Origin of the sequence: Burkholderia sp. RF4-BP95, from assembly GCF_001521985.1 — a bacterium.
In the GTDB taxonomy this organism is placed as follows: domain Bacteria; phylum Pseudomonadota; class Gammaproteobacteria; order Burkholderiales; family Burkholderiaceae; genus Burkholderia; species Burkholderia diffusa.
Genome location: NZ_LOSX01000016.1, coordinates 56326 through 113996 on the forward strand (window position 1 = coordinate 56326; position 57671 = coordinate 113996).

At 69.0% G+C, this 57671-nt stretch carries 50 protein-coding genes (1 of these 50 running past the window's edge); 24 read left to right on the forward strand and 26 right to left on the reverse strand.

The features are described from left to right. The first annotated feature begins 12 nt into the window (after positions 1-12). From WS46_RS04205 to WS46_RS04220, 4 genes are all read left to right on the forward strand, one after another. On the forward strand, positions 13-768 hold the full coding sequence (locus WS46_RS04205) for a TetR/AcrR family transcriptional regulator (protein ID WP_059533242.1): 756 nt from the start codon (positions 13-15) through the stop codon (positions 766-768). Further along, a complete protein-coding gene (locus WS46_RS04210; protein WP_059533245.1) occupies positions 765-1346 on the forward strand; it encodes a TIGR00730 family Rossman fold protein in 582 nt (193 codons plus the stop codon). The genes WS46_RS04205 and WS46_RS04210 overlap by 4 nt, the downstream gene beginning before the upstream one ends. Positions 1347-1368: 22 nt before the next feature. Beyond that, complete coding sequence (locus WS46_RS04215) at positions 1369-2133, forward strand: SDR family oxidoreductase (RefSeq protein ID WP_059689390.1); 765 nt, start codon at positions 1369-1371, stop codon at positions 2131-2133. Between the two features lie 229 nt (positions 2134-2362). After that, positions 2363-4258 (forward strand): glycosyltransferase family 39 protein, encoded by a 1896-nt coding sequence (locus tag WS46_RS04220; RefSeq protein WP_059689446.1) that lies wholly within the window; start codon positions 2363-2365, stop codon positions 4256-4258. Positions 4259-4359: 101 nt separating this feature from the next. On the opposite strand, the gene WS46_RS04225 is transcribed toward WS46_RS04220, so the two are convergent. The 16 genes from WS46_RS04225 to WS46_RS04305 form a co-directional block, all read right to left on the reverse strand. Then, positions 4360-4977: a DUF924 family protein gene (locus tag WS46_RS04225; protein ID WP_059533249.1), complete on the reverse strand. Its 618-nt coding sequence runs from the start codon at positions 4975-4977 to the stop codon at positions 4360-4362. After that, on the reverse strand, positions 4974-5705 hold the full coding sequence (locus WS46_RS04230) for an alanyl-tRNA editing protein (protein WP_059689391.1): 732 nt from the start codon (positions 5703-5705) through the stop codon (positions 4974-4976). Before WS46_RS04230 ends, WS46_RS04225 begins: the two co-directional genes overlap by 4 nt. 103 nt (positions 5706-5808) lie before the next feature. After that, positions 5809-6219 (reverse strand): group II truncated hemoglobin, encoded by a 411-nt coding sequence (locus WS46_RS04235; protein WP_059533253.1) that lies wholly within the window; start codon positions 6217-6219, stop codon positions 5809-5811. Positions 6220-6261: 42 nt separating this feature from the next. Further along, the gene (locus WS46_RS04240; protein WP_082725259.1) at positions 6262-8766 is read right to left on the reverse strand and encodes an ABC transporter permease; all 2505 of its coding nucleotides are present in this window, start codon (positions 8764-8766) and stop codon (positions 6262-6264) included. 107 nt (positions 8767-8873) lie between these two features. Then, positions 8874-9491: a DUF4126 domain-containing protein gene (locus tag WS46_RS04245; RefSeq protein WP_040144699.1), complete on the reverse strand. Its 618-nt coding sequence runs from the start codon at positions 9489-9491 to the stop codon at positions 8874-8876. 222 nt (positions 9492-9713) lie between these two features. Next, positions 9714-10034: a quaternary ammonium compound efflux SMR transporter SugE gene (sugE, locus tag WS46_RS04250; RefSeq protein WP_059533257.1), complete on the reverse strand. Its 321-nt coding sequence runs from the start codon at positions 10032-10034 to the stop codon at positions 9714-9716. Between the two features lie 179 nt (positions 10035-10213). Beyond that, complete coding sequence (locus WS46_RS04255) at positions 10214-10498, reverse strand: DUF333 domain-containing protein (protein WP_059689393.1); 285 nt, start codon at positions 10496-10498, stop codon at positions 10214-10216. A 158-nt stretch (positions 10499-10656) separates the two neighbouring features. Beyond that, positions 10657-11355 carry a two-component system response regulator KdpE gene (gene kdpE / locus WS46_RS04260; RefSeq protein WP_059533261.1) on the reverse strand — a complete coding sequence of 233 codons (699 nt, stop codon included), beginning with the start codon at positions 11353-11355 and terminating at the stop codon, positions 10657-10659. Beyond that, positions 11348-14191, reverse strand: coding sequence for a sensor histidine kinase KdpD (locus WS46_RS04265; RefSeq protein ID WP_059533263.1), 2844 nt, complete (start codon positions 14189-14191; stop codon positions 11348-11350). Before WS46_RS04265 ends, kdpE begins: the two co-directional genes overlap by 8 nt. Positions 14192-14338: 147 nt before the next feature. Further along, on the reverse strand, positions 14339-14920 hold the full coding sequence (kdpC, locus tag WS46_RS04270) for a potassium-transporting ATPase subunit KdpC (RefSeq protein ID WP_059689394.1): 582 nt from the start codon (positions 14918-14920) through the stop codon (positions 14339-14341). Between the two features lie 27 nt (positions 14921-14947). Continuing rightward, the gene (kdpB, locus tag WS46_RS04275; protein ID WP_059689395.1) at positions 14948-17032 is read right to left on the reverse strand and encodes a potassium-transporting ATPase subunit KdpB; all 2085 of its coding nucleotides are present in this window, start codon (positions 17030-17032) and stop codon (positions 14948-14950) included. A 54-nt stretch (positions 17033-17086) separates the two neighbouring features. Beyond that, entirely contained in the window at positions 17087-18892 is a 1806-nt protein-coding gene (gene kdpA, locus WS46_RS04280; protein WP_059689396.1) for a potassium-transporting ATPase subunit KdpA, read from the reverse strand. Next, positions 18889-18981, reverse strand: coding sequence for a K(+)-transporting ATPase subunit F (gene kdpF / locus WS46_RS04285; protein ID WP_006752209.1), 93 nt, complete (start codon positions 18979-18981; stop codon positions 18889-18891). Before kdpF ends, kdpA begins: the two co-directional genes overlap by 4 nt. Before the next feature lie 308 nt (positions 18982-19289). After that, positions 19290-20264: a quinone oxidoreductase gene (locus WS46_RS04295; protein ID WP_059689397.1), complete on the reverse strand. Its 975-nt coding sequence runs from the start codon at positions 20262-20264 to the stop codon at positions 19290-19292. A gap of 172 nt (positions 20265-20436) precedes the next feature. Further along, a complete protein-coding gene (locus WS46_RS04300) occupies positions 20437-20829 on the reverse strand; it encodes a methylglyoxal synthase (protein WP_059533273.1) in 393 nt (130 codons plus the stop codon). A 55-nt stretch (positions 20830-20884) separates the two neighbouring features. After that, a complete protein-coding gene (locus WS46_RS04305; RefSeq protein ID WP_059689398.1) occupies positions 20885-21664 on the reverse strand; it encodes an SDR family oxidoreductase in 780 nt (259 codons plus the stop codon). A gap of 217 nt (positions 21665-21881) precedes the next feature. On the opposite strand from WS46_RS04305, the gene upp reads away from it, so the two are divergent. The 9 genes from upp to rng all read left to right on the forward strand — a co-directional run bounded on the left by upp (position 21882) and on the right by rng (position 29761). After that, on the forward strand, positions 21882-22532 hold the full coding sequence (gene upp / locus WS46_RS04310; RefSeq protein ID WP_006478229.1) for a uracil phosphoribosyltransferase: 651 nt from the start codon (positions 21882-21884) through the stop codon (positions 22530-22532). Between the two features lie 217 nt (positions 22533-22749). Next, positions 22750-23478 carry a YebC/PmpR family DNA-binding transcriptional regulator gene (locus tag WS46_RS04315; RefSeq protein WP_044844700.1) on the forward strand — a complete coding sequence of 243 codons (729 nt, stop codon included), beginning with the start codon at positions 22750-22752 and terminating at the stop codon, positions 23476-23478. Positions 23479-23583: 105 nt separating this feature from the next. Next, positions 23584-24864: a phosphoribosylamine--glycine ligase gene (gene purD, locus WS46_RS04320; RefSeq protein WP_059689399.1), complete on the forward strand. Its 1281-nt coding sequence runs from the start codon at positions 23584-23586 to the stop codon at positions 24862-24864. A gap of 118 nt (positions 24865-24982) precedes the next feature. Beyond that, a complete protein-coding gene (gene hemF, locus WS46_RS04325) occupies positions 24983-25903 on the forward strand; it encodes an oxygen-dependent coproporphyrinogen oxidase (protein ID WP_059689400.1) in 921 nt (306 codons plus the stop codon). Further along, entirely contained in the window at positions 25900-26658 is a 759-nt protein-coding gene (locus WS46_RS04330; protein ID WP_373558353.1) for a nicotinate-nucleotide adenylyltransferase, read from the forward strand. The genes hemF and WS46_RS04330 overlap by 4 nt, the downstream gene beginning before the upstream one ends. Before the next feature lie 4 nt (positions 26659-26662). Next, positions 26663-27109: a ribosome silencing factor gene (gene rsfS / locus WS46_RS04335; RefSeq protein ID WP_059533282.1), complete on the forward strand. Its 447-nt coding sequence runs from the start codon at positions 26663-26665 to the stop codon at positions 27107-27109. 19 nt (positions 27110-27128) lie between these two features. Beyond that, a complete protein-coding gene (rlmH, locus tag WS46_RS04340; protein ID WP_044844705.1) occupies positions 27129-27599 on the forward strand; it encodes a 23S rRNA (pseudouridine(1915)-N(3))-methyltransferase RlmH in 471 nt (156 codons plus the stop codon). A gap of 51 nt (positions 27600-27650) precedes the next feature. Beyond that, a complete protein-coding gene (locus WS46_RS04345) occupies positions 27651-28283 on the forward strand; it encodes a nucleoside triphosphate pyrophosphatase (RefSeq protein ID WP_059689402.1) in 633 nt (210 codons plus the stop codon). Positions 28284-28291: 8 nt separating this feature from the next. After that, entirely contained in the window at positions 28292-29761 is a 1470-nt protein-coding gene (rng, locus tag WS46_RS04350) for a ribonuclease G (protein ID WP_059533286.1), read from the forward strand. Positions 29762-29813: 52 nt separating this feature from the next. Here the strand turns inward: rng and WS46_RS33420 are convergent, their stop codons facing one another. Continuing rightward, positions 29814-30839, reverse strand: a complete 1026-nt coding sequence (locus WS46_RS33420; protein WP_082725258.1) for a pentapeptide repeat-containing protein — start codon at positions 30837-30839, stop codon at positions 29814-29816. 307 nt (positions 30840-31146) lie between these two features. On the opposite strand from WS46_RS33420, the gene WS46_RS04360 reads away from it, so the two are divergent. The 4 genes from WS46_RS04360 (at position 31147) to WS46_RS04375 (ending at position 34638) form a co-directional block, all read left to right on the forward strand. Continuing rightward, positions 31147-31482, forward strand: a complete 336-nt coding sequence (locus tag WS46_RS04360) for a YggL family protein (protein WP_059689403.1) — start codon at positions 31147-31149, stop codon at positions 31480-31482. A 324-nt stretch (positions 31483-31806) separates the two neighbouring features. Beyond that, the gene (locus WS46_RS04365; protein ID WP_059689404.1) at positions 31807-32772 is read left to right on the forward strand and encodes a PRC-barrel domain-containing protein; all 966 of its coding nucleotides are present in this window, start codon (positions 31807-31809) and stop codon (positions 32770-32772) included. Continuing rightward, positions 32769-34028, forward strand: a complete 1260-nt coding sequence (locus WS46_RS04370; protein WP_059527268.1) for an MFS transporter — start codon at positions 32769-32771, stop codon at positions 34026-34028. Before WS46_RS04365 ends, WS46_RS04370 begins: the two co-directional genes overlap by 4 nt. A 31-nt stretch (positions 34029-34059) precedes the next feature. After that, a complete protein-coding gene (locus tag WS46_RS04375; protein WP_059689405.1) occupies positions 34060-34638 on the forward strand; it encodes an aromatic acid exporter family protein in 579 nt (192 codons plus the stop codon). A 58-nt stretch (positions 34639-34696) separates the two neighbouring features. On the opposite strand, the gene WS46_RS04380 is transcribed toward WS46_RS04375, so the two are convergent. Together WS46_RS04380 and msbA are read right to left on the reverse strand one after the other, a co-directional pair. After that, positions 34697-35089, reverse strand: coding sequence for an RcnB family protein (locus WS46_RS04380; RefSeq protein WP_059689406.1), 393 nt, complete (start codon positions 35087-35089; stop codon positions 34697-34699). A gap of 88 nt (positions 35090-35177) precedes the next feature. Further along, positions 35178-36929 (reverse strand): lipid A export permease/ATP-binding protein MsbA, encoded by a 1752-nt coding sequence (msbA, locus tag WS46_RS04385; protein WP_059689407.1) that lies wholly within the window; start codon positions 36927-36929, stop codon positions 35178-35180. Between the two features lie 223 nt (positions 36930-37152). Here msbA and WS46_RS04390 point away from each other — a divergent pair, with 223 nt between their 5' ends. The 3 genes from WS46_RS04390 (at position 37153) to WS46_RS04400 (ending at position 40307) form a co-directional block, all read left to right on the forward strand. Continuing rightward, a complete protein-coding gene (locus tag WS46_RS04390) occupies positions 37153-37905 on the forward strand; it encodes a glycosyltransferase family 2 protein (RefSeq protein WP_059689408.1) in 753 nt (250 codons plus the stop codon). Between the two features lie 144 nt (positions 37906-38049). Then, positions 38050-38892 (forward strand): glycosyltransferase family 2 protein, encoded by an 843-nt coding sequence (locus WS46_RS04395; RefSeq protein ID WP_059689409.1) that lies wholly within the window; start codon positions 38050-38052, stop codon positions 38890-38892. Positions 38893-39026: 134 nt separating this feature from the next. Continuing rightward, entirely contained in the window at positions 39027-40307 is a 1281-nt protein-coding gene (locus WS46_RS04400; protein WP_059689410.1) for an O-antigen ligase, read from the forward strand. A 172-nt stretch (positions 40308-40479) separates the two neighbouring features. On the opposite strand, the gene WS46_RS04405 is transcribed toward WS46_RS04400, so the two are convergent. The 3 genes from WS46_RS04405 to dnaE form a co-directional block, all read right to left on the reverse strand. Continuing rightward, complete coding sequence (locus WS46_RS04405; RefSeq protein ID WP_059689411.1) at positions 40480-41658, reverse strand: glycosyltransferase family 9 protein; 1179 nt, start codon at positions 41656-41658, stop codon at positions 40480-40482. Positions 41659-41854: 196 nt separating this feature from the next. Then, positions 41855-42943 carry a glycosyltransferase family 9 protein gene (locus WS46_RS04410; protein WP_059689412.1) on the reverse strand — a complete coding sequence of 363 codons (1089 nt, stop codon included), beginning with the start codon at positions 42941-42943 and terminating at the stop codon, positions 41855-41857. A gap of 319 nt (positions 42944-43262) precedes the next feature. Further along, entirely contained in the window at positions 43263-46796 is a 3534-nt protein-coding gene (dnaE, locus tag WS46_RS04415) for a DNA polymerase III subunit alpha (protein WP_059689413.1), read from the reverse strand. Positions 46797-47018: 222 nt separating this feature from the next. Between dnaE and WS46_RS04420 the strand changes: the two genes are divergently transcribed. Together WS46_RS04420 and gluQRS are read left to right on the forward strand one after the other, a co-directional pair. After that, positions 47019-47873 carry a sulfurtransferase gene (locus WS46_RS04420; RefSeq protein ID WP_059689414.1) on the forward strand — a complete coding sequence of 285 codons (855 nt, stop codon included), beginning with the start codon at positions 47019-47021 and terminating at the stop codon, positions 47871-47873. A 22-nt stretch (positions 47874-47895) separates the two neighbouring features. After that, positions 47896-48789: a tRNA glutamyl-Q(34) synthetase GluQRS gene (gluQRS, locus tag WS46_RS04425; RefSeq protein ID WP_059689415.1), complete on the forward strand. Its 894-nt coding sequence runs from the start codon at positions 47896-47898 to the stop codon at positions 48787-48789. Between the two features lie 245 nt (positions 48790-49034). Here gluQRS and WS46_RS04430 read toward each other — a convergent pair whose 3' ends face one another. From WS46_RS04430 to purT, 4 genes are all read right to left on the reverse strand, one after another. After that, on the reverse strand, positions 49035-50582 hold the full coding sequence (locus WS46_RS04430; RefSeq protein WP_059528283.1) for a DEAD/DEAH box helicase: 1548 nt from the start codon (positions 50580-50582) through the stop codon (positions 49035-49037). 431 nt (positions 50583-51013) lie between these two features. After that, positions 51014-51397, reverse strand: coding sequence for an MliC family protein (locus WS46_RS04435; protein ID WP_059689416.1), 384 nt, complete (start codon positions 51395-51397; stop codon positions 51014-51016). An 82-nt stretch (positions 51398-51479) separates the two neighbouring features. Continuing rightward, on the reverse strand, positions 51480-51674 hold the full coding sequence (locus WS46_RS04440) for a DUF6726 family protein (RefSeq protein WP_059527306.1): 195 nt from the start codon (positions 51672-51674) through the stop codon (positions 51480-51482). An 18-nt stretch (positions 51675-51692) separates the two neighbouring features. After that, the gene (gene purT, locus WS46_RS04445) at positions 51693-52907 is read right to left on the reverse strand and encodes a formate-dependent phosphoribosylglycinamide formyltransferase (RefSeq protein ID WP_059689417.1); all 1215 of its coding nucleotides are present in this window, start codon (positions 52905-52907) and stop codon (positions 51693-51695) included. 215 nt (positions 52908-53122) lie between these two features. Here purT and WS46_RS04450 point away from each other — a divergent pair, with 215 nt between their 5' ends. Next, positions 53123-53668, forward strand: a complete 546-nt coding sequence (locus tag WS46_RS04450) for an META domain-containing protein (RefSeq protein WP_059527312.1) — start codon at positions 53123-53125, stop codon at positions 53666-53668. A 180-nt stretch (positions 53669-53848) separates the two neighbouring features. After that, positions 53849-57671: the 5' portion of a DNA translocase FtsK gene (locus WS46_RS04455; protein WP_059689418.1), read on the forward strand. It continues 1004 nt past the right edge of the window; only the first 3823 of its 4827 coding nucleotides appear in the window; its start codon is at positions 53849-53851; its stop codon lies off the right edge, out of view.

Below are 57671 nucleotides of genomic sequence, written 5' to 3' on the forward strand. Positions count from 1 at the left end.
GGGCCGGACGACATGGAAGCGAAACCTCCCCGCCGCACCCGCGAACGGATTCTCGAGTTGTCGTTGAAACTCTTCAACGAGATCGGCGAGCCGAACGTCACGACCACGACGATCGCCGAGGAAATGGAAATCAGTCCAGGCAACCTGTACTACCATTTCCGCAACAAGGACGACATCATCAACAGCATCTTCGCGCAGTTCGAGCAGCAGATCGAACGGCGACTGCGCTTTCCCGAAGATCACCGTCCGACGATCGACGAAACCTGGTCGTACCTGCAGTACATGGCCGACTTCATGTGGACCTACCGGTTCCTGTATCGCGACCTCAACGACCTGCTCGCGCGCAACCGCACGCTCGAGACGCACTTCAAGCAGATCATCAGCCACAAGGTGCGCTTCGCGCACGACATGTGCGAGCTGCTCGTGTCCGACGCCGAAATGGTCGCGACGCCCGCCGAGATCGAAGTCATCGCCACCAACATGGCCGTGATCTCGACGTACTGGCTGTCGTATCAGTACGTGATGCACCCGCGCAAATACAACGACCAGGACGCAATCCGCGAAGAGCTGCACCAGGTGAGCATGCACGTGATCTCGATCATGGCTCCGTACCTGCGCGGCCGTTCGCGCCAGCTGTTCGACGATCTCGTCTCCGGCAAGCTGCCCAAGCGCCAGTTCACCGACTACCTGCCGCCGCGCGACGGTTCGCCGCGCCCCGCGGGCAGCCCGGTCGCCGCCAAGCCCGCCGCGAAGGATGCGAAACAATGAAGGCAGTCTGTGTTTACTGCGGCTCGTCGTCCGGCGTGCGGCCCGTCTATGCGGACGCCGCGCGCGCGTTCGGCCGCGCGCTCGTCGATGCGGGCCTCACGCTCGTCTACGGCGGCGGCCGCGTCGGCCTGATGGGCGTGATCGCCGATGAAGTGATGGCGGCCGGCGGCCATGCGGTCGGCGTGATTCCCGAGTTGCTGGTCGACAAGGAAGTCGGCCATACCGGGCTGTCCGAGCTGCACGTCGTGCCCGACATGCACCATCGCAAGAAAATGATGGCCGACCTCGCGGATGCGTTCGTCGCGATGCCCGGCGGCGCCGGCACGCTCGAGGAATTCTTCGAGGTCTATACGTGGGCGCAGCTCGGCTATCACCGCAAGCCCGTTGCGCTGTACAACATCGATTCGTTCTACGATCCGCTGATCGCGCTGCTGCGCCACACGGTCGACGAAGGCTTCATGCGCCCGACCTACTTCGACGCGCTGTGCCTCGACGCCGAACCGGTCGCGCTGATCGAACAGCTGCGCCGCTACCAGCCGCCCGTTCGCGACAAGTGGGCGCCGGACGCGGCCAAGTAACGTCTATCGGGAGCCGCACGCGATGCCCGCACCGTCGTCCGAGCGCAAGGCCGTCCTCATCACCGGCGCGAGCCGCGGCATCGGCCGCGCGACCGCCGTGCTCGCGGCCGAGCGCGGCTGGGACGTCGGCATCAACTACGCACGCGACGCGGCGGCAGCCGAACTGACCGCGCAAGCCGTTCGCGACGTCGGCGCACGCGCGTGCGTCGTCGCCGGCGACGTCGCGAACGAAGCGGACGTCATCGCGATGTTCGACACCGTCGCGGCGGCGTTCGGTCGCCTCGACGCGCTCGTCAACAATGCGGGGATCGTCGCGCCGTCGATGCCGCTCGCCGACATGCCGGTCGACCGGCTGCGGCGGATGTTCGATACCAATGTGCTCGGCGCCTACCTGTGCGCGCGCGAAGCTGCGCGCAGGCTGTCCACCGATCGCGGCGGGCGCGGCGGCGCGATCGTCAACGTGTCGTCGATCGCATCGCGGCTCGGTTCGCCGAACGAGTATGTCGACTATGCCGGCTCGAAGGGCGCGGTCGATTCGCTGACGATCGGCCTCGCGAAGGAACTCGGCCCGCACGGCGTGCGCGTCAACGCGGTGCGGCCCGGCCTGATCGAGACCGAAATCCATGCGAGCGGCGGCCAGCCGGGCCGCGCGGCACGCCTCGGCGCGCAGACGCCGCTCGGCCGCGCGGGCGAGGCGCAGGAGATCGCGGAAGCGATCGTCTGGCTGCTCGGCGATACGGCGTCATACACGACGGGCGCCCTGCTCGACGTCGGCGGCGGCCGGTAATCGCGCCCCAAAAGGGGGAAAAACGGACCGCTGAAGCGGTCCGTGGTCACGACACCACAAATCTCCACAATATCGTGACCATTTCAGTAAACATCCGTAACAGTTCCGTGCTCTACTAGCGCCAAGTCAAAAAACAGCCGGTCATCCGGCTGTCATCTCGCTTTGATGCGACCCTTATTGGGTCCGGCCCATGTCGCCGGACCGGCTTGACCCGACCGAGATCTTTTCCATGCCAGGAACCGCAGCGCCCGGCCGGCGACGCACGTCCGTGCCCGCTCCGGCCACGCACGCCCGATCAGCCACCGATCCCGACCTCAGCGCGACACTCCATGCCGCCGGTACCCCCGCCGTGGCCGGCACCGCCGCGGCGGACACCGCCCGCGATCGCGTCCTCCGGCTCGGCTGGCGCGTCTGGCTGCTGGTTGCCGCGCTGGTCTGCGCGTACACGCTGCCGGGCGTGCTCGGCCACGATCCATGGAAGCAGGACGAAACCTATACGTTCGGCATCATCCAGCACATGCTCGAGACGGGCGACTTCGTCGTACCGACCAACGCGGGCCAGCCGTTCATGGAAAAGCCGCCGCTGTACGCGTGGGTCGCGACGAGCCTCGCGTGGCTGTTGCAGCGGGTGATGCCGCTGCACGACGCGGCACGGCTCGCGAGCGCGCTGTTCGCGGCGCTCGCGTTCGGCTTCATCGCACGCGCGGCGCGCAGTGCCAGCCGGGCCGACAGCTGGCTCGACCTGCGCGTGATCGGCCCCGTCGTGCTGAGCGCGAGCACGCTCGTCGTCGTCAAGCACGTGCACGACATGATGACCGACGTCGCGCTGTTTGCGGGCACCGCGATGGGCTTCTGCGGCCTGCTCGAGCTCGTGACGCAGCACGTCGCGCGGGCGCGCCGGATGCGGCACGGGCTGCCGGTGCGGCCGTCCGGCCGCTGGGCCGCGCCGATCTTCGGCGCGGGCGTCGGCATCGCGCTGATGGCAAAGGGCCTGTTCGTGCCGCTCGTGTTCGCGGCCACGCTCACGGGCGCGCTGGTGCTCTACCCCGCGTGCCGTACGCGTGCGTTCGCGCGCTCGCTCGGGGTCGCCGCGCTGGTGTTCGCACCGTTCGCGCTCATCTGGCCGACCGCGCTGTTCCTGCGTTCCGAGACGCTGTTCATGACCTGGTTCTGGGACAACAACGTCGGCCGCTTCTTCGGTTTCTCGGTGCCGGAACTCGGCGCGGAAAACGACAAGCCGTTCTTCATCCTGCGTGCGTTCCTGCTGCTCGGCTTCCCGGTCGCGCCGCTCGCGATCGTCGCGCTGGCGCGCGGCGCATGGCGCGACTGGCGCACGCCCCGCATCGCGCTGCCCGTCCTGTTCGCCGGGGTTGGCCTCGCGGTGCTGCAAGTGTCCGCGACCTCGCGCCAGCTCTACATCCTGCCGTTCTTCGCGCCGCTCGCGCTGGTTGCCGCGCAGGCGATCGAGCGCCTGCCGCGCGGGCTGCATCTCGCGTGGGATTACCTGAGCCGCCTGCTGTTCGGCACCGTCGTCGCGCTCGCGTGGGGAATCTGGGCGGTGATGGCCGATCCGGGCGCATCGCGTGCGGACCTCGCGCCGCTCGGCCGATGGCTGCCGCTCGACTGGACGATGCCGATCGTGCCCGGGCTCGTGATCGGCGCGCTCGTGCTGACGGTCGGCTGGCTGTGGCTGCTGCCGAAGCTGCGCACGACCGGCCTGTGGCGCGGCGCGCTGTCGTGGGGCGCGGGCGCGCTGGTCGCGTGGGGTCTCGTGTATACGCTGTTGCTGCCGTGGCTCGACGTCGCGAAGAGTTACCGGTCGGTGTTCGACGACCTGAATGCGCATCTCGCGCTCGAATGGAGCGACGGCGACTGCATGGCGAGCCTGCACGGGCTCGGCGAATCGGAAGCGCCGATGCTGTACTACTTCTCCGGTATCCAGCACACGCCGATCGACGACGCGAAGACGACACGCTGCACGTGGATGATCGTCCAGGGCGTACGGGCAGTCGATCCGGCGCCGGGCAGCGAATGGAAGCTGTTCTGGACCGGCGCCCGCCCGGGCGACGACGAGGAACTGCTGCGCGTCTACGTGCGCACCCCCGAAGAGCACGAAACGCAGTGATGCAAGGCGGCGCCGCGAAACGGCGCCGTCGTCATTTCCGGAAGGCCGGCCAAGCGGCGCTCGAGCGCGCTTTCACGCGCGCCGCCCCACCACCCCGCACGTCAGAACGACGAGCCCGGCTCGCGCAGGAATGCCGTCTCCGCATCGGTCGACGTACGGCCGAGAATCGCGTTCCGGTGCGGAAAACGGCCGAAGCGCTCGACCACGGCCGCATGACGCAACGCGAAGTCGTGATAGCTCTCGCACCCGGCCTCGCCGCGAATGCCCGCACACAGTCGCACGGCCTCGCGCTGACTCTCGTCCGACTCGTCATGTTCGAACGGCAGGTACGCAAACGCGCGGTGATGGCCGCTCGGCAATCGCGCGTCCCACCCGGCCGCGACGACGCGCCGCGCGAGCGCCAGCGCCTTCGGATCGGCGGCGAACGCACGCGGCGTGCCGCGATGAATGTTGCGCGAAAACTGGTCGAGCACCACGATCAGCGCGAGCGCACCGAGCGGCGTGTCGGCCCAGCGATCGTGGGCGCCGTCGCACGCGGCGTCGAGCAACGCGCCATAGCGCGTCCGCAGCACGTCGTCGAACGCCGCACCGCCGTTGAACCACACCTTGCGCGCGTGGCCGAACTCGACCGAACCCGGCTCGCCGAACCAGAAATCGAGAATCTCGCGCGCTTGCGGATCGAGCGCCGCGGCACTGTCCGTCAGGTTGTCGATCGTCATGCAAACTCCAGTACGAGGCGCCGAGTCCGCGCGCTCTTCTTTTCAAGTTTGGCGACCCGCAGGTCGCCGATTTCCGACGTATTGCGCACATGCGTGCCGCCGCACGGCTGCAGATCGACGCCTTCGATGCGCAGCAGCCGCACGCGGCCCAGCCCCATCGGCGGCTTCACGCTCATCGTGCGCACGAGGTCGGGCCGCTCGGCCATCTCGGCGTCGGTGATCCATTCGGTCGTGACCGCATGCGCGCCGTGGACCAGCGCCGCGAGACGGCGCTCGACGTCGACGCGATCGATCGCGTCCGACGTCGCGAAATCGAGCCGTACGTAGTCGGCTGTCACGCTGCAGCCGTCGACCGGATACGGCAACACCGCGCACATCAGGTGCGCGGCCGTATGCAGCCGCATGTGCCGGTAGCGGCGCAGCCAGTCGATGTCCGCGATCACGCGCGCGCCGGGTGCGAGCGCCGCGACGCGCGCTTCCTGGCCCGTCGCGGGCACGTGCACGGCGTCGTCGGGCGTTGCGCCGTCGAACTTCGCCTTGCGCGTGTCGGCGATCGTGATCGCGCTGCCGTCAGGCAGCGTCAGCGTGCCGCTGTCGCCGGCCTGCCCGCCGCCAAGCGGATAGAACACGGTGCGGTCGAGCCGGATGCCGTCATCGCCAATGGCCGCGACGACGGCCTCGCATTGCGTCAGATAGGCATCTTCACGAAACAGTGCGTGGGTCGTCATCGGGCGAGCCTCGTATCGTTGGGGAAGCGGACAGTGTCGCGCCGCGCCGGCCAGGCGCCCAGACGCAGATCGTCCGGCGTACGGACAGCGGCGTACCGGTCGATCAACCGGGCCGGTTGCGCATCCAGTCGGCCGTGTCGTAGAACGAATGCATGAGCCGTTCACGCAGCGGCTCGGCCAACCCGATGTCCTCCATCGCCCACGCCATGCAGCGCAGCCACTGATCGCGCTCGACCGACGCGATCGGGAACGGCAGGTGCCGCGCGCGCAGCCGCGGGTGGCCGAACCGGCTGATGTAGTGATCCGGGCCGCCGAGCCAGCCGCACAGGAACCAGAACAGCTTGTCGCGCGAGCCGTCGAGCGACGCCGGATGCAGCGCGCGAATCTCCGCGAACTCGGGCTCGAGGTCCATCAGGTCGTAAAAGCGATCCACCATTTCACGCACGCGGGCTTCGCCGCCCACGAGCTCGAACGCCGTCGGTTGCGACGGCGCCTCATCATTCACATCGGTCATACGGATAATCGGAAACGGGATAGTCGGGGCCGCCGGCGACGCTCAGGCGTCGCGCAGCGACTGCAGCGCCGGGCGCCGCAACACATTATGCAGGCTCAGCCAGCCGGCCGCACCGGCACACGCGACGCCGGCCGCGATGCCGGCCGGCACGAGCCACGGATCGACGGCGAGCTGGAAGTCGAACACGCGCGACGCGAGCACCCAGCCGACCGCGATCGCACCGGCCGACGCCAGCGCGCCGGCCAGCGCACCGACGACGATGAATTCCGCGCGCTGCACCGCATTGATTTGCGCGCGCGACGCGCCGAGCGCGCGCAGCAGCGCGGCCTCGCGCACGCGCTCGTCGCGCGAGCCGGCGAGCGCCGTGTACAGCACGAGCACGCCCGCCGCGAGCGTGAACGCAAACAGGAACTGCACCGCGCCGACCACCTGCAGCATCATCCGCTGCAACTGGGCGAGGATCGGCGCAACGTCGATCGCGGTCAGGTTCGGGTAGCGCGCGATCAGCGGATCGAGCAGCGCCGCCTGCGAGGCCGGCAGGTGAAAACTCGTCACGTAGACGGCCGGAAAATCCTTCAGCACGGGCGGCGGCATCAGCACGAAAAAGTTGACGCGGAACGAGCCCCAGTCGAGCTTGCGCACGCTGGTGATCGGCGCATCGACCGTCAGCCCCGTCACGTCGAAGCGCAGCGTGTCGCCCGGCTTCACGTTCAGCGTCTTCGCGAGCCCGGCCTCGATCGAGATCTGCGGGCTGGCCGAACGGCCGAACCAGTCGCCTTCGACGATCCGGTTGTCGGACGGCAGCTCGGTCGTATACGACAGGTTGAACTCGCGGTCGACGAGCCGGCGCGCCTCGTCCGACGGATACGCGTCCGGGTTCACCGGCTTGCCGTTGATCGCGACGAGCCGGCCACGCACCATCGGCGCGGGCACCGCGTCGCGTACGCCGTGCGCGGCGAGCCATGCCGCGACGTCGTCGCGCTGGTCGGGCTGGATGTCGATCAGGAACTGGTTCGGCGCATCGGGCGGCGTCGACTGCCGCCAGCCGGCGACGAGGTCGTTGCGCGTGATCGCGATCAGCAGCAGGCACATCAGGCCCAGCGCGAGCGCGGTGATCTGCAGCGCGCTGGCCGTGCCGCGCCGGTGCAGCGACGCGAGCGCGTAGCGCCAGCCGACGCCTGCGGCCACGCGCGCATCGCGCACCGCGCGCGCCGCCGCATACAGCGCGAGCCGTGCGATCAGCGAGAAACCGACCAGGGCGCCCGCGAACCCGCCCGCGACGATCAGCCCGAGCTTCAGATTGCCTGCCGCGACGATCAACAGCCCCGCGAACAGCACGACGCCGAGCGCATACAAGGCCCAGGCCGTGCGCGACGCGTCGCCCCAGTCGCGCCGCAGCACGCGCACCGGCGGCACGCGGGTGAGCGGCGCGAGCGGCGGCAGCGCGAAGCCGAGCAGCAGCACGAGCGCGGCGCCGATCCCGACGAGCGCGGGCCAAGGCGTGGGCGGCGGGAGCACCACGTCGATCAGGCTGCCGAGCGCCGCGAGAAGCGCCCAGTGGCCGCCGTAGCCGAGCACCGCGCCGGCGACGCCCGAGACGATGCCGATGCCGGCGAATTCGAGCGTGAACAGCGCGCCGAGCGTGCGGCGGCTCACGCCGAGGCAGCGCATCGTCGCGCAGCCATCCAGATGGCGCCGCATGTAGCGCTGCGCGGCCATCGCGATCGCGACCGCCGCGAGCAGCGCGGTCAGGAGCGCGACGAGCGTCAGGAAATGGCGCGCGCGATCGAGCGTCTGGCGCACCTGCGGCTGGCCTTCCTGCAACGATTCGAGACCGACGCCGCGCAGCTTGCCGCCGTCGACGCGCCCGTGCGCGTAAGCCTCGAAGCGCGCGACGGCCGGTGTGTCGCCGGCCACGAGCAGCCGGTACGTGACGCGGCTGCCGTAACCGGTGAGCCCCGTCGCGGCGAGCTCGTCCGCGCGCATCATCAGCCGCGGCGAGAAATTGACGAACGAGAAACCGCGATCGAGTTCGCGGGAGATCGACGCGGCGACCGTGAACGTGCGCAGCCCGACGCGCACGGTGTCCCCCGCCTTCAGATGCAATGCGTCGAGCAGCGCGGGATCGGCCCACACGGTACCGGGCGCGGGGATCGCGGTCGCCTTGTGCGCGGCGCTCTCGCCGGCCGGCACGATCTCGACCGCGCCGCGCAGCGGATACCCGGGCGATACGGCCTTCACGGCCGCGAGGCGCGCGGGCGCCGCATCGCTCGCCTGCCCGCCGGCGGCCGATGCGATCATGCTCGGGAAGATCGCGGTCGTCGCGGTGCGCAGCCCGAGCGCGCGCGCCTCGCGGTCGAACGACGGATCGACGGGATGGTCGGCGCGCACGACGAAATCAGCGCCGAGCATCTGGCGCGCATCGCGCTCGAGCCCCTGGCGCAGCCGGTCGGCGAGGAAGCCGACGCTCGTCAGCGCGGCGACCGCGAGCACCAGCGCCAGCACGAGCAGCGTCAGTTCGCCGGCGCGCCAGTCGCGCGCAGTCATCCGCGCGGCCTGGCGGATCAGGTCGTGCCAGCCGAAGAGGCCGGCATGGCCGGGCCGCCCGGCCGGCGACGGGTCAGCGTGCTGCCGCTCGACGGGGGACGGCGCCTTCAATCGCGCTTGCCCCCGATCGAGTTGAGCCGCGACACCATGTGGTTCGCCATCCCGCGAAAGCCGCCCGACACGCCGCGCCACAGGCGCGGCAGCGCCCAGGCCGACGCCGCGATGAACGCCGCGAGCAGGACGAGGAACGCGAGCGGAACGAAGAATGCGAGTGCGAGGCCGCCGAACACGAGGCCGTCCTCGGTGGACGACGCGACCCAGTTCGAGATCGGCTCGGGAGACAGGTTGATCAGCGCGCGCGTGCCGGCCTTCGCGACGTGGGCGGCACCGGCGAGCGAACCGCCGGCCAGCCCGGCGACCGCGAGCACGGTCGGGTCGGCATGGCCGAGCGCACCGGCGGCCAGCACCGCGCCGGCCGGAATGCGGATGAAGGTGTGCACCGCGTCCCACAGCGAATCGAACGCGGGAATCTTGTCGGCAAGGAATTCGGTGACGGCGAGCACGGCGGCGGCGCCGATGACCCACGGCGACGTCAGGACCGCGAGCGTGTCCGGCAGATGGAGCCAGCCGACCCGCGCGAGCACGCCGGCGATCAGCACCGTCAGGTAAAGGCGCAGCCCGCTCGCCCACGCGAGCCCCGCGCCGAGCGAAATGGCTTCGATCATGGCCCTCTCCTTGCACTTTTCCGTGCGCTTTGCCGATTGATCGGATCGAGCCGGTACGACCGGCCGCGCGGCGCGTGGCGACCGGCGCCGCTGCCGAGCGCGGCGCGGCGACATTCAGGCCCGAATGCGTTCCATTATAGACAGGCTGGCACGAGGGCCGGCGCAATTCCGCAGTGCGTCACGGCCGGGCACCGGCGCCGGCCGGCGCCCGGCGCGGCGGCGTCAGGCGGCCGACGACAGCTTCAGGCCGACCAGCCCGAGCACGATCAGCGACGCGCTCGCGACGCGGGCGGCGGTGAGCGCCTCGCCCATCATCACGATCCCGAACACGAACGCGCCGACCGCGCCGATGCCCGTCCACACCGCATACGCGGTGCCGAGCGGCAACTGGCGCATCGCGACCGCGAGCAGCCCGAAGCTGGCAAGCGCCGTCACGATCGTAAACACCGAGGGTCCGAGCTTCGTGAAACCCTCGGACGATTTCATGCCGGCCGCCCACGCCACTTCCAGCAAACCGGCAATCAACAACAATACCCACGCCATCTCGACGTACTCCGGATCGGATGGGGCCGTCCCCGTTGAAGCGAATGACCCGGGGTCGTCCCCGGGCGGCGCCGAGTATAACAAGAGGCTTACGGGCATGCCGGATGCACCGGCGCCGGGCGCGAACGGAGATCGGGCCGACGCCTGGCGCGGCCACGCCCGCCCTGCCGCGTCCGGCCTCAGTTCGACACGCGCTTGGCGCCGCCACCGCCGATGCAGCGGTCGTCGCGGTACAACGCCCATTCGTCGCACACGCGGCCGTCCTTGAACACGCACATGCCGACCTGCCCGCTCGGCAGGTTGCGGATCACGTGGCGGCCGCCGAGCTTTTCGCAATTGACCGACGCGGGATTGGCGAGCGCCTGCTGCGGTGCCGAAGGCTGCTGCCCGGGCGGCAGCGGCTGCGCGAACGCGCCGGGCGCGGCAAGCGCCAGCGCACTGATGACGACGAGACGGACGGACATGGCACGCTCCTCGGTTTCGTTCGCGGAACGGTCAGCATAGCGGGGAATCCGTGGCCGGTGTGCACGGCCGGCGCATGCGGCGGCAATGTCGCGCCGATGCAACTTCACCGGCGCGACGGCCTTGCATTCAGATCACGTCACGCGGCATGCCGCGGCCGTCACGCAGCGCCGACGAGCCGGTAGCCGACGCCCGTTTCGGTGACGATGTGCTCGGGCTGCGCGGGATCGCGCTCGAGCTTCTGGCGCAGGTGCGCCATGTAGATCCGCAGATAGTGATGGCTCTCGACGTGCGACGGCCCCCAGACGTCCCGCAACAGTTGACGGTGCGTGAGCACGCGCCCCGCATGCCGCACGAGCGTCGCGAGCAGCCGGTATTCGAGCGGCGTCAGGTGCACGATCTCGCCGTCGCGCCACACCTGGCGCAGCGCGAGATCGACGGTCACGCCGCCGAAGCCCACCTTCGGCGATTCGTTCGCGCCGCCCTGGTTGCGCCGGCGCAGTTGCGCACGGATCCGCGCGCGCAGCTCGGACACGCCGAACGGCTTGGTCAGGTAGTCGTCGGCGCCCGCGTCGAGCGCGGCGACCTTCTCCTCTTCCTGCGTGCGCGCGGACAGCACGATCACCGGCACCTCGGACCAGCCGCGCAGCTCGCGGATCACGTCGAGGCCGTCGGTGTCGGGCAGGCCGAGATCGACGATCACGAGATCGGGCTTGCGGGTCGCCGCGTCGATCAGCCCCTGCTTGCCCGTCTCCGCCTCGAACACGGCGATGTCCTCCTCTTCGAGCGCGGCGCGCACGAAGCGGCGGATCTGTTTCTCGTCCTCGATCAGGACGACGGTCAGGCTCGGTTCACTCATGGTCTGGCAATGGCTCGGAGGGGGACGATGCGCCGGGCACGTCGATTTCGTCGTCGGGTACGGCAGGCACGGCCGGCGGCGTGTCGACCGGCAGCGTGAACCAGAAGCGCGCGCCCGTCACGCGGCCGTCGGGCGCGGTACGGTTGAGCGCGCCGATTTTACCGCCGTGCGCCTCGACGATCGCGCGGCAGATCGCGAGGCCGAGCCCGATGCCCGGCGTCGCCGATTCCTTCTCGCCGCGCGTGAACTTGTCGAAGATCCGCGTTTCCATGCCGGCCGGCAGGCCCGGGCCGTGATCGTCGACGTGCACGCGCACGAACGGCTGGCCGTCGTCGGTCACGCGCTCGGCGCCGATCTCGATCGACGTATCGGGCGGCGTGTACTTCGCCGCATTCTCGAACAGGTTGGTGAACAGCCGCTCCATCAGCACCGCGTCCATCTGCAGGAGCGGCAGGTCGGCCGGCAGCGCCACGCGCGCGGGATGCCGCGCGAGCACCCGCTTGCACGCGGCGAGCGCGGCGCCGACGGTTTCCTCGAGCAGCGACCACTGGCGCTTGAGCTGCAGGCTGCCGGCCTGCAGCCGCGCCATGTCGAGCAGGTTCGTGACGATGCCCGTCATCCGCAGCGCCTCGTCGTGGATCGCGTCGACCAGCTCGCCCTCGCGCTGCGCGAAGCGCTCGGCCGCCGCGGCGTCGCCGTCCTGCGCGGCCGCGCGTCCGTTCGCGAGCATCGACGAAAAACCGACGATCGTCGTGAGCGGCGTGCGCAGGTCGTGCGAGATCGCCGACAGCAGCGAGTTGCGCAGCCGCTCGGACTCCATGTTGACGAGCGCGTCGCGCGCGATCTCGACGTAGTGCACGCGCTCGAGCGCGAGCGCGATCTGCGCGGCGAACGCATCGAGCATCCGCAGCTGCTCGGGCACCTCGAGCTCCCGCGGGTCGCGCGACGCGACCGCGAGCACGCCGCGCGTGCGCATCGGCGCCTTCAGCGGCAGGTACAGCGCGGCGGTCGCGGGCAGCGTGTCGGTGCCGCGGCCGGCCGGCTTCTGCTGGTCGTACACCCACTGGCCGACGTCGCTGTCGAGATCCGCGCCCGTCAGCGTGACGACCGCATCGGGCTCCTCGATCTTCTGCCGCACCTGGTCCGCGCTGTCGGGCAGCAGGAACGCCACGCGCGCGCGGAACACCTCGCCCACGTGGCGGCTGCCGATTTCGACGATCTGCTCGGTCGTCAACGCCGCGCCGAGTTCGCGCGCCATCGCGTAGATCGCGCCGGTGCGGCGCTCGCGACGCTGCGCGATGCTCGCCTGGCGCGTCAGCGTCGACGTCAGGTGGCTGATCACGAGCGACGTCAGCAGCATCCCGAAGAAGGTCAGCAGGTACTGCGTGTCGCTGACCGAAAACGACATGCGCGGCGGCACGAAGAAGAAATCGAACGCGGCGACAGACAGGAACGACTGCAGCACGCCCGGCCCACGCCCGAGCCGCACGGCCGAAAACACGACGCCGAGCAGGTACAGCATCACGAGGTTCGTCAGGTCGAGCCGCTCGGACACGATGCTCGCGACGCCGGTGATCGCCGCGCAGATCGCGGCCGCGTACAGGTAGTGGCGCGGCGGCGAACGCCGCATGCCGAATTGCGCGAACGTGTCGCGCCAGTCGCGCGCGCGCGCGTCGAGCGGCGTCGCGCGCACTTCGTCGCTCGCCGACGCACGGATCAGCATCAGGTCGACATCGCCCGCGCGTTCGGCGAGCTTTTCGCCGAACGGCCGCGCGAAGCGGCGCGCGAGCCCGACCTTCGGCGAGCCGCCCGCGACGAGCTTCGACACGTTGCGCACCTTCGCGTAGCCGATCAGCGCGGCGACCGCGTCGTCGCCGGCGAGCGTGGCCGTCTCCGCACCGAGCTCGGCCGCGAGTTTCAGCGCGTCGAGCGTGCGCTGCCGCCGCGCGTCGGGCAGCCGCTGCAGGCGCGGCGTCTCCACGTAGACGGCGATCCAGTCGGCCTTCAGGCTCGCGGCGAGCCGCGCGGCGGCGCGCACGAGCGTCGGCGCCTCGGGCCCCGGCCCGACGCACACGAGCAGCCGCTCGCGCGCCTGCCAGATGCGCTGGATCGAACGGTCGGCGCGGTATTCGCGCATCTGCGCGTCGACGCGGTCGGCCGTGCGCCGCAACGCCAGTTCGCGCAGCGCGATCAGGTTGCCCTTGCGGAAGAAGTTGCGCACCGCGCGCTCGGCCTGCTGCGCGAGATAGACCTTGCCGTCGCGCATCCGCGCGAGCAGTTCCTCGGCCGGCAGGTCGACCAGCGTGACCTCGTCGGCCGCGTCGAACACGCGATCGGGCACGGTCTCCCACACACGGATGCCGGTGATCGCGCCGACCACGTCGTTCAGGCTTTCGAGATGCTGGACGTTGACCGTGGTGTACACGTCGATGCCCGCGTCGAGCAGTTCGTAGACGTCCTGCCAGCGCTTCAGGTGACGCGCGCCCTGCACGTTCGAATGCGCGAGCTCGTCGACGAGGATCAGTTGCGGCGCACGCGCGAGCGCGCCGTCGAGATCGAATTCGGCGAGCGTGCGGCCGCGATAGTCGATGCGCGCGAGCGGCAGCACGTCGAGGCCGTCGAGCAGCGCGGCGGTTTCGCTGCGGCCGTGGGTCTCGACGATGCCGACGACGACGTCGACACCATCCTGCTTGCGCTGGCGCGCGGCCTGCAGCATCGCGTAGGTCTTGCCGACGCCCGCGGACGCGCCGAAGAAGATCTTGAGCTGGCCGCGCCGCTGCTTTTCTTCGTCGCGCTGCAGCTTGTCGAGGAGTTGGTCGGGATCGGGGCGGTTCATGCGTCGGGAAGGCGAAGCGCGGGATTGCGAACGAGTACCGTCATTGTTGTTCCAAATCGCCGCAAAAGGCAAAGACGGCGCATGCGCCGTCGGAAAGGCGCGTCCGGCGCGGATCGGGCCGCGCCGGACGCCGGTTGTCGCATACGCTCAGTGCGCGGCCTGCGCCGCGTCGAGCGCGAGGTTCAGCTTCAGCACGTTCACGCGCGGCTCGCCGAGCACGCCGAACTGGCGGCCGGCCGTGTTCGCGGCGACGAGCTGCGCGACCGCATCGGCCGTCAGGTTGCGCGCCTTCGCGACCCGCTCGATCTGGTACGCGGCGGCGGCCGGCGTGATCTCCGGATCGAGGCCGCTCGCCGACGCCGTCACGAGGTCGACGGGCACGGGCTTCGACATGTCGGTGCCCGCGTCGCGCAGCGCGGCGATGCGCGCCTTCACCTGGTCGGCGAGCGACGGGTTCAGCGGGCCGAGGTTCGAGCCGCCGGAGCCCGTCGCGTTGTACGGCATCGGCGACGTGGCCGACAGCCGGCCCCAGAAATACTTCGGCGCATCGAACGGCTGGCCGATCAGCGCGGAGCCGACCGCCTTGCCGTCCTTCTCGATCAGGCTGCCGTTCGCCTGCGACGGGAACACGGCCTGGCCGAACACGGTCATCACGGCCGGGTAGGCGAGCCCCGTCACGACGGTCAGTACGACGAAGATGACGACGAGCGGGCGAATCAACGATTTCATGATGGTTCTTCCTTCAGGTACGGCGCATCAGGCCCAGCCGAGCGCGGCGAGCGTCATGTCGATCAGCTTGATGAACGGGAACGGCAGCAGCATGCCGCCGAGGCCGTACACCAGCAGGTTGCGGCGCAGCAGCGACGCGGCGCCGAGCGGCCGGTAGGTGACGCCCTTCAGCGCGAGCGGGATCAGCGCGACGATGATCAGCGCGTTGAAGATCACCGCCGACAGGATCGCCGACGCCGGCGACGTCAGATGCATGATGTCGAGCACGCGCAGCTGCGGGTACGTCGTCACGAACGCGGCCGGGATGATCGCGAAGTATTTCGCGATGTCGTTCGCGATCGAGAAGGTCGTCAGCGAGCCGCGCGTCATCAGCATCTGCTTGCCGATCTCGACGATCTCGATCAGCTTCGTCGGGTTCGAGTCGAGGTCGACCATGTTGCCGGCTTCCTTCGCCGCCTGCGTGCCGGTGTTCATCGCCACCGCCACGTCGGCCTGCGCGAGCGCCGGCGCGTCGTTGGTGCCGTCGCCCGTCATCGCGACGAGGCGCCCCGCCGCCTGGTGCTCGCGGATCGTCGCGAGCTTGGTTTCCGGCGTCGCTTCCGCGAGGAAATCGTCGACGCCCGCTTCCGCCGCGATCGCCGCGGCGGTGAGCCGGTTGTCGCCCGTCACCATCACGGTCTTGATGCCCATCTTGCGCAGTTCCGCGAAGCGCTCCTTGATGCCGCCCTTCACGATGTCCTTCAGCTCGATCACACCGAGCACGCGCGCCGCGCCGTCATGCAGGTCGGCCACGACGAGCGGCGTGCTGCCGCGGCGCGCGACGTCGTCGACCGCGCGGCGCACTTCGTCCGGAAAGCGGCTGCCGTGCGTCTCGACGTAGCGGCGGATCGCATCGGCCGCACCCTTGCGGATTTCACGGCCGGGCAGATCGACGCCGCTCATCCGCGTCTGCGCGGAGAAGCCGAGGAACGTCGCATGCAGTTGCGCCATGTCGCGCTGGCGGATGTTGAAGCGTTCCTTCGCGAGCACGACGATGCTGCGGCCCTCCGGCGTTTCGTCGGCGAGCGACGACAGCTGCGCGGCGTCGGCCAGCGCTTCCTCGGTCACGCCTGGCGCGGGCACGAACATCGACGCCTGGCGGTTGCCGAGCGTGATCGTGCCGGTCTTGTCGAGCAGCAGCACGTCGACGTCGCCGGCCGCTTCCACCGCGCGGCCCGACGTCGCGATCACGTTCGCCTGCATCATCCGGCTCATCCCGGCCACGCCGATCGCGGACAGCAGCCCGCCGATCGTCGTCGGGATCAGGCACACGAGCAGCGCGACGAGCACGGTGATCGTCACCACGTGCCCGGCCTTCATCGCGTCGACCGCGAACATCGAGAACGGCAGCAGCGTCGCGGTCGCGAGCAGCATCACGATCGTCAGCGCGACGAGCAGGATCGTCAGCGCGACCTCGTTCGGCGTCTTCTTGCGCTTCGCGCCTTCGACCATCGCGATCATCCGGTCGAGGAACGCTTCGCCCGGGTTCGCCGTGACCTTCACGACGATCCAGTCGGACAGCACGCGCGTGCCGCCCGTCACCGACGAGAAGTCGCCGCCGGATTCGCGGATCACCGGCGCGGATTCGCCGGTGATCGCCGATTCGTCGACCGATGCGACGCCCTCGACGACTTCGCCGTCGGCCGGGATCACGTCGCCGGCCTCCACCAGCACGACGTCGCCCTTGCGCAGGTCGGACGCGGTCATGATCCGGATCGGCGACTTCGGATGCGGCTCGTTGAGCTTCTTCGCCATCACGTCCTTCTTCGCGCTGCGCAGCGATGCGGCCTGCGCCTTCGAGCGCCCTTCGGCGAGCGCTTCGGCGAAGTTCGCGAACAGCACCGTGAACCACAGCCACAGCGCGATCGCGAGGATGAAGCCCGCCGGCGCCTCGGCCTGGCCGACGAGCGCCGCGATCCACAGGATCGTGGTCAGGATGCTGCCGACGTACACGCAGAACATCACCGGGTTGCGGAACTGCGTGCGCGGCGTGAGTTTCTTGAACGAATCCACGATCGCCGGACGCAGCAGCGCCGGATCGAACATGGACCGTGTTGCGGAATGTTGAGTCATTGCGATCTCTTCAATCTCTTCAGTCTTTGCAAGGTGTCGCCATGCGGGCGCGCATCACGCGCCCAGCCACATCATCAGATGCTCGACGCCCGGGCCGAGCGCGAGCGCCGGCACGTAGGTCAGCGCGCCCACCAGCATCACGGTGCCGAGCAGCAGCACGACGAACAGCGGGCCGTGCGTCGGCAGCGTGCCGCTCGTCGCCGCGATGCGCTTCTTCGCGGCGAGCGAGCCGGCGATCGCCAGCACCGGCACGATCGTGCCGAAGCGGCCGAACCACATCGCGATCGCGGTCATCCAGTTGTAGAACGGCGTGCCGACCGTCAGGCCCGCAAACGCGCTGCCGTTGTTGTTCGCGGCCGAGCTGAACGCGTACAGGATTTCCGAGAAGCCGTGCGGGCCCGGATTCGCGATGCCGGCCTTGCCCGCATCGGCGAGCACCGCGATCGACGTGCCGAGCAGCACGAGCAGCGGCGTGAGCAGCACGACGATCGACACCATCTTCATCTCGTACGACTCGATCTTCTTGCCGACGTATTCCGGCGTGCGGCCGATCATCAGGCCCGCGACGAACACTGCGAGCAGCGCGAACACGAGCATCCCGTAGAGGCCGGAACCGACGCCGCCGTAGATCACCTCGCCGAGCTGCATCAGCAGCATCGGCACGAGACCGCCGAGCGGCGTCAGCGAATCGTGCATCGTGTCGACCGCGCCGCACGACGCGGCCGTCGTCGCGACCGTGAAGATGCCGGTCTGCGCGATGCCGAAGCGCGTTTCCTTGCCTTCCATGTTGCCGCCCGGCTGCAGCACGCTCGTCGACTGGTCGACGTGCAGCGCGGCGAGCGTCGGGTTGCCGGCCTGCTCGGCGCTCACCTCGACGCCGATCGCGATCACGAACGCGACCGTCATCGCCGCGAGCACCGCGATGCCCTGCCGGCGGTCGCCGATCATCCGGCCGAACACGAGGGCCAGCGCGGCCGGGATGATCAGGATCGAGAAGATCTGCAGGAAGTTCGCGAACGGCGTCGGGTTCTCGTACGGGTGCGACGAGTTCGCGTTGAAGAAGCCGCCGCCGTTGGTGCCGAGCATCTTGATCGCTTCCTGCGACGCGACCGGGCCCATCGCGAGCGTCTGCTTCACGAGCGGCGTGGGCACCGTCACCGGGTTGCCCTTGTCGTCCTTGACCGGGTTGCCCTGTGCGTCGAGCTTCGGCGCCGCGTAGGTGCTCGCCTGCAGCACCGGCACGTCCTGGTACGCCTTCATGTTCTGGATCACGCCCTGGCTCATCAGCAGCGCGGCGACGAGCGCGGCCATCGGCACGAGCACGTAAAGCGTCACGCGCGTGAGGTCGACCCAGAAGTTGCCGATCGTCTGCGCGGTATGACGCGCGAAGCCGCGGATCAGCGCGATCACGACGACGATACCCGTTGCCGCCGACAGGAAGTTCTGCACGGTCAGGCCGAGCATCTGCGTCAGGTAGCTGACGGTCTGCTCGGGCGTGTAGTCCTGCCAGTTGGTGTTGGTGACGAAGCTGACGGCCGTGTTGAACGCACCGTCGGCCGTCATCGCGCCGAATTGCTGCGGATTGCCGGGCAGGAACCCCTGCAGGCGCAACAGGCCGTACAGGAACAGCGCGCCGAGCGCGTTGAACGCGATCGTGGCGATCGCATACTGCTTCCAGTTCATTTCGGTGCCGGCGTCGACGCCGGCGATGCGGTACAGCGCGCGCTCGAGCGGCCCGAACACGCGCACGACACGCGAACTGCCGTCCATCACGCCCGTGAGGTAGCGCGCGACCGGCACGGCCGCCGCGAGCAGCACGACGATGAACAGCAGTATCTGCAACAGGTTGTTCGCGTTCATTCGATGTCCTCCGCGCGCAGCAGCGCAAAGACGAGATACGCGAACAGCAGGGCCGTCGAGGCACCCGCGAGCCAAAGCATCCAGGTCATGCGCGCCCCCCGCGACCGTATTGCACGAGCTTCTCGCAACCGGCAAGCAAACCGAGGATCAGCGCGGTGAACAACACCAGTGCGCCGATGAAAACCCCATCCATTTTTGTGTTCTCCGTCGTCGAAATCGGACGACTAGAACCTTATGGGATCGCGCGTAAAGGTCGGGTCAAAGCTGATCGGGCCGGTATAAAAAACCCGTAAACGCGTGCGGCGGGAAACGGCGGGCGGGACGAAGACGGAGCGGGCGGCGGCCAGCGCCGCCCGTCGCGGTGCGTGCCGGCGTGGCGCCGGCACGAAGGGATGGGTCAGGGAACGAGGATCGTCGAGCCGGTCGTCTTGCGCGACTCGAGGTCGGCATGCGCGCGGCCGACTTCCGCGAGCGGATAGCGCTGGTTGATGCTCGTCTTCACCTTGCCCGACAGGATCACGTCGAACAGCTCGGCGGTCGCGGATTCGAGATCCGCACGCTTCGCGATGTACGAGAACAGCGTCGGCCGCGTGAAGAACAGCGAACCGCGCGACGAGAACTCCTTCGAGTCGATCGCCGGCAGCGGGCCCGATGCATTGCCGAAGCTGACGAAAAACCCGAGCGGCGCGAGGCAGTCGAGCGAGCCGATGTAGGTGTCCTTGCCGATCGAGTCGTAGACGACCGGCACACCCGCGCCGTTCGTGATCTCCTTCACGCGCTGCGTGAAGTTCTCGCGCGTATAGACGATCGGATGATCGCAGCCGTGCGCCTTCGCGAGTGCGGCCTTCTCGTCGGAGCCGACCGTCCCGATCACGGTCGCGCCGAGCGCCTTCGCCCACTGGCACACGAGCAGGCCGACACCGCCGGCCGCCGCGTGAATCAGGATCGTGTCACCGGCCTTGACCGGATACGTGCGGCGCAGCAGGTAGTGCGCGGTCAGCCCCTGCAGCATCACCGACGCCGCGTCGTCGTAGCTGATCCCGTCGGGCAGTTTCACGAGCCGGTCGGCCGGCATCACGCGCTCCTGCGCATACGCGCCCGGCGGCTGCCTGACGTAAGCGACGCGATCGCCCGCCTTGAGCGCGGTCACGCCCTCGCCGACGGCCGTCACCTCGCCCGCCGCCTCCATCCCGAGGCCGCCGGGCAGCGGCTGCGGATAGAGGCCGGTGCGGAAATAGACGTCGATGTAGTTGAGCCCGACCGCATGCTGCCGGATACGGACTTCGCCCGCCTTCGGCTCGCCGACCTCGACATCGACCCACTTCATCACGTCCGGGCCGCCCGGCTGGTCGTATCGGATTGCTTTCGGCATCGTTTCGCTCCTCGTTTCTGAATCGGTCAGGGGATATTCGGGTCGCCGACGCGCTCCGGTGCCGATCGGTACGGGACCGGCGGCGGTGCGCGTCGCGACGCCCGATTCTCGCGCGTCACGGCCGGGCGTGCATGGCCCTGCCGTCAGCAAGGGCAATCTGGCCGGCAGCCGACTAGCAAACGTCCTGCATGTTGCGCGCCAGATCGTCGAGCAGCATCCGCGCGGTCGCCACGTTCGTCGCGACCGGCACGTCGTGCACGTCGCACGCGCGCACCAGCGCGGTGATGTCCGGATCGTGCGGCTGCGCGGTCATCGGGTCGCGCAGGAACACGACGATGTCGACGCGGCCCTCGGCCAGCTCCGCCCCGATCTGCAGGTCGCCGCCGAGCGGCCCCGACAGCTTGCGCTCGACCTCGAGCCCGTGCGCGGCGGCGATGCGGCCGCCCGTCGTGCCCGTTCCGACCAGCCTGCATTGCGCGAGCGTCTCGCGGTACTGGCCCGCGAGCGCGACGATCTCGTCCTTCTTCGCGTCGTGCGCGATCAATGCGATGCGGGGTTTGCTCATCTCCGTTTCCTTCGTGGGTCGATTGTTGTCGTATGCGTGAATGGCGGTGCGCGCGTCAGAACGTGCCCGGATACGCGCCGCCGTCGAGCAGCCAGTTCTGCCCGGTGATGTAGCCGGCGTGGACGCTGCAGAGGAACGCGCACGCCGCGCCGAATTCGGCACGCGTGCCGAGGCGCCCGGCCGGGATTTCCTTCGCGCGCCGCGCGCGCATCTCGTCGACCGTCACGCCCTGAGCCTTCGCCGACGCCGCGAGCGTCGTCGCGATCCGGTCGGTGTCGAACAGCCCGGGCAGCAGGTTATTGATCGTCACGCCCTGCCCCGCGACCTTGCGCGACAGCCCCGCGACGAAGCCGGTCAGCCCCGAGCGCGCGCCGTTCGACAGCGCGAGCACGTCGATCGGCGCCTTCACGGCCGAACTCGTGATGTTGACGATCCGGCCGAAACCGCGCCCGATCATCCCGTCGACGGTCGCGCGAATCAGCTCGATCGGCGTCAGCATGTTCGACTCGAGCGCGCGGATCCAGTCGTCGTGCGAGAAATCGCGGAAGTCGCCGGGCGGCGGCCCGCCGGCATTCGTCACGAGAATGTCCGGCTGCGGGCAGGCGGCGAGCGCGGCCGCGCGGCCGTCGGGCGTCGTGATGTCGCAGGCGACGGCGGCGATCGACACGTTCGACTGGGCGCGGATCTCCTCCGCGGTTTCCTCCAGCGTGTCGCGCGTGCGCGCGACGATCACGAGATTCACGCCCTCGGCGGCCAGCGCTTCCGCGCAGCCGCGTCCGAGCCCCTTGCTCGCCGCGCACACGAGCGCGGTCTTTCCTGCGATGCCGAGATCCATCGTCGATTCCCTTATGGCGACGCGCGCCGGCGCGGCCCGGCCGCATCGCCGGACGGGCGAACGGGCGCGAACGGCCGGACACGGCGCGCGGATTGTCGTGAGACGTCGATAATATCCGGATCACGCGGCGCGCCTTGGTAAAATTGCGGCCATAAGCGGCGGCCGGCGTGGCGCCATCGCCGCCCCCGATCCCCTTTTGCCGCCAAGGCACCCCGTCATGAAACAGGACAGCCGTTTCCCGAATCTCTTCATCACCGATCACCCGCTGATCCAGCACAAGCTGACCCACATGCGCGACAAGGACACGTCGACGCGCACGTTCCGCGAACTGCTGCGCGAGATCACGCTGCTGATGGGCTACGAGATCACCCGTAACCTCCCGATCACGACCAAGCGGGTCGAAACCCCGCTCGTGGCGGTCGACGCGCCGGTGATCGCGGGCAAGAAGCTCGCGATCGTGCCCGTGCTGCGCGCCGGCATCGGGATGTCGGACGGCCTGCTCGACCTGGTGCCGTCCGCGCGCGTCGGCCACATCGGCGTCTACCGCGCCGAGGATCACCGCCCGGTCGAATACCTGGTGCGCCTGCCCGATCTCGAGGATCGCATCTTCATCCTGTGCGACCCGATGGTCGCGACCGGCTATTCGGCCGTGCACGCGGTCGACGTGCTCAAGCGCCGCAACGTGCCGGCCGCGAACATCATGTTCGTCGCGCTGGTCGCCGCGCCCGAGGGCGTGCAGGTGTTCCAGGACGCGCACCCGGACGTGAAGCTGTTCGTCGCGTCGCTCGACTCGCACCTGAACGAGCACGCGTACATCGTGCCGGGCCTGGGCGACGCGGGCGACCGCCTGTTCGGCACCAAGAACTGACGCACGTCGCCGCCGGGCCGCGCGGCCCGGCAAACCGAACGGCCCGCCCGGCCGTTCGGCCATGCACGGCGGCCCCGAAGCGACGGTCGCCGCGTGATAAAATCACGTTCCACTCGACACGCGCGGCCCCGCGGCATCACGCCCGCCCAGACGGCCGCCGATTCAACGACACATTGGCACAATCGCCCGCGCAGCGCGCCCGGGCACGGAGAAAGGTATGGCTGGTCATTCGAAATGGGCCAACATCAAGCATAAGAAGGCAGCGGCCGACGCGAAGCGCGGCAAGATCTGGACCCGCCTGATCAAGGAAATCCAGGTCGCGGCCCGCCTCGGCGGCGGCGACGCCAGCTCGAACCCGCGTCTGCGTCTCGCGGTCGACAAGGCAGCCGACGCGAACATGCCGAAGGACAACGTCAAGCGCGCGATCGACCGCGGCGTCGGCGGCGCGGACGGCGCGAACTACGAAGAAATCCGTTACGAAGGCTACGGCATCAGCGGCGCGGCGATCATCGTCGACACGCTGACCGACAACCGCACCCGCACGGTCGCGGAAGTCCGTCATGCATTCTCGAAGTTCGGCGGCAACATGGGCACCGACGGTTCGGTCGCGTTCATGTTCGATCACGTCGGCCAGTTCCTGTTCGCGCCCGGCACGTCGGAAGACGCGCTGATGGAAGCGGCGCTCGAAGCCGGCGCGGACGACGTCAGCACGAACGACGACGGCTCGATCGAAGTGCTGTGCGACTGGCAGGCCTTCTCGGCGGTGAAGGACGCGCTCGAAGCCGCGGGCTTCAAGGCCGAACTCGCCGAAGTGACGATGAAGCCGCAGAACGAAGTCGAATTCACCGGCGACGATGCGGCGAAGATGCAGAAGCTCCTGGACGCGCTCGAGAACCTCGACGACGTGCAGGAGGTGTATACGAACGCCGTCATCGTCGAGGAATGAGATGCCGGCCGCCGTGCGCATCGTCGCGACGGCGGCCCGACCGATTTCGCGGCCGGCGCGCCTGAGCGTGCCGGCCGCCCTGTTTTCTAGTCTGCGGGGAATCCCATGAAACTACTCGTCGTCGGTTCCGGCGGCCGCGAACATGCGCTGGCGTGGAAGCTCGCGCAGTCGCCGCGTGTCCAGATGGTCTACGTCGCGCCCGGCAATGGCGGCACGGCGCAGGACGAGCGTCTGAAGAACGTCGACATCACGTCGCTCGACGCACTCGCCGATTTCGCGGAAAGCGAAGGCGTCGCCTTCACGCTCGTCGGCCCGGAAGCACCGCTCGCGGCCGGCATCGTCAACCTGTTCCGCGCCCGCGGCCTGAAGGTGTTCGGCCCGACCCGCGAAGCCGCGCAGCTCGAAAGCTCGAAGGATTTCGCGAAGGCGTTCATGAAGCGCCACGGCATTCCGACCGCCGACTACGAAACCTTCTCCGACGCCGCCGCCGCGCACGCGTACATCGACGCGAAGGGTGCGCCGATCGTCGTGAAGGCCGACGGACTCGCGGCCGGCAAGGGTGTCGTCGTCGCGATGTCGCTGGAAGAAGCGCATGCCGCGGTCGACATGATGCTGTCGGGCAACAAGCTCGGCGACGCCGGCGCGCGCGTCGTGATCGAGGAATTCCTCGACGGCGAGGAAGCGAGCTTCATCGTGATGGTCGACGGCAAGCACGCGCTGGCGCTGGCTTCCAGCCAGGACCACAAGCGCCTGCTCGACGAGGACCGCGGCCCGAACACGGGCGGCATGGGCGCCTACTCGCCCGCGCCGATCGTCACGCCGCAGATGCACGCACGCGTGATGCGCGAAATCATCATGCCGACGGTGCGCGGGATGGAGAAGGACGGCATCCGCTTCACGGGCTTCCTGTATGCGGGTCTGATGATCGACAAGGAAGGCAATCCGCGCACGCTCGAGTTCAACTGCCGGATGGGCGACCCGGAGACGCAGCCGATCATGGCGCGCCTGAAGAGCGATTTCTCGAAGGTCGTCGAACAGGCGATCGCGGGCACGCTCGACACGGTCGAGCTCGACTGGGACCGCCGCACCGCGCTCGGCGTCGTGCTGGCCGCGCACGGCTATCCGGACGCGCCGCGCAAGGGCGACCGCATCAACGGGATCCCGGCCGAGACCGAACAGTCCGTGACGTTCCATGCGGGCACGACGCTCGCCGAAGGCGACAAGCTCGTCACGTCGGGCGGCCGCGTGCTGTGCGTGGTCGGTCTCGCCGATTCGGTGCGCGAAGCGCAGCAGCATGCGTACGACACGATCAACCAGATCAATTTCGAAGGCATGCAGTACCGCCGCGACATCGGCTTTCGCGCGCTGAACCGCAAGAGCGCGTGACGCCCTGACCGCCGCCTTGCCGTCGCAAGCGGCGGCCTCCTCTGCCGGGGTTCGATAGAATGCCCGGCAGATGCCTTTTTTACGGCCCCCGCTTCGCGCGGAGGCACCCAGTTCAGACATGACCGATTCGACCTACGACGTGGCGCGCGTGCGCACGTACCTCCAGGGCCTGCAGACACGCATCGCCGACGCGCTCGGCGCGTTCGACGGCACGCCGCTCGCGACCGATGCGTGGCAGCGCGGGCCGGAAGAGCGCCTGCGCGGCGGCGGCTGCACGCGGATTCTCGAAGGCGGCCGGGTGTTCGAGCGCGCGGGGATCGGTTTTTCCGACGTCGCGGGCGACGCGCTGCCGCCGTCGGCGAGCGCCGCGCGCCCGCAGCTGGCCGGCCGCGGCTTCGAGGCGCTCGGCGTGTCGCTCGTGCTGCACCCGCGCAACCCGTACTGCCCGACGGTGCACATGAACGTGCGGATGCTGATCGCGACGAAGCCCGGCGAGGCGCCGATCTTCTGGTTCGGCGGCGGGATGGATCTGACACCGGTTTATCCGTTCGAGGACGACGCGCGCCATTTCCACCAGACCTGCAAGGACGCGCTCGACCCGTTCGGCGCCGAGCTCTATCCGCGCTTCAAGACGTGGTGCGACGAGTATTTCTTCCTGAAGCACCGCAACGAGACGCGCGGCATCGGCGGGATCTTCTTCGACGACTTCGCCGAACCCGGATTCGAACGCTCGTTCGAGATGATGCAGAGCGTCGGCGACGCGTTCCTGAATGCGTATTTGCCGATCGTCGAACGCCGCGTCGCGCTGCCGTACGGCGAGCGTGAACGCGACTTCCAGGCTTACCGGCGCGGCCGCTACGTGGAATTCAACCTCGTATTCGACCGCGGCACGCTGTTTGGCCTGCAAAGCGGCGGCCGGACCGAATCGATCCTGATGTCGATGCCGCCGGTCGCGAACTGGCGCTACAACTGGCAACCCGAGCCGGGCTCGCCCGAAGCGCGCCTGAGCGAGTTCCTCGTGCCGCGCGACTGGGTCTGAGCCCGCCGCGCCCCGCCGCCCCAAGAACAGGACACGTTTTTCTGAACACCACCGCCCGCCCCGCCCCGCAGCCGCGAACGCCGTCACGTCGCATCGGCCTGCTGGGCGGCACGTTCGATCCGATCCACGACGGCCACCTCGCGCTCGCGCGCCGGTTCGCCGACGTGCTCGGGCTGACCGACCTCGTGCTGCTGCCCGCCGGGCAGCCTTACCAGAAGCGCGACGTGTCGGCCGCCGAGCATCGGCTCGCGATGACGCGCGCCGCTGCCGGCTCGCTGTCCCTGCCCGGCGTGACGATCACCGTCGCGACCGACGAGATCGAGCATGCGGGGCCGACCTACACGGTCGAGACGCTCGCGCGCTGGCGCGAGCGGATCGGCCCCGACGCTTCGCTGTCGCTGCTGATCGGCGCCGACCAGCTGGTGCGGCTCGACACGTGGCGCGACTGGCGCAAGCTGTTCGACTATGCGCACGTGTGCGCGTCGACGCGCCCGGGCTTCGACCTCGGCACGGCGCCGCCGGCCGTCGCGCGGGAAATCGCGCGGCGGCAGGCCGGCGCCGACGTGCTGAAAGCGACACCGGCCGGCCATCTGCTGATCGACACGACGCTGGCGTTCGATATCGCCGCAACCGACATCCGTGCGCACCTGCGCGAATGCATCGCGCGTCACGCGCAAATGCCCGATGCGTCGGCCGAGCATGTGCCGGCCGCCGTCTGGGCCTATATTCTTCAACATCGTCTCTACCATTCCTGATTCCATGGATATCCGCAAACTGCAGCGCGTGATCGTCGACGCTCTCGAAGACATCAAGGCGCAAGACATCAAGGTGTTCAACACCAGCCACCTGACCGAACTGTTCGACCGCGTGATCGTCGCGTCGGGCACGTCGAACCGCCAGACCAAGGCGCTCGCGTCGAGCGTGCGCGACAAGGTCAAGGAAGCCGGCGGCGACATCGTCAGCTCCGAGGGCGAAGACACGGGCGAATGGGTGCTGGTCGACTGCGGCGACGCCGTCGTGCACATCCTGCAACCGGCGCTGCGCCAGTACTACAACCTCGAGGAAATCTGGGGCGACAAGCCCGTGCGGATGAAGCTCGGCGGCGGCAAGGGCCCGAACGGCGTCGCGACGGCCGGCGAAGACGAGGACGACGAGGAAGAAGCGCCCGCACGCCCGGCGCGCAAGACGGCGGCCCGCCGCCGCTGACCCGCAGCGAGTCGTCCCGATGAAGCTTTTCATCCTCGCGGTCGGCCACAAGATGCCCGGCTGGATCGCGTCCGGCTTCGACGAATACACGAAGCGCATGCCGCCCGAGCTGCGCATCGAACTGCGCGAGATCAAGCCCGAACTGCGTTCGGGCGGCCGCAGCGCGGAAAGCGTGATGGCGGCCGAGCGGCAAAAAATCGAGGCCGCGTTGCCGAAGGGCGCGCGCATCGTCGCGCTCGACGAGCGCGGCCGCGACTGGACCACCATGCAGCTCGCGCAGGCGCTGCCCGGCTGGCAGCAGGACGGCCGTGACGTCGCGTTCGTGATCGGCGGCGCCGACGGGCTCGATCCGGAACTCAAGGCGCGCGCCGACCTGCTGCTGCGCATTTCGAGCATGACGCTGCCGCACGGGATGGTGCGCGTGCTGCTCGCCGAACAGCTTTACCGGGCGTGGAGCATCACGCAGAATCACCCCTACCACCGCGCATGACGCGTCGTCCTCGGGACGCGCGGCGCGCGCGCTCAACGAGATAACGACACCATGCCGTCCAGCACGCCCCCCGCCCTTTTTCCGACCCTTTACCTTGCTTCGCAAAGCCCGCGCCGCCAGGAGCTGCTGCTGCAGATCGGCGTGCGCTTCGAATTGCTGCTACCGCGCCCCGACGAGGACGCCGAGGCGCTCGAAGCCGAACTGCCCGGCGAAGCCGCCGATGCGTACGTCCGGCGCGTGACCGTCGCGAAGGCCGAGGCCGCGCGTGCGCGCCTCGTCGCGAGCGGCAAGGCACCCGCGCCGGTGCTGGTTGCGGACACCACCGTGACGATCGACGGCGCGATCCTCGGCAAGCCGGCCGATGCCGCCGACGCGCTCGCGATGCTGACCCGCCTCGCGGGCCGCGAACACGACGTGCTGACCGCGGTCGCGGTGATCGGCGCCGACGGCGAACTGCTGCCGCCCGCGCTGTCGCGCTCGTCGGTGCGCTTCGCGGCCGCGCCGCGCGAGGCGTTCGAACGTTACGTCGACACCCGCGAACCGTTCGGCAAGGCCGGCGCCTACGCGATCCAGGGGCGCGCGGCCGAATTCATCGAGCGAATCGAAGGCTCCCATTCGGGTATCATGGGTCTGCCCCTCTTTGAGACCGCGGCACTGCTGCGCGCCGCGCGCGTCGACTTCTGAATCCCACCATGAACGAAGAAATCCTGATCAACCTCACGCCGCAGGAAACGCGGGTCGCACTCGTCCAGCAAGGCGCGGTGCAGGAGCTTCACGTCGAGCGCACGCTGTCGCGCGGGCGGGTCGGCAACATCTACCTCGGCAAGGTCGTGCGCGTGCTGCCCGGCATGCAGTCGGCATTCATCGACATCGGCCTCGAGCGCGCGGCGTTTCTGCACGTCGCGGACATCTGGCATCCGCGCCTCGCGGGCGAGCCGCAGTCGGGCACGCCGCACCAGCCGATCGAGAAGACCGTCTTCGAAGGCCAGACGCTGATGGTCCAGGTGATCAAGGATCCGATCGGCACGAAGGGCGCGCGACTGTCGACGCAGGTCAGCATCGCGGGCCGCACGCTCGTGTACCTGCCGCAGGAGCCGCACATCGGCATCTCGCAGAAGATCGAGAGCGAGGCCGAGCGCGAGGCCGTGCGCGCACGGCTGACCGCCGTGATCCCGCCGGACGAGAAAGGCGGCTACATCGTGCGCACGATCGCCGAGGACGCGACTTCCGACGAACTGGCGGGCGACGTCACGTATCTGCGCAAGACCTGGGCGACGATCGTCGCGCAAGCGCAGCGGCTGCCGGCGACGAGCCTGCTGTACCAGGATCTCGATCTCGCGCAGCGCGTGTTGCGCGATTTCGCGAACGACGACACGACGCGCATTCAGGTCGATTCGCGCGAGACCTACCAGCGCCTCGCGGACTTCGCGGGCGAGTTCACGCCGGCGGTGAGCCCGAAGCTGCATCACTACACCGGCGAGCGGCCGCTGTTCGACCTGTACAACATCGAGACGGAGATCCAGCGCGCGCTGTCGCGCCGCGTCGACCTGAAGTCGGGCGGCTACCTGATGATCGACCAGACCGAGGCGATGACGACGATCGACGTGAACACCGGCGGCTACGTCGGTGCGCGCAACTTCGACGACACGATCTTCAAGACCAACCTCGAGGCGGCGCACACGATCGCGCGGCAGCTGCGTCTGCGCAACCTCGGCGGGATCATCATCATCGATTTCATCGACATGGAGAACGCCGAGCATCGCGACGCGGTGCTGTCCGAGCTGAAGAAGGCGCTGTCGCGCGATCGCACGCGCGTGACGGTCAACGGCTTCTCGCAGCTCGGGCTCGTCGAGATGACGCGCAAGCGCACGCGCGAATCGCTCGCGCACGTGCTGTGCGAGCCGTGCCCGACCTGCCAGGGCAAGGGCCAGGTGAAGACGTCGCGCACCGTCTGCTACGACATCCTGCGCGAGATCCTGCGCGAGTCGCGCCAGTTCAATCCGCGCGAATTCCGCGTGATCGCCGCGCAGCAGGTGATCGACCTGTTCCTCGACGAGGAGTCGCAGCATCTCGCGATGCTGATCGACTTCATCGGCAAGCCGGTATCGCTGCAGGTCGAGTCGAACCTGAGCCAGGAGCAGTACGATATCGTGCTGATGTGACGTTCCGCCCATTCGCCGCCGGCCTCGCCGCGCGGCGAACCGTGCGGCGAGCTCAGCCCTGATCGGCAGGGTTATAGCTCCAGATCACGAGCCCCCAGTTTGTCGATTTGATGTCGGGAAACCTCTCCCCCGCGTTGAAATAGCGCCGCCCCTGTTCGCTGCCCAGTGCGGGACTGACCCACCATCCGCTCTGCGGCACGACGTCACCGGGCCTCGCCTTCAGCTTCGCCGAGGCATTTGGCCGGGCAGGTTCGCTCGAACCCGATGTAACAGGACACCATTCCACGGCGAGCTGGTTTTCCGTACTACCTGCGGCAACCACCCGGCGAGCCTCGGGCGTATCGTCGAACCGCGTCCGAAAAGTCGTCTCGCCCTGTTGTACGTCACCAAAGGTGCCTCCCATAAAGCGCACGCCCGACAGATCCGCCCCTCTGAAATCGACCCCGCTCATATCGCAATTCTCAAACACGGCGTCAGTCAGTCGCGCGGCGTCAAACCGAGATGCAGTGAGTCTGCACTCGACGAAACGAGTTGCCACGAAATCGCATCGCGTTGTCGTATTCCAGCGCCACTCGTTTCGCTCAGCCAGCACCCCGGAAAAATTGCATTCCACGAGCTCCGACGAATTCAGACTTCCCTCTGCCATCGTCACACCGGAAAGATCGCTATTGCTCAACTTGGCATGCTCGATGAACGATTGCCGGAATCGCGCATGGCGAAAGTCGGCACCCGCGCCGTAGACCGGGAGCATTTGCGCCAGGTGAAATCCGCACCTTTTGAAGGAGACGCCGTCCAGAATCGCGTATTGAAACCCGACTTCATCAAATTGCGCTCCATCGAACGTAGCAAAGGCGAGATGGCTGTAGCTCAAGTCGAGATTCGCGAGCTTGGTATCCGGGAGCGATGCTCCTCGAAGATCGATCGTCGGCGATCCATCCAGTACATGGGGCAGCGAATCGCACAGCGGCACCCATTCATCCTCCGGCAACGCGCCCTTGATCGCATCGAGTAGGTCCTTGTACTTCCCGACGTTCCATCGATCGCGCAATTCCCGCACTTCGGCGGCGTTCATCTGCATCCAATTTCTCCGGACAATTTTGTGATTACCTTGGCAATTTACGCGCCATCAATTTTCCGCTTCGGCTCGTCACCACTTCGTAGACTGCCTCCACCTGCTCCGGCTTAATCCTTCCTGGCACTGCAATTTCCACCTCGCCGTGTACAGCGTGCCAAAGCTGCCGTCGGGCTTTCGAACGCGGCCTTCAAGTGCAGCAAGGCGGTCGCGTCAATGCCCGCCACGTACAGTTACCTCAAGAAGACGGACCGACGGCCATGCGATACACTGCGCGACCGATCTCCACGTAACGCGTTATATATCCAACACCATGAGCCAACGCCACAACCGCCGCCAGCGCAAGAAACTCCACATCGCCGAGTTCCAGGAACTCGCGTTCAACGCGACCGCGCATTACCGCAACCAGCTGTCCGACCTCGAGCGCGGCCAGCTCATCGATGCGTTCATCGATTTCGTCGAAGCGAACGGGCTGCTGACCGTCGCATCCGCCGACGAAGGGATCGGCGCGTACGTGATCTCCGGCGCGCCGCGCGGCACGACGACCGATGCCGACCGCGAGAACGTCCGAGCATGGCTGGCCGCACGTCCGGAGCTGACCGACGTCAAGGTCAGCGAATTCACCGACGCGTGGTATCCGGACGCCTGACGTTCCGGTTGCTCCGCGCCTCGCACGGCGCCCCGGTGACGACGACGCTCGGCTCGCTGGTCAAGTAACGCCACGTCGGAAGCCCATGCGGCGCCCGTCCCGTCGTCGACGGTCGGGCGCCGCGCTCGTTGTGCCCCCAACGCCGCCCTTGCGGCGATCGCCCCCCGCCATTTCCCGGTCCTCCCGCGCCCGATTCTTCGCATAAATCGGTCCTGAAAGGAAGACACGTTAAACTCTCACCTCGCGTGGTGCGCCGCCCGCACCCGCCATCCATCGCCAGCCGCGAGCCCCCGGGCCCGCCCCCGACCCATGGAGTGAGTGTCAATGAGCGGCGGACTCCCGTTTCCCGCATCCCGCATGTCGTTCCCGTCCTCGACGGTTTTCCTCGTTCTCGCGGCCGCCGCGCTGCTGTCCGGCTGCGGGCTGCTGCCGACCCAGAATCCGCCCGCGCCGATCAGCGAGGCGCTCGTCGAGCCCGTCGAGGAGACCGCCGGCGAACCGCTGACGATGCCGCCCGTGCCGCCGCTCGTCCAGCCGGAGGAACCGGAAGCGCCGAAGAAGCCGCACCGTGAAGTGACGAAGCCGAAGCCGGTGCAGCGCCCCGAATCGCCGACGCCGCCTCCGCCGCCCCCGCCGCCGCTCGTCGCGACACGCCCGCTCGACCGCACCCAGATCCACGCGCTGCTCGACAGCGAGGTCGCGCGCCGCAACGGCAAGGTGATCGGCCGCGCGGTCGACATGGTGACCGACGCAAGCGGCAAACCGCGCGAGATGATCGTCAACCTGCAGGGGTTCATGGGTGTCGGCGACCGCAAGGTCGTCTTCCCGTGGAACGTGTTCCGCTTCACGCCGGGCGGCAAACAGGAACCGATCGTGCTCGACGTGCCGTCGGGCGACCTGCCGCCGGCCGCCCGGCCCAAGGCCGTGCCGCTGTCGGGTTCGGCCGCGGCGTCGCCCACGACGCGTCTGCCGTTGCTCGACAGCGACGTCGAACGCCCGAACGGCACGAAGATCGGCCGGGTCGTCGACGTGCTGATCGACCGCGGCGCGCAACCGCAGGCCGTCGTGCTCGACCTCGGCGGGCTCGTCAATACCGACCGCCGCTCGATCGCCGCGAGCTGGGGCGCGCTGCGCTTCGTCACGCGCGACAAGGCGCTGCGTCCGCAACTCGACCTGAACGACGCGCAGATCAAGGCGTCGCCGCCCTACGCGGCCGACAAGCCGATCGTCGTGGTCTCGCCGCCGGTTACTGCCGCCGCGCCGGCTTCGCCTGCGAGTGCCGCCCGATGACGATCAAGCATTCCGTCAGCGTTCGCAGTCTCCGGGCCCTCGACTGGCTCAACTTTTTCGTTGCAAACGTTCAAACCGGGTTCGGTCCGTTCATCGCGTCCTACCTCGCATCGCACAAGTGGACGCAGGGCGAGATCGGCATGGTGCTGTCGATCGGCACGATCAGCGCGATGGTCAGCCAGGTGCCGGGGGGCGCCGCCGTCGACGCGCTGAAGAACAAGAAAGGCGCGGCCGCGTGGGCGATCGCGGCCATCATCCTGTCCGCGGTGCTGCTCGCGTCGAGCCCGACGATCGTGCCGGTGATCGCGGCCGAAGTGTTCCACGGCTTCGCGAGCTGCATGCTCGTGCCCGCGATGGCCGCGATCTCGTTCTCGCTGGTCGGCCGCGCCGACCTCGGCGACCGGCTCGGCCGCAACGCGCGCTGGGCATCGATCGGCAGCGCGGTCGCGGCGGGCCTGATGGGGCTCACCGGCGAATATTTCTCCGCGCGCGCGGTGTTCTGGCTGACCGCCGTGCTGGCGTTGCCCGCGCTGTTCGCGCTCGCGATGATCCAGCCGACACATGAAGTGATTCCGCATGCGTCGAAACCCGACGACCGCGACGAAGGCGAGGAGCGCGAGACGCTGCTCGAGCTGCTGCGCGATCGCCGGATGCTGATCTTCGCGGCGTGCGTCGTGCTGTTCCACTTGTCGAACGCGGCGATGCTCAACCTCGCGGCCGGCGAAGTGACGGCCGGGATGGGCGAGAACGTGCAGCTCGTGATCGCCGCGTGCATCATCGTGCCGCAGGCGATCGTCGCGATGCTGTCGCCGTGGGTCGGCCGCTCCGCGCAACGCTGGGGGCGCCGGCCGATCCTGCTGCTCGGCTTCTCGGCGCTGCCGGTGCGCGCGCTGCTGTTCGCCGGCGTGAGCAGCCCCTACCTGCTGGTGCCGGTGCAGATGCTCGACGGCATCAGCGCGGCCGTGTTCGGCGTGATGCTGCCGCTGATCGCGGCCGACGTCGCGGGCGGCAAGGGTCGCTACAACCTGTGCATTGGGCTGTTCGGGCTCGCGGCCGGAATCGGCGCGACGCTCAGCACCGCCGTGGCCGGCTTTGTCGCCGATCACTTCGGCAATGCGGTCAGCTTCTTCGGGCTCGCCGCCGCCGGCACGCTCGCGGTGCTGCTGGTCTGGCTCGCGATGCCGGAAACGCGCGTCGAGAACGGCGACGCGACCACCGGCGAGCCGGCCGCCGCATCGCCGGAACAGGCGCACTGACGCGCTCGCCCCCGCTTCCCGGCCCGACACGATGGATACGATCAGGACACTCAACGAAGCCCGCCAGCAGATCCAGCAGTCGATCTTCGATCTGTTCAAGGGACTGACTTTCGGCGAGCGGCTCACGCAAGGCGCGCTGATGGCGTTGCAAGCCGTCTGCGGCGCGTGCCTCGCGTACACGATCGGCCGCGCGCTGCACACCGAGCAGGCCGTGTGGGCGGCGGTCACCGCGATCGCCGTCACGCAGCACAACTATTCGGACACGATGTCGCTGTCGCGCGACCAGTTCATCGGCGCGATGATCGGCGGCCTGGTCGGCTTTGCGGGCGCCGCGCTCGGCGGCGACCGCCTCGTCGCCTATGCGATCGCGGTCGCGGTCACGATCGTCAGCTGCTGGTGCCTGAACGTCGGCAGCGCGGCGCGGCTCGGCGGCGTGACCGCGACGATCGTGCTGCTGTTTCCAGGCAACGGCCCACTATGGGACATTCCGCTGATGCGGCTCGGGGAAGTGGCGCTCGGCACCGTCTGCGCGCTGGCCGTGTGCTGGGCGATGTCGCGGGTCGAGCGGCGCTGGTTCCGCCGGGCGGCGGATAAGGATAAGGACAAGTGACGCGGCTGCCGGAGCACACGCCCCGGCAGCCGGATGAATCGATGATCGGCGGCGGGTGTTACGGACCGACCCGCAGCACGATGCCCGAGCCGATCTGCACGAGCAGGTAGTCGCCGCCGACGCCCACCCAGTGATAGCCACGCGGCGGCGGGCTCAGGCGATAGCCGCGCCAGTCGTCGACCACGTACTGGCGATCGCGGAATTCGTCCGGGAGACGGTCGCCCTTGTGCCAGTCGCGGCGCGGCTGGTCGGCCCAGCGCGGCGGCACATCGTCCTCGCGATGCATCGCCTGACCCGGCGGCATGTGCTTCGGACCGTGGCCGTGCCGCATGCCCGGGCCGCCGTGGGCTCCATGGTTGTCGTCGTTGCCGTGATCCTGCGCCATCGCGGCCGGCGCTGCGAAACCCGCCGCGACCAGCGCGGCCAGCATCATCCCGTGCATCTTCTTCATTGCCCTTCCCTCCGTGTTGTCACGTCGAACCGGAAACAACGAAACCGGACCTGCCCGATGAAGACTAGCACACGGGTGCGATCCGACGTCACGCCGCCTGCTGCTGGTACTGGATCCGGTGGAGGTGCGCGTACAGCCCGCCATGGCGCAGCAGTTCGTCGTGGCTGCCCGTTTCGACGATCTTGCCGGCTTCGAGCACGAGGATCCGGTCCGCACGCTCGATCGTCGACAGCCGGTGCGCGATCACGAGCGTCGTGCGCCCTTCCATCAGCCGCTCGAGCGCGGCCTGCACGTGACGCTCGGATTCCGAATCGAGCGCCGAGGTCGCCTCGTCGAGGATCAGGATCGGCGCATCCTTGTAGATCGCGCGCGCGATCGCGAGCCGCTGCCGTTGGCCGCCCGACAGACGCATCCCGTTGCCGCCGACCAGCGTGTCGAGCCCGTCGGGCATCGCGGCGACCGCGTCGGCGAGGTTCGCGGCCTCGAGTGCCGCCTGCACGCGGGCGCGGTCGGGCGTCTGCCCGTACGCGACGTTCGCGGCGATCGTGTCGTTGAACAGCACGACGTCCTGGCTGACCATCGCCATCTGGCCGCGCAGCGCGTGGAGGTCGTAGTCGGCCACCGGCACGCCGTCGACCAGGATCGCGCCGCCCGTCGGATCGAAGAAACGTGGCAGAAGGTTGACGAGGGTCGTCTTGCCGCTGCCCGACGGCCCCGCGAGCGCGATCATCTCGCCCGGCGCGACCTTGAACGAAATGCGGTCGAGCGTCGGCCGCTCGGAGGCGCCGTAGTCGAACGACACGTCCCGGAATTCGATCTCGCCGCGCGCGTGCGGCAGCGCACGGCCGCCGCCCTGCGGCTCGGCCGGCTCGTCGATCAGCCCGAAGATCAGTTCGGCGGCCGTCATCCCGCGTTGCAGCGGCTGGTTGACGTCGATCAGGTGCTTGAGCGGCGAGATCACCAGCAGCATCGACGTGACGAACGCGACGAAGCCGCCGACCGTCGTCTGGTCGTTGGTCGACTGCACGACCGCGATCGTGATCACGACTGCGAGCGCGATCGACGCGAGGAACTGCGTCAGCGGCTGCGCGAGCCCGCCCGAGATCGTCATGCGCATCGCGTAGCCGCGCAGCCGCTTGCTCATCGTCGTGAAGCGGTCCATCTCGTACGCTTCGCCGTTGTGCACCTTCACGACCTTGTAGCCGCCGACCGTCTCCTCGACGATGTACGACAGCTCGTTGGTCAGCGTCTGATGCTCGCGGTTCAGGCGGCGCAGGCGACGGTTGATCTTGCTGACGAGCCAGCCGATGCCCGGCAGGATCACCGCGACGATCAGCGTGAGCCGCCAGTTCAGGTAGAACAGGTAGCCGAGCAGGAACACCACGGTCAGCGAGTCGCGCACGAGCGTGACCATCACACCGGTCAGCACCGACAGGATCTGGTTGACCTCGAACACGATCGCGTTGATCACGGTGCTCGCGGTCTCGCGCTGGAAGAACGACGCGCCCGTGTGGATCATCCGCTGGAACATCTCGAGCCGCAGCTGCAGCAGGATGCGGTTCGACACGTAGTTGAGCAGGTAGTTGGACGTGTACTGCGACACGCCGCGCACGAGCGCGAGGCCGATCACCGCGATCGGCACGTACCATTTCGCGCGGTCGCTGCCGTGCGAGCCGAAGCCGTGGTCGAGCAGCGGCTTGAGCAGCGCCGGGATCCCGGCTTCCGTGGCCGCGACGACGCCCATCGTCATCACGGCGAGCAGCACGATGCCGATGAGCGGCCGGATGTACGGCCACAGGCGCTTGAGGACCGTGACCGGCGACGTACCGGTGCCGTCCATCGGTTTGCGAAGAGTGTTCTGGGTTTCCAAGGCAATCCTTCTTGAGCCGCGACGCGGCGCCCGGGGCGTGACTGCCCGGAATTCACCCCGTCCGGCGGGTGCCGAAAAAGGCCCAACATTATAGCTGTACCGCCTGCGCCGGCATGGCCGTCGCCGAAGCGGCCGCCGGCCGGCGCGCGGGTATACTGCCGCTCACCGTTTTCTCCGCCTTTTCGACGATTTCATGGCAGAACCCACCCTCGGCGTCGCCCTCATCGCCCTCAACGCGGCCGCGCGGCTCGCGCAGTGCCTCGACGCGCTGACCTTCGCCGACGACGTCGTCGTGATCGACGGCGGGAGCACCGACGATACCGTCGCGATCGCCCGCGCGCACGGCGCCCGCGTGATCGTCGAGCGCGACTGGCCGGGCTTCGGCCCGCAGAAGAACCGCGCGCTCGACGCCCTCGGCACCGACTGGATCCTGTCGCTCGACACCGACGAGGTGGTCAGCCCGGAACTCGCGCAGTCGATCCGCGCGGCCATCCGCGCGCCGGCCGCGCAGGTCTATGCGCTCGACCGGCTGTCGAGCTTCTGCGGCCAGTGGATCCGCCACAGCGGCTGGTATCCCGACTGGGTGCCGCGCCTGTTCCGGCGCGGCACCGCCCGCTTCTCCGACGACCTGGTGCACGAACGGCTCGTGTTCGACACGCCCGCGCAGCGGCTGCCGGGCAAGCTGATGCACTATTCGTACGAGGATTTCGAAACCGTCGTGCGCAAGCTCGATGCGTATTCGACGGCCGGCGCGCGCCAGCGCCGCGCGGCCGGCCAGCGCGGCGGCTTCGGCAAGGCGCTCGCGCGCGGCGCATGGGCGTTCGTGCGGACCTATGTGCTGCGGCGCGGGTTTCTCGACGGCCGAGCGGGTTTCATGATCGCCGTGTTCAACGCGGAAACGGTGTATTACCGGTTCCTGAAGCTCGGCCACGAGCCGGCCCGCTGAGCGCGCGCCCCCTGCCCCGCCCCTGACGCCGCCGGCATGCGGCCGGCCCGGCGTTACAATGCCGGGCTGCCCGCGCGCCATGCGCGCCCGAGTGCGGCGCCGCGCCACGCGCCGCCGACACGACGACCACCGAATCCGACCGCCATGTTCTCCATCATCATCCCGACCTGGAACAACCTGCCGTACCTCAAGCTCGTCGTCGACAGCCTGCGCCGTCATTCGGCGTACGACCACCAGATCATCGTGCACGTGAACGACGGCTCGGACGGCACGCTCGACTGGGTGCGCAGCGAAGGCATCGAGCACACCGCGTCGCCGGCCAACATCGGCATCTGCCACGCGGTGAACCTGGCCGCCGCGCGCGCGACGCGCGACTACGTCGTCTACATGAACGACGACATGTACTGTTGCCCCGGCTGGGACGCGGCGCTCGTGCGGCGCATCGAGCAGATGCCGACCGACCTGTTCATGCTGTCCGGCACGATGGTCGAGCCCGTCGACACGCGCAACCCGTGCGTCGTCGTCAGCAATTTCGGCCGCGACGCCGAACAGTTCGACGCGGCCGGCCTCGTCGAGGCCACGCCGCGGCTCGCGCGCGCGGACTGGCTCGGCTCGACCTGGCCGCCGACGCTCGTGCACCGCGACTGGTGGAACCGCATCGGCGGCTACAGCAGCGAGCTGTCGCCGGGGATGAGCAGCGACAACGACTTCTCGATGAAATTCTGGGACGCCGGCTGCCGGATCTTCCTCGGCGTCGGCGACAGCCTCGTCTATCACTTCCAGCAGAAAAGCACGGGCAAGATCGTCAAGAACGACGGCCGCCGCCAGTTCCTCAACAAATGGGGCATGACGCAGGCCACGTTCGACCGCTATTACCTGCATCGCGGCGAGCCGGCGGGCTCGCGACTCGCGCTCGACACGCCGGCCGTCGAGGGGCGCCTGAAGCGCGCACTGCTGCGCTCGCGGATCAAGCGCGCATTCAGCTGATCCGACCCCGGAAACGGTAAAGAAACGCCCGCCGCTTCGCGTATACTGCGCGCTTCGTCCCGCGCGGTGCCGCCGGGACGCGCGGCGCGCGGCACGGTGCCCGCATGCCGCATTCGTCCATTCGACAGGTTCCGATGCTTTCGTTTTCCGCTCCCGCCACGCGGCGCCTGACCGCCGCCCGCGCCTTCGCCGTCATCGCGCTGTGCATGGTGCCCGTCTCGACCGCGCTGACCAACGTGTTCTGCGGACTGTTCGCGGCCGCGCTCGTCATCTCCCCCGAATTCTGGCGCGACCTGCGCACGTTCGTCACCGAACCGGCGTCGCTCGCGGCGCTGCTGATCCTCGCGGCGCTGACCGCGAGCGTCACCTATACGGTCGCGTCGCACCCGAAGGCGTGGAACTGGGTCGCCAAGTACGACAAGCTGCTGCTGTTGCCGTTTGCCGTGCTCGCCTTCCGCCACTCGAACTGGGCACCGATCGTGCGGCGAGCGTGGTTCGGCACGCTGTGCGCGATCCTGCTGCTGTCGACCACCAACTATCTCGGGCTGACCGCGATCGGCCCCGCGCATGCGACCGAACTGCCGCTGTCGCGTGCCTGGGTGTTCAAGAACCACATCGCAGCCGGCATGTTCGGCGCGTTGCTGTTTTACCAGGCGGCCGACCTCGCGCTGTCGGCCCGCACCGGGCTGTCGCGCGCCGCGTATGCCGGCGTCGCCGCGTGGTCGCTGATCAACGTGTTCGTGATGCTGCAGGGACGCACCGGGCAGGTCATCGCGCTGCTGCTGATCCTCGTCGTCGCGGTGCGTTTCGTGCTGTTGATGCGCCGCCGGTCGGCGCTGCGCGCGGGGCTCGCCGCCGGGGCGCTGGTCCTGGCGGGCGTCGCGCTCGTCGTCGCCGCGTGCACGGTGCACAACGGCCGGCTTCTGAAGGTCGTATCGGAAGTGCAGCAGTATCGGCAGACCGATGCGGTCACGTCGACCGGGCTGCGTCTCGAGTGGTACAAGAAGGGGCTCGAGCTGTATCGCATGCGTCCCGTGATCGGCTACGGTGCGGGCGGCCTCGAATTCGAGTTCGAGAAGCTCACGGCCGGCAAGACGGCCGCCGAAGGGCAGCTCACGTCGAATCCGCATAACGAATACCTGCTGATGGCCGTGCAGCTCGGCACGCTCGGCGTCTTGCTGTTCCTGAACCTGATCGTGCAGATCGCGCGCGGCAGCCGCGCGCTCGATCCGCGTTCGCGGCAGCTGCTGCTCGCGTGGCTCGCGATCTTCGCGATCGGCAGCCTCGCGAATTCGCTGCTGCTCGATTTCGCCGAAGGTCACCTGCTGGTGCTGCTCGCCGGCATCCTGCTCGGCTGCGGCGCGCGCACCGAAGCACTGCCCCGCGAAACGTCGGCGATCCGGCGCAGCGCGTAACGGATCATGCGGCGGGCGGCACGCGATCCGCGTTGCCGCCCGCCGCAGCTTCAGCCTCTCAGGCTGCGGTGGCGGCGCACGCGCGCCGCTGCCGGAAACACGGCCGCGCGCCGTCGACGCGTCGCCGCTCCCCCGCTTTTCAAATCAGGAAACGTCAGGCCTTCAGGCGTCGTCAGTCGGAACGCGCGCGATGCAAGCGCGACGTGTCGACGACCGCGTCGGCGGCGCCCGGCGGATTCAGCCCGAGCATCTCGGCGGCCGCCGCCTTCACACGCTGCGTGCCGAGATTGACGAGGCAATCGCTATGGCTGTCGACATGGCGCTCACAGCCTTCGTGCCGGCACGGCACGCAATCGCCTTCGCCCTGCAGCAGCCACACGTTGCCGTGCCTCGCGGAGCCGCGCAACGCCCACGGGTTCTCCGTCGCCGGCCAGTGCTGCGGCCACGGCCCCCAGCGCACCGGATCGGACGGACCGAACAGCGCGATCGTGTCGGTGCCCGTCGCGGCCGCAACGTGCGTCGCGCCCGTATCGGGCCCGATGAAGAGCCGCGCACGCCGCACCAGTTCCGCGCTTTCGCCGAACGTCAGGCGGCCGACCAGATTCAGCACGTCGCCGCCCGCCTCGGCCGCGACCTGCTCCGCGTACTCGCGCTCGCGATCGGCCGGGCCGCCCGACAGCGCGATCGCAAACCCCTGCGCGCGCAGCCATTCGATCATCTCGACCCAGCCCTCGAGCCGCCATTGCTTGTAGCGGAACATCGGATACGGATGCAGCACGACGAGCGGCTTGCCGTCGCGGATCGCCGGCGATTCGGCCAGCCACGCGTCGAATCGCGCGCGCCGCGCGGGATCGTCGCCGATGCCCGGCGCGACGACCTCGGATACCGGCTCGATGCCGATCACCGGTGCGAGCGCGAGCGTGCTGACGACCGTATGCGCGGATTCGTGATGATTGATCGCGATGCCGTTCAGCATCATTCGAGTCAGCCACGTGACGCGGTTCGGATCGACGAGGCCGACGCGCTTGCGGCCGGCGAACCAGCTGTAGAAACGCGGCCGGTCGGAGCTCAGCGCCGCGCACGCGAGATCGTAGCGGCGCCACATCGACAGCGCGTCGCGCAAACGCTCCCGGAATCCCGCACGCTGCGCGACGACGATCACGCGCCGCACGTCGGGGTTGTGTTCCAGCACACCCTCGGTGCCGCGAAACACCAGCATGTCGATCTGCGCGTCGGGCCAGCGCGCCTTCAGCGAACGCACGAGCGGCGTCGTCAGCAGCACGTCGCCGATACGGCGCGGGGCTGCGACGAGGATGGTTCTGGGCGGGCGGGCGGAAGAAAACAGGGCCACGGCGATCGTTCCGTCTAGCTGGCTGGACAAGGCTCGCAATGTACAGGATTTTGCGGCCGGTGGCGTGGCGTCGGGCGCAGGCGTCGACAACGCGTCGCGGTCGGAAATTGGGGGCACCCGTCCGGTATCGCGGCAGACAACGACGCGCCGCGCACGGCGGGGTTTGCGGCCATCGTGCCGCCTGGCGTCCCGGTGGCTACGAAACGATTGCGTCGACTGCAGGTGCCGCGAAGGCAGTAGCCGGAAGCCGCACCGCGCCGTCCATCGCTGCTTCGGGCTGTCCGGCCGGCATCAACAGATGAAGCACCGCGCGCTCGAGCGCGTCGACGCCGATCGCGTCGACCGTCGCGCCGGCCCGCAGGATGATGTGCGGCACGCCGAGCGGATGCCAGCGCCGGTATTTCTCGGGACGGTCCTCGAACAGCGCGGTGACCGGCACGCCGAGCGCCGACGCGAGATGCACGGGCGCGCTGTCGGCCGACACGATCGCGTCGAGCAGGCTCGCGGCGGCCACCAGTTCGGCGACCGACGACGGCGCGACATGCCGGGCGTCCACGTCCCGCCACGTGTCGTGGTCGGCCGCGGCCGACACGGCGGGATCGCGGAACACGATCACGTCGGCGAGCGGTGCGAGCCGCCGGGCGAGGTCGCGCCATCGATCGGCCGGCCAGCGCCGCTCCGCCGCCTTGTTCGACACGAAGAGCCCGACGCGCGGCTTCATGCGTGGCCCGAGCAGCCGATACCACGTTTCCTGCAGCGCGCGGTCCGGGTGGACGGACAGCTCGAGACCGTCGAGCCCGGTGCGGCCGAGCTCGGGCACGAGCCGGAATCCCGACAGCGCCTCATGGCACATCGGCCGCGACGCGACGTGTTCGGGCTTGCGATCGTCGAATTCTGAATCGGCATCGTGCCAGCGGCAATCCTTCACGCCGAGCTGTCGCGCGAACTGGATGCTGCTGCGATGCATGCCGCCGTTCGGCACGACCACGAGGTCGAACCGCAAGCGGCGCAGCCGGCGCACGAGCCGCAGCCTGTCGAAGAGCGCGCGCATCCGTCCCGGGCGGTCGTTGCGCTCGCACTGACGGCTGTACACGTAGGTATGGACCGCGTCCACGTCCGGGTTGCCGACCAGCGCGGCCGCGTTGTAGCGGTTCGCGACGACGTGCAGTTCCGCACCGGGCCAGCGCTGTTTCAGCGCGCCGAGGAAAGCGGTCGTGCACAGCATGTCGCCCAGAAAATCAATCCGGATCACGAGGATCCGCCTCATCGGTTTCCCGTTGGCCATTGTTGTAGTCGTGCTGTCGGTTTTTTATCGTCGCGTACCGACCGGCATCACGGCGCCCTTCTCCGTGCCGGCCTCGTCGCGTGGTCGCTCGCGGCACCGCGCCGCCTCGCGTGCCGCGCTGAACCGCCCCCGTTTTCACCCGCGCGAAATCGCCCCGGCCGGCGGACATGCCCCGGCCGGCGCCGCATTTGCGTCGCGCGCGACGGATTGTATAGCGTCCGGATGACGGCCCCAAGCACCCGCCGAAATGAAAACGGCCCGCCGCACCGCACGATGGCGATGCGACGGGCCGTGCAGACGACCGTCGGGCGGCGACCGCTCAGTACGTGATTTCGACGATGCTGCCGTCGAACGTCGCGCGCAACTCCGCGAGCAGCGTGTCGCTCGGTTTGACGCGCCACGCGTCGCCGAGACGCATTTCACCCTGCGCGCGCGCGTTGCTGTAGTGAACCTGGACCGCGAGCCCGTTCGGCAGCGGCGCCTGCGGGCGACGGCCGCCGTCGCGCCCGCCGCCGCGCGGCGCCGGCGCCTCGACCGCCTGCGCGGCCGCCGGATCGTCCTTCGACACGTGCGGCTCGAGCACGCGGCGCAGCGCAGCCGCATCCGCATTGCCGTTCATCGTGAGCCGCACCGCCTGCGCGTAGCGGCTGCGCGCACGCTCGAGATCCATCACCGTGTCGGCCGTGAAACGGATGCCCCCGGTGAACGCATCGTTGCGTGCCTGCCCCTGCACGATCAGCAGTTCATCTTCCTTGAACAGCGCCTTGTTCGCCTCGAACTGCTCGTTGAAGATCGTGATCTCGCACTGGCCCGAACCGTCGTCGAGCAACGCGATCAGCATCTTGCCGCGCTGGGTCATCTGCGTACGCAGCGATGCGATGATGCCCGCGACGAGCTTGTCGCGCCCTTCCTTCAGGTCGCCGACCTTCTGCCGCACGAACCGGCGCACTTCGTCGCGATACGCATCGAACAGATGGCCGGACAGGTAGAAGCCGAGCGCGCCCTTCTCTTCTTGCAGGCGACGCTTGTCGTCCCACGCGGGTTCGTCGACGAGCGCATGCGCGTGCGGCGACTCGGCCCCCATGTCGAACAGGCCGGCCTGCATCGCGTTCGCCGCGGCCTGTTCGGCCGCTTCCATCGCGAGGGGCACCGACGCGAGCATCTGCGCGCGATTCGCGTTCAGCGAATCGAATGCGCCGGCACGGATCAGCGCCTCGACCGTGCGGCGGTTGACGACACGCCGGTCGATCCGCTCGCAGAAATCGAACAGGTCGGTGAACGGCTTTTCCTCGCGCGCGCGCAGGATTTCCTCGATCGCGTTCTGGCCGCTGCCCTTCACCGCGCCGAGACCGTAGCGGATCGTGCGCGAGCGCTTGCCGTCGGCTTCCGCGACGGGCTCGAACCGGTAATGCGACTGGTTGATGTCCGGCGGCAGCACGACGAGGTTGTTCACGACGCAGTCGTCGAACAGGATCTTCACCTTGTCGGTGTCGTCCATCGCGAGCGTCATGTTGGCCGCCATGAATTCGGCCGGATGGTGCGCCTTCAGCCACGCGGTGTAATACGCGAGCAGCGCGTAGGCCGCCGCGTGCGACTTGTTGAAGCCGTAGCCCGCGAACTTCTCCATCAGGTCGAAGATCTCGTCGGACTTCTCGCGCGTGAGGCCGTTCTTCGCCGCACCCTCCGCGAAGATCTCGCGGTGCTTGACCATCTCCTCGGGCTTCTTCTTGCCCATCGCGCGACGCAACAGGTCGGCGCCGCCGAGCGAGTAGCCGCCGATGATCTGCGCCATCTGCATCACCTGCTCCTGATAGACCATGATGCCGTAGGTCTCTTTCAGGACGGGTTCGACGCGCGGATCCGGATAGTCGACCTTCTCGCGGCCGTGCTTCCGCGCGCAGAAGCTCGGGATCAGGTCCATCGGGCCCGGACGGTACAACGACACGAGCGCGATGATGTCCTCGAAGCGGTCGGGCTGCGCGTCCTTCAGCATGCCCTGCATCCCGCGGCTTTCCAGCTGGAACACGGCGACCGTGTTGGCCTTCTTCAGGATCTGGAACGATGCCGGATCGTCGAGCGGCACCTGCGCGAGCGACCAGTCGGCCTTCGACGCATCGAGACGGCGGATGTAGCGCTCGGCCCAGTCGAGGATCGTCAGCGTCGTGAGACCCAGAAAGTCGAACTTCACGAGGCCGACGGCTTCGACGTCGTCCTTGTCGTACTGGCTGACGACACCGCCGTCGTCGCCCTGCGTGTACAGCGGACAGAAGTCGGTCAGCTTGCCGGGCGCGATCAGCACGCCGCCCGCGTGCATCCCGACGTTACGCGTCAGGCCCTCGACGCGCTGCGCGAGGTCGAGCAGCTGGTGCACTTCGTCCTCGTGGTCGTAGCGCTCCTGCAGTTGCGGCTCTTCCTTCATCGCGTCGGCGATGGTCACGTGCTTGCCGGGCTTGAACGGAATCAGCTTCGCGACGCCGTCGGTGAACATGTAGCCGAGGTCGAGCACGCGGCCGATGTCGCGCACGGCCGCCTTCGCGGCCATCGTGCCGAAGGTGGCGATCTGCGACACGGCGTCCGCGCCGTATTTTTCCTTCACGTACTGGATCACGCGATCGCGGCCGTGCTGGCAGAAGTCGATGTCGAAGTCGGGCATCGACACGCGTTCCGGATTCAGGAATCGCTCGAACAGCAGGTTGTAACGCAGCGGGTCCAGATCGGTGATGCCGAGCGCGTACGCGACCAGCGAACCGGCGCCCGAGCCGCGGCCCGGGCCGACCGGCACGCCGTTGTTCTTCGCCCAGTTGATGAAGTCCGCAACGATCAGGAAGTAGCCCGGGAAGCCCATCTTCGTGATGGTCCCGCACTCGAACTCGAGCCGCTTGTAGTACGTGTCGCGCTGCGCTTCACGCTCCGCCGCATCCGGATACAGCTGCTCGAGGCGCTTCTCGAGCCCTTCCTTCGACAGCTGGACCAGGTAGTCGTCGAGCGACATGCCGTCCGGCGTCGGAAACAGCGGCAGCTTCGGCTTGCCGAGCTCGAGCTTCAGGTTGCAGCGCTTCGCGATCTCGACCGTGTTCGCGACCGCCGACGGCAAGTCGGCGAACAGCGCGGCCATCTCGTCCTGCGTGCGGAAATACTGATCGGTCGTGAAGCGCTTCTGGCGTCGCGGATTCGCGAGCATGTCGCCTTCCGAGATGCACACGCGCGCCTCGTGCGCGGTGAAGTCGTCGTCGGTCATGAACTGCGTCGGATGCGTCGCGACGACCGGCAGCTTCAGCGACGCGGCGAGCGTCGCGGCCTGCTGGATGTACGCCTCGGCGCCCGGCTGGCCGTAGCGCTGCAGTTCGATGTAGAAACCGCCCGGGAAGATCTTCGCCCAGCGCTCGGCATGCCGGCGCGCGGCTTCCTCGTTACCGGCCGCGAACGCGAGCCCGATATCGCCCTGCTGCGCACCCGACAGCGCGAGCAGCCCGTGCGAGAGCTCGCCGTCGAGCCAGCTCGCGTCGAGTTCCGCGCGGCCGCGATACTGGTTCGTGAGCCATGCCTTCGACAGCAGTTCGCACAGGTTCAGGTAGCCGACCTTGTCCTTCACCAGCAGCAGCAGGCGCGACGGTTTGTCGCGATCGTCCGGATTGGTGATCCAGACGTCGCAGCCGGCGATCGGCTTGATGCCCTTGCCGCGGGCTTCCTGGTAGAAACGGACGAGGCCGAATGCGTTGCCGAGATCGGTGAGGGCGAGCGCGCCCTGACCGTCCGCGGCCGCCGCCTTGACGATGTCGTCGAGACGCACGATGCCGTCGGCAATCGAGAATTCGGAGTGAACGCGAAGATGGACGAAGCGGGGATCTGACATGGGCGATATTGTAGCCGCGTCGTCGCGAAGGCTGCCCAAAAAATCCCCGCGCCCGGCCGTTCGGCCGATGCGCGCGACGTTGGCCGAACGGTCAGGTGCCGGCGCATGCGCAGTTTGCGGGATAATACGGGTTTTCGAATCATCGCCCCGGCTTCGCACCCTTTTTTGCGGGGCCGCCGTGCGCCCGCCGCACGGCCGCGGCCGTTTTCCCGTCGGACCATCATGACCATCGTCAACCTTGCCGCCTACCACTTCGTGTCGCTCGACGCGACCGAGCAATGGCGCCCGCTCGTCACCGCCCGCTGCAACGAACTCGGCCTGCGCGGCACGATCCTGCTCGCGCCGGAAGGCATCAACCTGTTCATCGCCGGCCCGCGCGAAGCGACCGAAGCGTTCATCGATTACATCCGCCACGATCCGCTGTTCGAAGGCAAATTCGCGACGCTGCAGTTCAAGGAGAGCCTGTCCGACTCGCAGCCGTTCCGCCGGATGCTCGTGCGCCTGAAGCGCGAGATCATCACGATGAAGAAGCCCGCGATCAAGCCGGAGCTCGGCCGCGCGCCGTCGGTCGACGCGCGCACGCTGAAGGCGTGGCTCGACCGCGGCCACGACGATGCCGGCCGCCCGGTCGTGATGCTCGACACGCGCAACGCGTTCGAAGTGGACGTCGGCACGTTCGACGACGCGCTCGACTACCGGATCGACAAGTTCAGCGAGTTCCCGGAAGTGATCGACGCGAACCGCGCCGATCTCGAGGGCAAGACGGTCGTGTCGTTCTGTACGGGCGGCATCCGCTGCGAGAAGGCGGCGATCCACATGAAGGAAATCGGCATCGAGAACGTGTACCAGCTCGAGGGCGGGATCCTGAAGTATTTCGAGGAAGTCGGCGGCGCGCACTATCACGGCGACTGCTTCGTGTTCGACTACCGCACCGCGCTGAATCCGCAACTGCAGCCGACCGAAAACGTCACGTGCTTCGCGTGCCGCGCGGTCGTCACGCCGGAAGCCCAGCAATCGCCGAGCTACGTGGCAGGCCAGTCGTGCCCGGCCTGCGCGCAGGCCGCCAGCGCCGCGTAAGCGCGCGTCGCTCCGCGCCCCGATGAACGGCTACCGCGGCCGCTTCGCGCCGTCGCCCACCGGCCCGCTGCATTTCGGCTCGCTGGTCGGTGCGCTCGCGAGCTGGCTCGACGCGCGCGCGCACGGCGGCGCATGGCTCGTGCGCATCGAGGACATCGACGGCCCGCGCACGGTGCCCGGCGCCGCCGACGACATCCTCGCGACGCTCGCGCATTTCGGCATGACGCCCGACGAGCCACCCGTGTGGCAAAGCACGCGCGAGGCCAACTATGCGGCCGCGCTCGACCGGCTCGTCGACGCAGGGCTCGTCTACCCGTGCGGCTGCACGCGCAAGGAAATCGCCGATTCGCTACGTGCCGCGCACGAGCGCCACACGACGCTCGCGTACCCGGGCACCTGCCGCACCGGCCTGCACGGCAAGCCCGCGCGCGCGTGGCGGCTGCGCGTGCCGGACGGCGACGATGCGATCGTCACGTTCGACGACCGCTGGCAGCACACGCAAGCGCAGAATCTCGCGACCGACGTCGGCGACTTCGTGCTGAAGCGCGCGGACGGCCAATGGGCGTATCAGCTCGCGGTGGTGGTCGACGATGCCGACGCGGGCATCACGCACGTCGTGCGCGGCGCCGACCTGCTCGATTCGACCGCGCGCCAGATCTACCTGCAGCGTTGTCTCGGCGTGCCGACGCCCGAATACCTGCACGTGCCCGTCGTCGTCGACGCGAACGGCGAAAAGCTCAGCAAGCAGACCGGCGCGATCGCGCTCCAGCGCGACGATCCGCTGCCGGCGCTGCGGGCCGCCGCCATGCATCTCGGCCTTGCCGCCGATGGCGATCCATCGGGCGACACGATGGATGCGTTCTACGCGACCGCGACCGATGCGTGGGCGCGTCGCTTCGGGCCACACGCCGGCTGAGCCGTTCGCGGAATCCCGGTTCGCAACGACCGCGTTCCGGCATCCGTCAGCGCTGAATCGACCCGAAACTGCACGCGCGCTGACGATGCTGCACCGAAGCCCCCCGCCCACGCGATCAGTCATCCCTCCTCCCGGCTGCCTCGTCACGAATCGTCTCGCCCAATGAAAAACGGGCACATGCTCATCGCATGCACCCGTTTCCGCGGCAGCGCTCGCGCGCTGCACCGACCGCCGGAACCGCACGCTTACGCCGACGGCTTGCGCGGCATTCCGAAGCCGCCGAGCAGCGCGGCGACCTGACGCTTCGGCCCCTTCTTCTCGGGCTGCTGCGCGGACTTCGTCTCTTCCGGCTGATTCGCCGGCGCCGACGGCTCGTACGGCTTCAGGAAGAAATCGTCGACCGGCGCCTCGTGACGACGGTGATGGCCGCCGCGCTCGGAACCGCCCGAACGACGCCCCGACGCACCGCGATGCTCGTCGCGCTCGCGGCGGCCGCCGCGTTCGCCGCCACGCTCACCGCCGCGATCGCCGCCACGCTCGTCGTGACGATGGCGCGCCGGCTTGTCGAGCGCGAGCGTCTGCACGTCGAGCGGACGCTTGATCAGCTTCTCGATATCGGCGAGCTGCTTGCGCTCGTTCGGGCTGCACAGCGACAGCGCATCGCCCGTCGCGCCTGCGCGGCCCGTGCGGCCGATCCGGTGCACGTAGTCTTCCGCGTTGAACGGCAGGTCGAAGTTGATCACGGCCGGCAGTTCGGCGATGTCGAGACCGCGCGCCGCCACGTCGGTCGCGACCAGCGCCTCGATTTCGCCGCGCTTGAACGCGTCGAGGGCCTGCATCCGCTCGATCTGCGTCTTGTCGCCGTGGATCGCCGACGCGACCACGCCGTCGCGCTCGAGATTGCGGGCCAGCCGGCTTGCGCCGATCTTGCTGTTGCAGAACACGATCACCTGCTTGAGCCCGCGATCGCGCAGCAGCTGCACGACGGCGGCCTGCTTGTCGCCTTCGGCGACGTCGTAGACGATCTGCGTGACGTTCGCGTTGGTCGAGTTGCTGCGCGCGACCTCGATCGTCTGCGGGTTGCGCAGGTAGGTCGATGCGAGCTTCTTGATTTCCGGCGAGAAGGTGGCCGAGAACAGCAGCGTCTGACGCTCCTTCGGCAGCAGGTTCAGGATGCGCTGCAGGTCCGGCAGGAAGCCCATGTCGAGCATCCGGTCGGCCTCGTCGAGCACGAGCATCTGCACCTGCCCGAGGTTTGCCGTCTTCTGCTGCACGTGGTCGAGCAGGCGGCCGGGCGTCGCGATCAGGATCTCGACGCCGCGGCGCAGCTCGGCCATCTGCGGGTTCATGTCGACGCCGCCGAACACCACCGCGCTGCGCAGCGGCGTGTGCTTCCCGTACGCGTGCACGTTCGCGGCGACCTGGTCGGCGAGCTCGCGGGTCGGCGTGAGGATCAGCGCGCGCACCGGGTGGCGCGCGGGCGATGCGCTCGTGTTGGCCTGCGGCAGCAGCCGCTGGAGGATCGGCAGCGAGAAGCTCGCGGTCTTGCCGGTGCCCGTTTGCGCGGCGCCCATGACGTCGCGGCCGGCGAGCACGACCGGAATGGCCTGCGCCTGGATCGGCGTCGGCGTCGTATAGCCCTGCTCCGCGATGGCTTTCAGGATATCGGCGGCAAGGCCGAATTGATCGAAGGTTGCGTCGGCTGGCTTGGCGACTGAATCGGACATGGTGGCGTTTCGCTCAAAAGGCGCGGCGGGGACATCGTGCGTCAGGCCGGCCGGGCCTGCGCTCATCACATTTCGGAAGTAGACGGAGCCGCGGCGCGCCGCGCGGCGCCGCTCTGGCGCTTGGGACCGGTTCATTTCGAACATCGGGCGCCACAGGCCGTGCGGACTCCGTTCGGCGCGAATGCCGGCGGAAAGGGGCGTATTGTAGCACTGCGCAGCAATCTGTCCGTGACAACGCCGCGAACGCCCTCGGTAGCGGTTCGCGGCGAGCGCCGGCAGCCCGGGCGCGGGCGGATGCGTCGAGCGACCGGGCTATCCCGATCGGCTGATGGGCAGAAATAGGGGTCGAATTCCGGGCGTGCACTTCGGAAAATCGGCAAGCGGTCGACGAGCCCGGGCGCCGCCTGCCCCGCGATCCGCTGGAGGTCGAACCCGGCAGCCCGCATCGAACGCGGCAATCGGCACGCCGGCACGGCGTATCCGATCGCGCGCGGCGCTCAGCCCTTCTTCTTTTTCTTCTTCTCGACCTGCACGCAGTCGCCCAGCAGCGGTGCCGCATTCTGGTCGGCGATCTCGTCGCGCAGCGTCCCTTCCTTGCCCTTCGTCCACCAGGTATAGCGTCCGGCCTGGTAGCGCACGCCCGACGCCGAAACGGTATCGACGAACAGCAGCTGCTGCCCGTTGACCGGCACCAGCGCGAAGCTCTGGCCGTTGCCCGCGCGCCAGTACGACACGCGCACCGGCTGCTTCTGGTTCGCGCACTGATAGAGGGCCTGCTGGCGCGAATCGGCGTCGATCTCCTCGACGGTCAGTTGCGCGGCATGCGCGGCGGAAACGGCGGTGCCGGCCAGCGCAAGCGCGGCGAAGGTTTGGCGAATCATGCAGGTCCTCTCACGAGACGGGTGGAAGCGCGCCCTCGCGGGACGCGCGGTTATCGTTGGTCATGGATTGAGCGTTCGTCGCTCAGGGATCGATGACGTCGGCGCACGCGTCGGTCGGCGCGGCCGCGACATGGCCGACGACCGGCACGATCTTCAGCCCGGCCGATGCGACCCGGCACGGCGCGGCCGCGAGGCCGCACCCCGCGAGGCTCGCGACCAGCGCCAGCGCGGCGCCCACCTTGCCGATACGGCCGATCCGCCGCCATGTCGACGCCATCGCGTGCTCCCGATCCGGTCAGCGCGCCGACACGGGCCGCACGGCCGCCGCGGCGCGCTTCGCGCGTTCGCGGGCTTCGTCGACGGTCGCGCCGGTCGCGACGGCGACGCCCATGCGCCGCTTCACGAAGCTTTCCGGTTTGCCGAACAGGCGCAGGTCGGCGCCCGGCACGGCCAGCGCGTCGCGCACGCCCTCGAACGCGATGCCGCGCTCGTCGAGCCCGCCGTAAATCACCGCCGACGCGGCCGGCGAGCCGAGCGTCGGATCGACCGGCAGCCCGAGAATCGCGCGCGCGTGCAGTTCGAACTCCGACTGACGCTGCGACGCGAGCGTCACGAGACCGGTGTCGTGCGGCCGCGGGCTCACCTCGGAGAACCAGACGTCGTCCCCGCGCACGAACAGCTCGACGCCGAACAGCCCGCGCCCGCCGAGCGCCTCGGTCACCTTGTGCGCGATCTCGCGCGACTTCTCCAGTGCGACGGCGCTCATCGGCTGCGGCTGCCACGATTCGACGTAATCGCCCGCCACCTGCACGTGCCCGACCGGCTCGCAGAAGTAGGTGCGCGTCTCGAGCGTCGCCGGATCGATCGCGCGCACGGTCAGCTGCGTGATCTCGTAGTCGAAATCGATGAAGCCCTCGACGATCACGCGGCCGTGGTTCACGCGGCCGCCCGCCATCGCGTAATCCCAGGCGGGCTTCACGTCGGCCTCGGTCCGCACGACCGACTGCCCCTTGCCCGACGACGACATCACCGGCTTCACGACGCACGGCATGCCGATCTTCGCGACGGCCGCGCTGAACGCGTCGAACGACTCGGCAAACACATACGGCGAAGTCGCCAGGCCGAGCTCCTCGGCCGCGAGGCGGCGGATGCCTTCGCGGTTCATCGTGAGCTGCGTCGCGCGCGCGGTCGGGATCACCTCGGCCAGGCCGGCCGCCTCGATCGCCGCGAGGGCATCGGTCGCGATCGCCTCGATCTCCGGCACGATCAGGTGCGGGCGCTCTGCCTCGACGACCGCGCGCAGCGCGGCGGCGTCGGTCATGTCGATCACGTGCGCGCGATGCGCGACCTGGTGGCCCGGCGCGTCCGGATAGCGGTCGACCGCGACGACTTCGACGCCGAGACGCTGCAACGCGATGATGACTTCCTTGCCGAGTTCGCCCGCGCCGAGCAGCATGACGCGCGTGGCCGAGGGTGAAAGCGGCGTACCGAGCCGCTGACCGATCTGCATGTGATTTCCCGCTGGTTCTGTTGGAGGACGAAAACGGCTCCGATGTTAACACGCGCACCCGTGCCGGTCCGGGCGGTTTCGTCGCGTCGCGCGTCGCCGCGTGAAGCCCGCCGGCGGCTTGCGAACGTTTTCACGCGCGAAGTGTCGGCTCGCCTCGCGCGGGGCGGGTGCGTTACTCTTACGCCTTGATCAGAATCCGATGAGGAACGAGGCTCATGTCCCACCTGTCCGCCGCCGCACGCGCACGCACCGGCCTGCTTCGCCCGCTGCGCGCGCCGCTCTGCGCGTTGACGCTTGCCACGCTTCTCGCCGCCTGCGCGATGCCGACCCACCCCGATTCCGCCGCCCCCGCACCCGACCCGTACAACCCCGCCGCCGTCCAGCTGCTCGACGACACGAGCTGGGAGCTCACGAGCTGGGTGAACGCCGACGGCACGCCGCGCACGATTCCGCACGGCGACAACGGCGAGCCGATCAAGCTCGCGCTGTCCACCGAATCGGGCGTCCGGCGCGCCAGCGGCTTTTCCGGCTGCAACCGCTACATGGGCACCTACGCGCTCAAGAACGGTCTGCTGAGCTTCGGGCCGCTGGCCGGCACGCGCATGGCATGCCCGAACGCACTCGGCGGCCAGCTCGAACACGCGTACCTCGATGCGCTCGCGCACATCGAGAAGACCGGCGTGCAGATGCGCGAGCCGCAGCAATTGCAGATCGTGACCGAAGCCGGCGCGACGCTGACCTTCACGCGCCGGAGCCCCTGATGCAGCGCGCGGGCGAAGGCCGACCGGCCGCCTTCGCCACGCGCGAATCCCGGACGCACGCGTCCCGCGGCCTGGAAGCGCGTCGACGCCTTCATGCCGCCTTAGAGTCCTGTTCGCCGGCCGGTTAAACTCGGCGGGTCGCGCACCGCGCTCCCCGCCCTCTTCCTGTTTCATCAAAGCATGCACACGGTTGTCTTCGGCTGGTTCGGCATCTCCGCCGTCTGGTTCCTCCTTCTCATCTGGCGTCTCGTTCAGGCGATGCTGCCCGGCGGCGGCGGACTCGCCGGCCGCGGCTCGATTCGCCTGTGGCTCGGTTTCGCGGCCGTGTTCGTCGCGAGCTGCGCGCTGACGAGCCCGCTGTCGGGCCCCGACACGAATGCGCTCGGCCACGCGCTCTCGAACGGCTTCGCGCATGTGCTCGGCCCGATCGGTACGCCGGTCGCGATGGTCGTGCTGTTCTTCGCCGGCCTGCCGTGGCTGACCGGCATCGGCTGGCGGCAGTTCGCCGCGTGGGTCGACACGTCGTTCGGCGTCAAGCTCGCGCGCGACGTCGACGACGACGACGTGCGCGGCGTCGCCGACCTGCCGCGCAGCGCGCTGCATCGCGACGACGACATCGTGCAGCCGACCACCGCGCATACCGTCAACTCGATGGCGCCGCGGCAGAACGGCCGCTATTCGCGCCCGACGTTGTGGAAACCCGATCCGCAGGCCCGGCCGAAGCCGCGCGGCAACGCAGCGCCGCGTCCGCTCGCGGAGCCCGTTGCGTCGTCGGGCTGGCTGAAGCCGACGTCGGCCCATCGCATGCCCCCGCCGCCCGCAGCGGGAACGACGAGCGCCATGCCGCCGCCGACGACCGGCAGCACCGCCAGCCTCGCGCGAGCCGCAGCGAATGCACAGGTGCCGCGCCCGAACCCGGCCCCGCTTCCGGCCGGGTTCGAGCCCGTTCGGCCGCAACCGACCACCGCGCGCGCGCCCGCAGCCGCAATGAAGCAGCCGGCCGCGCCGCGTGCCGCGGTCACGCCGCGCTCGGCCGGCGTGACGCCGCCGCGTACGCCCGCGCGCCCAGCGGCGGGCGCCGCCGGCCAGTCGCCGGACGCCGCACGGCGCCGCCCCGCGCCAGCGGTCCCCGCGCGCGCGCCGCTCTACGCATGGGTGCAGCAGCCCGCGGAGCCGATCACGCCGGCGCCGAGCGTTCACGACACGCTGCGCTCGATCGAGGCCAGCACCGCGCAATGGGCGACGCTCGACGACGTGCGGGCGCCCGATGCGGCGCCGGCGACGGCCGCCGCGGTTGCGGCGGCAGCGAGCGTCGCGGCGTCGGCGTCGGCATCGACGGCCGTACCCGCCGGGGTCGTTGCGGGCGCGCTTCAGGCCGCGCCCCGCGACGCAGACGTTCCGGACACGCACGAAGCCACGCCGGCATACGACGACGCACCGATCGTGCTGGATGCATTCATGCCGGCCGAGCCGAGCACGCGCATGCCCGTTGTCGATGTTGGCTCGAGCATTCCGACCGTCGGCGAAACTGCACGGCATGCCACACCGGATCGCGGCGTCGAGACCGATGCACCGACGCGTCATGCGGAAGGCGAGCATCGGCATGACGCCAATGCTCCCGCCGCGCCGGCATTCGATTCACCGATCGACTTCGCACCGTGGGAAGACATCGTCAGCCCGCCGGTTTCCGGACTCGACGCATCGCATGAAAGCCCGATTGCCGCGCCGCTGTCCGATGCGGATGAGTCTGGGACGACGAGCGAGGCTGTCAATTCGCATGCGGTCAGCGTCACTTCGACGGCAAGCGGCATGGGCCGCACCGCCGACGCGAAGGATGCGGCAACGGCCGCAGGGACGATCGGTCAGGTCCAGTCGCAATCCACACCGCCGGCCGATACCACCGTATCGGTCGATACAAAACAGGACACGCACGCGGCTCAGAACGTCGTGAAACCTGTCCAGCAGGTCGCGCCGACCACTCCCCTTCCCGCTTCGTCGATCGCGGCAACGCCGACGTCGCCGCTTGCCGATGCCATGCCCGTCGCGGCAGCGACGCCGGCGGCCCCGGACACGTCGACCACCGCACCGGCCGGCGCCGTGACGGGAACGGCCTGGCATGCGGCAGCAAAGCACGCCGGAGAAACCGCACCGTCGGCTGCCGGCACGCAATCCGCCATGCCACCTGCGTCGGGGGCATCGATCTCCGCGATGGCGGAACCTGCGTCTGCGTCGTGGTCGAAGCCGTTGTCCGCGGAAACCTCCTCTGGTGCGCTGACGATTCCGGCAACTTCCGCGTCGTCGCGCGTCGGGACCACGCCGGGCTCTGCTGCCCCGGCACCCGCGCCGACGAACACGTCGAACAGCACGCCGGCCGCCGCGACGCATTCGTTCTCCGGCATGACGGGCACGACCTCCTGGTCGCCGTCACAACCCTCCGCATCGGCGGCGCCCGTTGTATCGGCCGAGCCGTCCGCGACGATGGGCGCCACGGGGACCGCACACGGTTCCAGCGGTCACGTGCCGGCTGCGGCATCGGCCGCGGTCACGCCGACGCCCGCACCGATGGCACCCGCCCAAACGCCTTCGACCGGTGCCGCCGTCCTGCCCGCCGCGCAGCCGTCCGCACCCGTGGCGATGTCTGCCCCGACGGTTGCGACCGGAGCCCCCGGTGTAACCGCGCCAGGTGTGGCGGCGATGTCTGCCCCGACGCCCGCAATGAGTGCTTCCGGTCCGGCCACAGTGCAGCCGGCCGCGTCCGCATCCGCATCGACCGGCACGTCCTTCACCGCAACCGGATCGTATTCGGCGCAAAGCACGCAGGTGTCGCCTGCCGTCGCGTCTGGCGCCCCGTCCGGCAGCGCATTTACCGCAACGTCGACCGCATCGGCCACGCCTTCGGCAGCACCGGCGAACCGCACGCCTGACGCTTGGTCGACCGGCACGCAGGCCACACCGCCCGCAGCAGCGCAGGCAGCACCCGGCATCGCGCCTGCCGCCACCGCTGCGGTCACCCCGGCGCCGTCTTCCGGCGCGCTCGCCCCGACGAGCACGATCGTTGCCGCTGCACCCGCCGCGTTCGGCGGCGTGCCTGCAGCGACGGGTGGCACGCCGGCCTCCTTCGCCACGACCGCCCCCGCGACGGCATCGGCCGCGCCCCCGACCTCCGCGACCGCGTCTGTGTCGGCAATGCCGACCTTCTCCACACCGGGCGGATCCATCGACACGGCGACACCTGCACAACCCATCGCGTCCACACCGGCGCCGCAGGCCCAGTCGTTCACCACCCCGCCGGCCCCCGCTGCTGCATCGGCGAGCTGGTCCATCATGCCCGGCACCGGCGCAATGCCCGCGGCAACCGGCATCGCCATCCCGGCCGTCACGACTGCACCGCCGCCGGACACGACGCTGTCCGAGGCCCCCGTGCCGCCGGCACCGGCGGAATCGAGCGCCCCGGCCCCGGATGCATCGGCCGAACCCGCGCGCCAGCCGCGCCCGAACGCGTTCGAATTCCACGCACCCGCGTCGTTCAACGTCGAACTGCCGACGCTCGACCTGCTCGAGCCCGCCTCCGACGATATCGAAACGATCACCGAGGAACACCTCGCGCAGACCGCCCAGGTCATCGAGCAGCGCCTGCAGGAGTTCAAGGTGCCGGTGACCGTGGTCGGCGCATCGGCGGGTCCGGTGATCACGCGCTTCGAGATCGAACCCGCGCTCGGCGTGCGCGGCAGCCAGATCGTCGGCCTGATGAAGGACCTGTCGCGCGGCCTCGGCCTCACGTCGATCCGCGTCGTCGAGACGATTCCCGGCAAGACCTGCATGGGCCTCGAGCTGCCGAACGCGAAACGCCAGATGATCCGTCTGTCGGAAATCCTCGAATCGCGCCAGTACCAGCATTCGGCGTCGCAGCTGACGATCGCGATGGGCAAGGACATTACCGGCCACCCGGTCGTCACCGATCTCGCGAAGGCGCCGCACATGCTGGTCGCCGGCACGACGGGTT

Coding starts and splice junctions, on each gene's coding strand:
- WS46_RS04210 (WP_059533245.1), top strand. CDS start 765: ATGAAGGCAGTCTGTGTTTACTGCGGCTCGTCGTCCGGCGTGCGGCCC.
- gluQRS (WP_059689415.1), top strand. CDS start 47,896: ATGAACGGCTACCGCGGCCGCTTCGCGCCGTCGCCCACCGGCCCGCTG.
- WS46_RS04380 (WP_059689406.1), bottom strand. CDS start 35,089: ATGAAGAAGATGCACGGGATGATGCTGGCCGCGCTGGTCGCGGCGGGT.
- WS46_RS04400 (WP_059689410.1), top strand. CDS start 39,027: ATGCTTTCGTTTTCCGCTCCCGCCACGCGGCGCCTGACCGCCGCCCGC.
- WS46_RS04230 (WP_059689391.1), bottom strand. CDS start 5,705: ATGACGACCCACGCACTGTTTCGTGAAGATGCCTATCTGACGCAATGC.
- WS46_RS04360 (WP_059689403.1), top strand. CDS start 31,147: ATGAGCCAACGCCACAACCGCCGCCAGCGCAAGAAACTCCACATCGCC.
- kdpB (WP_059689395.1), bottom strand. CDS start 17,032: ATGACTCAACATTCCGCAACACGGTCCATGTTCGATCCGGCGCTGCTG.
- WS46_RS04245 (WP_040144699.1), bottom strand. CDS start 9,491: ATGATCGAAGCCATTTCGCTCGGCGCGGGGCTCGCGTGGGCGAGCGGG.
- kdpC (WP_059689394.1), bottom strand. CDS start 14,920: ATGAAATCGTTGATTCGCCCGCTCGTCGTCATCTTCGTCGTACTGACC.
- WS46_RS04345 (WP_059689402.1), top strand. CDS start 27,651: ATGCCGTCCAGCACGCCCCCCGCCCTTTTTCCGACCCTTTACCTTGCT.
- WS46_RS04435 (WP_059689416.1), bottom strand. CDS start 51,397: ATGATTCGCCAAACCTTCGCCGCGCTTGCGCTGGCCGGCACCGCCGTT.
- WS46_RS04225 (WP_059533249.1), bottom strand. CDS start 4,977: ATGACGATCGACAACCTGACGGACAGTGCCGCGGCGCTCGATCCGCAA.
- WS46_RS04220 (WP_059689446.1), top strand. CDS start 2,363: ATGCCAGGAACCGCAGCGCCCGGCCGGCGACGCACGTCCGTGCCCGCT.
- WS46_RS04305 (WP_059689398.1), bottom strand. CDS start 21,664: ATGGATCTCGGCATCGCAGGAAAGACCGCGCTCGTGTGCGCGGCGAGC.
- kdpF (WP_006752209.1), bottom strand. CDS start 18,981: ATGACCTGGATGCTTTGGCTCGCGGGTGCCTCGACGGCCCTGCTGTTC.
- rng (WP_059533286.1), top strand. CDS start 28,292: ATGAACGAAGAAATCCTGATCAACCTCACGCCGCAGGAAACGCGGGTC.
- WS46_RS04410 (WP_059689412.1), bottom strand. CDS start 42,943: ATGGCCAACGGGAAACCGATGAGGCGGATCCTCGTGATCCGGATTGAT.
- kdpE (WP_059533261.1), bottom strand. CDS start 11,355: ATGAGTGAACCGAGCCTGACCGTCGTCCTGATCGAGGACGAGAAACAG.
- WS46_RS04450 (WP_059527312.1), top strand. CDS start 53,123: ATGTCCCACCTGTCCGCCGCCGCACGCGCACGCACCGGCCTGCTTCGC.
- msbA (WP_059689407.1), bottom strand. CDS start 36,929: ATGGACGGCACCGGTACGTCGCCGGTCACGGTCCTCAAGCGCCTGTGG.
- WS46_RS04215 (WP_059689390.1), top strand. CDS start 1,369: ATGCCCGCACCGTCGTCCGAGCGCAAGGCCGTCCTCATCACCGGCGCG.
- purT (WP_059689417.1), bottom strand. CDS start 52,907: ATGCAGATCGGTCAGCGGCTCGGTACGCCGCTTTCACCCTCGGCCACG.
- sugE (WP_059533257.1), bottom strand. CDS start 10,034: ATGGCGTGGGTATTGTTGTTGATTGCCGGTTTGCTGGAAGTGGCGTGG.
- dnaE (WP_059689413.1), bottom strand. CDS start 46,796: ATGTCAGATCCCCGCTTCGTCCATCTTCGCGTTCACTCCGAATTCTCG.
- WS46_RS04265 (WP_059533263.1), bottom strand. CDS start 14,191: ATGAACCGCCCCGATCCCGACCAACTCCTCGACAAGCTGCAGCGCGAC.
- WS46_RS04255 (WP_059689393.1), bottom strand. CDS start 10,498: ATGTCCGTCCGTCTCGTCGTCATCAGTGCGCTGGCGCTTGCCGCGCCC.
- kdpA (WP_059689396.1), bottom strand. CDS start 18,892: ATGAACGCGAACAACCTGTTGCAGATACTGCTGTTCATCGTCGTGCTG.
- WS46_RS04430 (WP_059528283.1), bottom strand. CDS start 50,582: ATGAGCGCAGGCCCGGCCGGCCTGACGCACGATGTCCCCGCCGCGCCT.
- WS46_RS04395 (WP_059689409.1), top strand. CDS start 38,050: ATGTTCTCCATCATCATCCCGACCTGGAACAACCTGCCGTACCTCAAG.
- WS46_RS04240 (WP_082725259.1), bottom strand. CDS start 8,766: ATGACTGCGCGCGACTGGCGCGCCGGCGAACTGACGCTGCTCGTGCTG.
- WS46_RS04370 (WP_059527268.1), top strand. CDS start 32,769: ATGACGATCAAGCATTCCGTCAGCGTTCGCAGTCTCCGGGCCCTCGAC.
- WS46_RS04375 (WP_059689405.1), top strand. CDS start 34,060: ATGGATACGATCAGGACACTCAACGAAGCCCGCCAGCAGATCCAGCAG.
- WS46_RS04365 (WP_059689404.1), top strand. CDS start 31,807: ATGAGCGGCGGACTCCCGTTTCCCGCATCCCGCATGTCGTTCCCGTCC.
- upp (WP_006478229.1), top strand. CDS start 21,882: ATGAAACAGGACAGCCGTTTCCCGAATCTCTTCATCACCGATCACCCG.
- WS46_RS04295 (WP_059689397.1), bottom strand. CDS start 20,264: ATGCCGAAAGCAATCCGATACGACCAGCCGGGCGGCCCGGACGTGATG.
- WS46_RS33420 (WP_082725258.1), bottom strand. CDS start 30,839: ATGCAGATGAACGCCGCCGAAGTGCGGGAATTGCGCGATCGATGGAAC.
- hemF (WP_059689400.1), top strand. CDS start 24,983: ATGACCGATTCGACCTACGACGTGGCGCGCGTGCGCACGTACCTCCAG.
- WS46_RS04315 (WP_044844700.1), top strand. CDS start 22,750: ATGGCTGGTCATTCGAAATGGGCCAACATCAAGCATAAGAAGGCAGCG.
- WS46_RS04235 (WP_059533253.1), bottom strand. CDS start 6,219: ATGACCGATGTGAATGATGAGGCGCCGTCGCAACCGACGGCGTTCGAG.
- WS46_RS04420 (WP_059689414.1), top strand. CDS start 47,019: ATGACCATCGTCAACCTTGCCGCCTACCACTTCGTGTCGCTCGACGCG.
- rsfS (WP_059533282.1), top strand. CDS start 26,663: ATGGATATCCGCAAACTGCAGCGCGTGATCGTCGACGCTCTCGAAGAC.
- WS46_RS04390 (WP_059689408.1), top strand. CDS start 37,153: ATGGCAGAACCCACCCTCGGCGTCGCCCTCATCGCCCTCAACGCGGCC.
- purD (WP_059689399.1), top strand. CDS start 23,584: ATGAAACTACTCGTCGTCGGTTCCGGCGGCCGCGAACATGCGCTGGCG.
- WS46_RS04205 (WP_059533242.1), top strand. CDS start 13: ATGGAAGCGAAACCTCCCCGCCGCACCCGCGAACGGATTCTCGAGTTG.
- WS46_RS04300 (WP_059533273.1), bottom strand. CDS start 20,829: ATGAGCAAACCCCGCATCGCATTGATCGCGCACGACGCGAAGAAGGAC.
- rlmH (WP_044844705.1), top strand. CDS start 27,129: ATGAAGCTTTTCATCCTCGCGGTCGGCCACAAGATGCCCGGCTGGATC.
- WS46_RS04440 (WP_059527306.1), bottom strand. CDS start 51,674: ATGGCGTCGACATGGCGGCGGATCGGCCGTATCGGCAAGGTGGGCGCC.